Annotated in this window: 56 protein-coding genes (1 of these 56 only partly in view); 28 read left to right on the forward strand and 28 right to left on the reverse strand. The window is 70.7% G+C overall.

Annotated elements, in window-relative coordinates; translation table 11 throughout:
• From ACFW5B_RS20465 to ACFW5B_RS20480, 4 genes are all read left to right on the forward strand, one after another.
• The coding region (locus ACFW5B_RS20465) for an amino acid permease (protein ID WP_386441203.1) at window positions 1-991 on the forward strand (991 nt) is incomplete at its 5' end.
• A gap of 204 nt (window positions 992-1195) precedes the next feature.
• Window positions 1196-2431 (forward strand): exodeoxyribonuclease VII large subunit, encoded by a 1236-nt coding sequence (xseA, locus tag ACFW5B_RS20470; RefSeq protein WP_386441206.1) that lies wholly within the window; start codon window positions 1196-1198, stop codon window positions 2429-2431.
• 29 nt (window positions 2432-2460) lie between these two features.
• The gene (locus ACFW5B_RS20475) at window positions 2461-2754 is read left to right on the forward strand and encodes an exodeoxyribonuclease VII small subunit (protein ID WP_386441209.1); all 294 of its coding nucleotides are present in this window, start codon (window positions 2461-2463) and stop codon (window positions 2752-2754) included.
• Window positions 2755-3024: 270 nt separating this feature from the next.
• Window positions 3025-3618, forward strand: a complete 594-nt coding sequence (locus ACFW5B_RS20480; protein WP_386441212.1) for a malonic semialdehyde reductase — start codon at window positions 3025-3027, stop codon at window positions 3616-3618.
• Between the two features lie 108 nt (window positions 3619-3726).
• On the opposite strand, the gene ACFW5B_RS20485 is transcribed toward ACFW5B_RS20480, so the two are convergent.
• Window positions 3727-4236: a DUF4245 domain-containing protein gene (locus tag ACFW5B_RS20485; RefSeq protein WP_386441498.1), complete on the reverse strand. Its 510-nt coding sequence runs from the start codon at window positions 4234-4236 to the stop codon at window positions 3727-3729.
• 232 nt (window positions 4237-4468) lie between these two features.
• On the opposite strand from ACFW5B_RS20485, the gene glpX reads away from it, so the two are divergent.
• Window positions 4469-5500: a class II fructose-bisphosphatase gene (gene glpX, locus ACFW5B_RS20490; protein WP_386441215.1), complete on the forward strand. Its 1032-nt coding sequence runs from the start codon at window positions 4469-4471 to the stop codon at window positions 5498-5500.
• A gap of 119 nt (window positions 5501-5619) precedes the next feature.
• Here the strand turns inward: glpX and ACFW5B_RS20495 are convergent, their stop codons facing one another.
• Window positions 5620-5979 (reverse strand): WhiB family transcriptional regulator, encoded by a 360-nt coding sequence (locus tag ACFW5B_RS20495; protein ID WP_386441218.1) that lies wholly within the window; start codon window positions 5977-5979, stop codon window positions 5620-5622.
• Window positions 5980-6230: 251 nt separating this feature from the next.
• Window positions 6231-7112 (reverse strand): DUF1707 domain-containing protein, encoded by an 882-nt coding sequence (locus ACFW5B_RS20500; protein ID WP_386441221.1) that lies wholly within the window; start codon window positions 7110-7112, stop codon window positions 6231-6233.
• A 167-nt stretch (window positions 7113-7279) separates the two neighbouring features.
• On the opposite strand from ACFW5B_RS20500, the gene ACFW5B_RS20505 reads away from it, so the two are divergent.
• The 5 genes from ACFW5B_RS20505 to ACFW5B_RS20525 all read left to right on the forward strand — a co-directional run bounded on the left by ACFW5B_RS20505 (window position 7280) and on the right by ACFW5B_RS20525 (window position 11662).
• Entirely contained in the window at window positions 7280-8962 is a 1683-nt protein-coding gene (locus ACFW5B_RS20505; protein WP_386441224.1) for a fumarate hydratase, read from the forward strand.
• Between the two features lie 219 nt (window positions 8963-9181).
• The gene (locus tag ACFW5B_RS20510; RefSeq protein ID WP_093601018.1) at window positions 9182-9388 is read left to right on the forward strand and encodes a hypothetical protein; all 207 of its coding nucleotides are present in this window, start codon (window positions 9182-9184) and stop codon (window positions 9386-9388) included.
• Window positions 9372-9896 carry a DUF6879 family protein gene (locus tag ACFW5B_RS20515; protein ID WP_386441229.1) on the forward strand — a complete coding sequence of 175 codons (525 nt, stop codon included), beginning with the start codon at window positions 9372-9374 and terminating at the stop codon, window positions 9894-9896. The genes ACFW5B_RS20510 and ACFW5B_RS20515 overlap by 17 nt, the downstream gene beginning before the upstream one ends.
• Window positions 9886-10725 carry a helix-turn-helix domain-containing protein gene (locus ACFW5B_RS20520; protein WP_386441232.1) on the forward strand — a complete coding sequence of 280 codons (840 nt, stop codon included), beginning with the start codon at window positions 9886-9888 and terminating at the stop codon, window positions 10723-10725. Before ACFW5B_RS20515 ends, ACFW5B_RS20520 begins: the two co-directional genes overlap by 11 nt.
• Before the next feature lie 727 nt (window positions 10726-11452).
• On the forward strand, window positions 11453-11662 hold the full coding sequence (locus tag ACFW5B_RS20525) for a DUF397 domain-containing protein (RefSeq protein ID WP_386441235.1): 210 nt from the start codon (window positions 11453-11455) through the stop codon (window positions 11660-11662).
• Window positions 11663-11896: 234 nt separating this feature from the next.
• Here the strand turns inward: ACFW5B_RS20525 and ACFW5B_RS20530 are convergent, their stop codons facing one another.
• The 5 genes from ACFW5B_RS20530 to ACFW5B_RS20550 all read right to left on the reverse strand — a co-directional run bounded on the left by ACFW5B_RS20530 (window position 11897) and on the right by ACFW5B_RS20550 (window position 15841).
• On the reverse strand, window positions 11897-13090 hold the full coding sequence (locus ACFW5B_RS20530) for a phage portal protein (protein WP_386441238.1): 1194 nt from the start codon (window positions 13088-13090) through the stop codon (window positions 11897-11899).
• A gap of 126 nt (window positions 13091-13216) precedes the next feature.
• The gene (locus ACFW5B_RS20535; RefSeq protein ID WP_386441241.1) at window positions 13217-13798 is read right to left on the reverse strand and encodes a phage major capsid protein; all 582 of its coding nucleotides are present in this window, start codon (window positions 13796-13798) and stop codon (window positions 13217-13219) included.
• Window positions 13795-14439 carry a TetR/AcrR family transcriptional regulator gene (locus ACFW5B_RS20540; RefSeq protein ID WP_386441244.1) on the reverse strand — a complete coding sequence of 215 codons (645 nt, stop codon included), beginning with the start codon at window positions 14437-14439 and terminating at the stop codon, window positions 13795-13797. The genes ACFW5B_RS20535 and ACFW5B_RS20540 overlap by 4 nt, the downstream gene beginning before the upstream one ends.
• Window positions 14436-15116 carry a DUF4166 domain-containing protein gene (locus ACFW5B_RS20545; RefSeq protein ID WP_386441247.1) on the reverse strand — a complete coding sequence of 227 codons (681 nt, stop codon included), beginning with the start codon at window positions 15114-15116 and terminating at the stop codon, window positions 14436-14438. Before ACFW5B_RS20545 ends, ACFW5B_RS20540 begins: the two co-directional genes overlap by 4 nt.
• Window positions 15113-15841 (reverse strand): hypothetical protein, encoded by a 729-nt coding sequence (locus tag ACFW5B_RS20550; protein WP_386441250.1) that lies wholly within the window; start codon window positions 15839-15841, stop codon window positions 15113-15115. The genes ACFW5B_RS20545 and ACFW5B_RS20550 overlap by 4 nt, the downstream gene beginning before the upstream one ends.
• Before the next feature lie 296 nt (window positions 15842-16137).
• On the opposite strand from ACFW5B_RS20550, the gene ACFW5B_RS20555 reads away from it, so the two are divergent.
• The 6 genes from ACFW5B_RS20555 (at window position 16138) to ACFW5B_RS20580 (ending at window position 23986) form a co-directional block, all read left to right on the forward strand.
• Window positions 16138-16434: a hypothetical protein gene (locus tag ACFW5B_RS20555; protein WP_386441252.1), complete on the forward strand. Its 297-nt coding sequence runs from the start codon at window positions 16138-16140 to the stop codon at window positions 16432-16434.
• A 121-nt stretch (window positions 16435-16555) separates the two neighbouring features.
• Complete coding sequence (locus tag ACFW5B_RS20560; RefSeq protein ID WP_386441255.1) at window positions 16556-17983, forward strand: class II fumarate hydratase; 1428 nt, start codon at window positions 16556-16558, stop codon at window positions 17981-17983.
• A gap of 88 nt (window positions 17984-18071) precedes the next feature.
• Window positions 18072-18803: a DUF402 domain-containing protein gene (locus ACFW5B_RS20565; RefSeq protein ID WP_386441258.1), complete on the forward strand. Its 732-nt coding sequence runs from the start codon at window positions 18072-18074 to the stop codon at window positions 18801-18803.
• Window positions 18804-19014: 211 nt separating this feature from the next.
• Complete coding sequence (locus ACFW5B_RS20570; RefSeq protein WP_386441261.1) at window positions 19015-19698, forward strand: class I SAM-dependent DNA methyltransferase; 684 nt, start codon at window positions 19015-19017, stop codon at window positions 19696-19698.
• 89 nt (window positions 19699-19787) lie between these two features.
• Complete coding sequence (locus ACFW5B_RS20575) at window positions 19788-22343, forward strand: SpoIIE family protein phosphatase (protein WP_386441264.1); 2556 nt, start codon at window positions 19788-19790, stop codon at window positions 22341-22343.
• A gap of 182 nt (window positions 22344-22525) precedes the next feature.
• Window positions 22526-23986, forward strand: a complete 1461-nt coding sequence (locus tag ACFW5B_RS20580; protein WP_386441268.1) for a catalase — start codon at window positions 22526-22528, stop codon at window positions 23984-23986.
• Window positions 23987-24073: 87 nt separating this feature from the next.
• Here ACFW5B_RS20580 and ACFW5B_RS20585 read toward each other — a convergent pair whose 3' ends face one another.
• Window positions 24074-26353 carry a transglycosylase domain-containing protein gene (locus ACFW5B_RS20585; protein WP_386441271.1) on the reverse strand — a complete coding sequence of 760 codons (2280 nt, stop codon included), beginning with the start codon at window positions 26351-26353 and terminating at the stop codon, window positions 24074-24076.
• Window positions 26354-26661: 308 nt separating this feature from the next.
• Between ACFW5B_RS20585 and ACFW5B_RS20590 the strand changes: the two genes are divergently transcribed.
• The 6 genes from ACFW5B_RS20590 (at window position 26662) to ACFW5B_RS20615 (ending at window position 32272) form a co-directional block, all read left to right on the forward strand.
• The gene (locus tag ACFW5B_RS20590; protein WP_386441274.1) at window positions 26662-27633 is read left to right on the forward strand and encodes an SPFH domain-containing protein; all 972 of its coding nucleotides are present in this window, start codon (window positions 26662-26664) and stop codon (window positions 27631-27633) included.
• On the forward strand, window positions 27630-27896 hold the full coding sequence (locus tag ACFW5B_RS20595; protein ID WP_386441277.1) for a hypothetical protein: 267 nt from the start codon (window positions 27630-27632) through the stop codon (window positions 27894-27896). Before ACFW5B_RS20590 ends, ACFW5B_RS20595 begins: the two co-directional genes overlap by 4 nt.
• 90 nt (window positions 27897-27986) lie before the next feature.
• Window positions 27987-28511 carry a PadR family transcriptional regulator gene (locus ACFW5B_RS20600; protein ID WP_386441280.1) on the forward strand — a complete coding sequence of 175 codons (525 nt, stop codon included), beginning with the start codon at window positions 27987-27989 and terminating at the stop codon, window positions 28509-28511.
• Window positions 28508-29197, forward strand: coding sequence for an ABC transporter ATP-binding protein (locus tag ACFW5B_RS20605; RefSeq protein ID WP_386441283.1), 690 nt, complete (start codon window positions 28508-28510; stop codon window positions 29195-29197). The genes ACFW5B_RS20600 and ACFW5B_RS20605 overlap by 4 nt, the downstream gene beginning before the upstream one ends.
• Entirely contained in the window at window positions 29194-31614 is a 2421-nt protein-coding gene (locus ACFW5B_RS20610) for an ABC transporter permease (RefSeq protein ID WP_386441286.1), read from the forward strand. The genes ACFW5B_RS20605 and ACFW5B_RS20610 overlap by 4 nt, the downstream gene beginning before the upstream one ends.
• A 58-nt stretch (window positions 31615-31672) precedes the next feature.
• A complete protein-coding gene (locus ACFW5B_RS20615) occupies window positions 31673-32272 on the forward strand; it encodes a dihydrofolate reductase family protein (RefSeq protein ID WP_386441289.1) in 600 nt (199 codons plus the stop codon).
• A gap of 12 nt (window positions 32273-32284) precedes the next feature.
• Here the strand turns inward: ACFW5B_RS20615 and ACFW5B_RS20620 are convergent, their stop codons facing one another.
• The gene (locus ACFW5B_RS20620; RefSeq protein ID WP_386441291.1) at window positions 32285-33244 is read right to left on the reverse strand and encodes a LysR substrate-binding domain-containing protein; all 960 of its coding nucleotides are present in this window, start codon (window positions 33242-33244) and stop codon (window positions 32285-32287) included.
• A gap of 132 nt (window positions 33245-33376) precedes the next feature.
• Between ACFW5B_RS20620 and ACFW5B_RS20625 the strand changes: the two genes are divergently transcribed.
• On the forward strand, window positions 33377-33931 hold the full coding sequence (locus ACFW5B_RS20625) for a peroxiredoxin (protein ID WP_085926747.1): 555 nt from the start codon (window positions 33377-33379) through the stop codon (window positions 33929-33931).
• Window positions 33932-33963: 32 nt separating this feature from the next.
• Window positions 33964-34497: an alkyl hydroperoxide reductase gene (locus tag ACFW5B_RS20630; protein ID WP_128507618.1), complete on the forward strand. Its 534-nt coding sequence runs from the start codon at window positions 33964-33966 to the stop codon at window positions 34495-34497.
• A 107-nt stretch (window positions 34498-34604) separates the two neighbouring features.
• Here the strand turns inward: ACFW5B_RS20630 and ACFW5B_RS20635 are convergent, their stop codons facing one another.
• The 4 genes from ACFW5B_RS20635 to ACFW5B_RS20650 form a co-directional block, all read right to left on the reverse strand.
• Window positions 34605-36101: an AI-2E family transporter gene (locus tag ACFW5B_RS20635; RefSeq protein WP_386441296.1), complete on the reverse strand. Its 1497-nt coding sequence runs from the start codon at window positions 36099-36101 to the stop codon at window positions 34605-34607.
• 123 nt (window positions 36102-36224) lie between these two features.
• Window positions 36225-36929: a transglycosylase SLT domain-containing protein gene (locus ACFW5B_RS20640; protein WP_386441299.1), complete on the reverse strand. Its 705-nt coding sequence runs from the start codon at window positions 36927-36929 to the stop codon at window positions 36225-36227.
• A gap of 409 nt (window positions 36930-37338) precedes the next feature.
• Window positions 37339-38661, reverse strand: a complete 1323-nt coding sequence (locus ACFW5B_RS20645; RefSeq protein ID WP_386441301.1) for a PhoH family protein — start codon at window positions 38659-38661, stop codon at window positions 37339-37341.
• 577 nt (window positions 38662-39238) lie between these two features.
• On the reverse strand, window positions 39239-40018 hold the full coding sequence (locus tag ACFW5B_RS20650; RefSeq protein ID WP_386441501.1) for an isoprenyl transferase: 780 nt from the start codon (window positions 40016-40018) through the stop codon (window positions 39239-39241).
• A 140-nt stretch (window positions 40019-40158) separates the two neighbouring features.
• Here ACFW5B_RS20650 and mgrA point away from each other — a divergent pair, with 140 nt between their 5' ends.
• Window positions 40159-41190 carry an L-glyceraldehyde 3-phosphate reductase gene (gene mgrA, locus ACFW5B_RS20655; protein WP_386441304.1) on the forward strand — a complete coding sequence of 344 codons (1032 nt, stop codon included), beginning with the start codon at window positions 40159-40161 and terminating at the stop codon, window positions 41188-41190.
• Between the two features lie 228 nt (window positions 41191-41418).
• Here the strand turns inward: mgrA and ACFW5B_RS20660 are convergent, their stop codons facing one another.
• Window positions 41419-42144 carry a prepilin peptidase gene (locus ACFW5B_RS20660; RefSeq protein WP_386441504.1) on the reverse strand — a complete coding sequence of 242 codons (726 nt, stop codon included), beginning with the start codon at window positions 42142-42144 and terminating at the stop codon, window positions 41419-41421.
• 89 nt (window positions 42145-42233) lie between these two features.
• Here ACFW5B_RS20660 and ACFW5B_RS20665 point away from each other — a divergent pair, with 89 nt between their 5' ends.
• On the forward strand, window positions 42234-42587 hold the full coding sequence (locus ACFW5B_RS20665) for a DUF192 domain-containing protein (RefSeq protein ID WP_386441306.1): 354 nt from the start codon (window positions 42234-42236) through the stop codon (window positions 42585-42587).
• Between the two features lie 72 nt (window positions 42588-42659).
• Complete coding sequence (locus ACFW5B_RS20670; RefSeq protein WP_386441309.1) at window positions 42660-43244, forward strand: RDD family protein; 585 nt, start codon at window positions 42660-42662, stop codon at window positions 43242-43244.
• Here ACFW5B_RS20670 and ACFW5B_RS20675 read toward each other — a convergent pair.
• From ACFW5B_RS20675 to ACFW5B_RS20730, 12 genes are all read right to left on the reverse strand, one after another.
• Window positions 43222-43857, reverse strand: coding sequence for an OmpA family protein (locus tag ACFW5B_RS20675; protein WP_386441312.1), 636 nt, complete (start codon window positions 43855-43857; stop codon window positions 43222-43224). The two genes, ACFW5B_RS20670 and ACFW5B_RS20675, sit on opposite strands and share 23 nt — an antisense overlap.
• Window positions 43858-43867: 10 nt before the next feature.
• The gene (locus ACFW5B_RS20680; RefSeq protein WP_386441314.1) at window positions 43868-44455 is read right to left on the reverse strand and encodes a hypothetical protein; all 588 of its coding nucleotides are present in this window, start codon (window positions 44453-44455) and stop codon (window positions 43868-43870) included.
• 58 nt (window positions 44456-44513) lie between these two features.
• Entirely contained in the window at window positions 44514-45203 is a 690-nt protein-coding gene (locus tag ACFW5B_RS20685; protein ID WP_386441316.1) for a pilus assembly protein TadG-related protein, read from the reverse strand.
• Window positions 45204-45220: 17 nt separating this feature from the next.
• Window positions 45221-45385: a membrane protein gene (locus ACFW5B_RS20690; RefSeq protein ID WP_033266190.1), complete on the reverse strand. Its 165-nt coding sequence runs from the start codon at window positions 45383-45385 to the stop codon at window positions 45221-45223.
• Between the two features lie 605 nt (window positions 45386-45990).
• Window positions 45991-46884: a DUF5936 domain-containing protein gene (locus tag ACFW5B_RS20695; protein WP_386441319.1), complete on the reverse strand. Its 894-nt coding sequence runs from the start codon at window positions 46882-46884 to the stop codon at window positions 45991-45993.
• A gap of 11 nt (window positions 46885-46895) precedes the next feature.
• Window positions 46896-47843, reverse strand: coding sequence for a type II secretion system F family protein (locus ACFW5B_RS20700; protein WP_386441322.1), 948 nt, complete (start codon window positions 47841-47843; stop codon window positions 46896-46898).
• Window positions 47840-49180, reverse strand: coding sequence for a CpaF family protein (locus ACFW5B_RS20705; RefSeq protein ID WP_386441325.1), 1341 nt, complete (start codon window positions 49178-49180; stop codon window positions 47840-47842). The genes ACFW5B_RS20700 and ACFW5B_RS20705 overlap by 4 nt, the downstream gene beginning before the upstream one ends.
• Entirely contained in the window at window positions 49177-49665 is a 489-nt protein-coding gene (locus ACFW5B_RS20710; protein ID WP_386441328.1) for a TadE family protein, read from the reverse strand. The genes ACFW5B_RS20705 and ACFW5B_RS20710 overlap by 4 nt, the downstream gene beginning before the upstream one ends.
• Window positions 49662-49994: a pilus assembly protein gene (locus ACFW5B_RS20715; RefSeq protein WP_386441331.1), complete on the reverse strand. Its 333-nt coding sequence runs from the start codon at window positions 49992-49994 to the stop codon at window positions 49662-49664. Before ACFW5B_RS20715 ends, ACFW5B_RS20710 begins: the two co-directional genes overlap by 4 nt.
• A 72-nt stretch (window positions 49995-50066) precedes the next feature.
• Window positions 50067-51524, reverse strand: a complete 1458-nt coding sequence (locus tag ACFW5B_RS20720; protein ID WP_386441334.1) for a CpaE family protein — start codon at window positions 51522-51524, stop codon at window positions 50067-50069.
• Between the two features lie 13 nt (window positions 51525-51537).
• Entirely contained in the window at window positions 51538-52254 is a 717-nt protein-coding gene (gene cpaB / locus ACFW5B_RS20725) for a Flp pilus assembly protein CpaB (RefSeq protein ID WP_386441337.1), read from the reverse strand.
• 157 nt (window positions 52255-52411) lie between these two features.
• Entirely contained in the window at window positions 52412-53959 is a 1548-nt protein-coding gene (locus ACFW5B_RS20730) for a hypothetical protein (protein ID WP_386441340.1), read from the reverse strand.
• A gap of 378 nt (window positions 53960-54337) precedes the next feature.
• Here ACFW5B_RS20730 and ACFW5B_RS20735 point away from each other — a divergent pair, with 378 nt between their 5' ends.
• Complete coding sequence (locus ACFW5B_RS20735) at window positions 54338-55396, forward strand: chitinase (protein WP_386441343.1); 1059 nt, start codon at window positions 54338-54340, stop codon at window positions 55394-55396.
• A gap of 84 nt (window positions 55397-55480) precedes the next feature.
• Here ACFW5B_RS20735 and ACFW5B_RS20740 read toward each other — a convergent pair whose 3' ends face one another.
• Window positions 55481-56160 carry the 3' portion of a trypsin-like peptidase domain-containing protein gene (locus ACFW5B_RS20740; protein ID WP_386441346.1) on the reverse strand. Its footprint extends 196 nt past the window's final position, so the window shows 680 of its 876 coding nt (coding positions 197-876); its start codon lies off the right edge, out of view; its stop codon occupies window positions 55481-55483.

Raw genomic sequence — 56160 nt, forward strand, 5'->3', positions numbered from 1 at the left:
GCTGAACCTGTCGGGCGTACGGACCGCGGCGCGGGCCGGGTTCGCGGTGCTGGCGATGGAGATCGTGGTGCTCGCGGTGTTCGTGGTGGCGGCGGTGGTGGAGCTGGTCGCCCACGGGGCTCCGCGGGGCTGGGCCGCGCCGCTGACCGGGGAGGGCGGCTTCTCGGTCGGGGCGGTGCCGGCCGCGGTGTCGGTGGCGGTGCTGTCCTATCTGGGCTTCGACGCGATCGCGTCGTTCGCGGAGGAGGCCGGTGGCGGGCCGGGCGGCCGGGGGTCCGGCGGGCCGGAGCGGGTGGCGCGGGCGGTGCTGGTCTGTCTGGTGGTGGCCGGGGTGCTGTTCGCGGTGCAGACGTATCTGGCGGCGCTGCTGATGCCGATGAGCGCGGCGGAGCTGGCCGCCCGGCCCGCGGAGCAGGGGGCGGCGTTCTACACCACGGTCGACTCGGCGGTGGGGCGGTGGCTGCACGATCTGGTGGCGGTGAGCAAGGCGGTCGGCGCGGCGTTCGCGGCGCTGGCGGGGCAGGCCGCGGCCGGCCGGCTGCTGTTCGCGATGGCCCGGGACCGGCGGCTGCCGGGGGCGATGTCGAAGGTGGACGCGGGCAGCGGGACGCCGCGCCGGGCGCTGCTGGGGGCGGCCCTGGTGACGCTCTTGGCGGCGGTGGGCGCGGCCCGCAGGGACGACGGGCCGGCGCAGTTGTCGTCGATCGTGAACGTGGGGGCGCTGACGGCGTTCGCCCTGCTGCACGCCTCGGTGATCGGCTGGTTCTGGATCCGCGGACGGCGGGGGCACCCGCGGGCCGGGCGGCGCCGGGAGGCCGGGGGCGAAGGGCCGGGTGTGCTGCGGCATGCGGTGGTGCCGCTGGCGGGGCTGGCGGTGGTGCTCGCGGTGCTCGCCGAGGCGTCCCACACCGCGCAGTTGGTGGGCGCGGTCTGGCTGGTGGCGGGGCTGGTGGTGCTGGCGGTGCAGCACGGCGGACGGGCGCGGGCCTGAGGCCGGACCGCGGGACGGCCGGGCAGCCGACAGCGGGAGGCCACGAGACCGGACGTCCCGCGCGAGGCGGCCGCCGGGCGGCGCCCCGCCGGACGCCTCCCCGAGCGCCGACGAACGCGCGACCACCGGCCACCCGCCCCGCGGCCGTGGCCACCCGCCGCGCGGCCGCCGCCACTGTCAGTGGCCGCCGCTACTCTCGCTCGTATGGCTGTTTCTACGTCCCCGGAAACGCCGATCCCGGTCGGCGAGGTGTCCCGGCTCATCGGCGGCTGGATCGAGCGGCTCGGCGCGGTGTGGGTCGAGGGGCAGATCACCCAGCTCTCGCGGCGGCCCGGCGCGGGGGTGGTGTTTCTGACGCTGCGCGACCCGTCGTACGACATCTCGGTGAGCGTGACGTGCTACCGCCAGGTCTTCGACAAGGTCGCCGATGTGGTCAGCGAGGGCGCCCGGGTGGTGGTGCACGCCAAACCGGAGTGGTACGCCCCGCGCGGCCAGCTGTCGCTGCGGGCCGCCGAGATCAAGCCGGTCGGGGTCGGTGAACTCCTCGCCCGGCTGGAGCAGTTGAAGAAGGCGCTGGCGGCGGAGGGCCTGTTCGCGGCGGACCGCAAGAAGCCGCTGCCGTTCCTGCCGCAGCTGATCGGTCTGGTCTGCGGCCGGGCGAGCGCCGCGGAGCGGGACGTCCTGGAGAACGCCCGGCACCGCTGGCCCGCCGTCCGCTTCGCGGTGCGCAACGTCCCGGTGCAGGGGGTGCATGCCGTCCCGCAGGTGGTCGCGGCGGTCCAGGAGCTGGACGCGCTGCCCGAGGTCGACGTGATCATCGTGGCCCGGGGCGGCGGCAGCGTGGAGGATCTGCTGCCGTTCTCCGACGAGCAGCTGATCCGGGCGGTGAGCGCTGCCGTGACGCCGGTCGTCTCGGCGATCGGCCATGAGCCGGACTCCCCGCTGCTGGACCTGGTCGCCGATCTGCGGGCCTCGACGCCGACGGACGCGGCGAAGAAGGTGGTGCCGGACGTCGGCGAGGAGCTGGCCCGGGTCGAGCAGCTGCGGGAGCGGGCGCGGCGCGCCGTCGAAGGCTTCGTGCAGCGCGAGGAGCGGGGGCTGGCCGCGGCGCTCCACCGCCCCTCCATACAGCGCCCGCAGCGGATGGTCGAGGAGCGCGAGGAGCAGGTCACGGCCCTGCTGGAGCGCGCCCGGCGGACCCTGGGGCACCTGCTGGACCGCGCCGACTCGGAGCTGACGCACACCCTCGCGCGGGTGGTCGCGCTCTCCCCCAAGGCGACGCTGGAGCGCGGCTACGCGGTGCTGCAGAAGCCGGACGGGACGGCGGTGCGCTCACCGCGGGAGGTCGGCCCGGACGACAGCCTGCGGGCCCGGGTGGCCGAGGGCGCGTTCACGGTGCGGGTGGACGGCGCCCCGGGCGCCGCCACGGCCGCCGAATAGTGCAGGGACGGACTCTTAGGGTGGGAGACATGGCGAAGGCGAAGACGGACGACGTGGCGGACGCGGAGCAGGGTGCGGCGGCCGGTGCGGCCCAGGTGGCCCCGGTGGACTCCACGCTCGGCTACGAGCAGGCGCGGGACGAGCTGATCGAGGTCGTCCGCAGCCTGGAGGCGGGCGGCACGACACTGGAGGAGTCGCTCGCGCTGTGGGAGCGCGGCGAGGCGCTGGCGAAGGTCTGCCGCCGCTGGCTGGACGGTGCGCGGGCCCGGCTGGACGCGGCGCTGGCGGAGCCGTCGGGCGAGTCCGGGGCGGAGCGCGCCTAGAGCGGCGACGGCGGCCCGGGCACCGGAATTCCGCAGTCGGGACGGCCCCGCGCACCGGAACCGGCCCCGGACCGGCACTGCGAAACGCCCCGGAACCGGCCCGCGCCGCCCCCCATTGTGAACCGACTCACAATGATCCAATTTTAGTTGAAACTTAATCTACCCTGTCTACAGTGGTTCCCGTACAGCAGTCTGTGAGGGCGCCGCAGCCACCGGCGCCCGCAGCACCGCCGCAACCGAACCCCCCAGCTGACTCACCGAGGTGCCTTTATGTCTCTCGCCCTTGACGCCGCCGCCCAGGACCTCCTGTTCCGCGAGGCCCAGACGGCCAACACGTTCACGGACGAGCCGGTGACGGACGAGCAGATTCAGGCCGTCTACGACCTGGTCAAGTACGGTCCGACCGCCTTCAACCAGACGCCGCTGCGGATCACCCTGGTCCGTTCCGAGGAGGCCCGCCGCCGCCTGGTCACCCACGCCATGGGCGCCAACGGCCCGAAGACCCTCAGCGCGCCGCTGACCGCGGTCCTCTCCGTGGACCTGGAATTCCACGAGAAGCTGCCGAAGCTCTTCCCCGCCGCCCCGGGCATCAAGGACTCGTTCTTCTCCGAGGCCGCGGCCCGCGAGGTGGCCGGCACCCAGAACGCCACCCTCCAGGCCGGCTACTTCATCGTCGGCGTCCGCGCCGCCGGCCTGGCCGCCGGCCCGATGACCGGCTTCGACTTCACCGGCATCGACAAGGAGTTCTTCGGCGACGGCAAGCAGAAGTCCTTCCTCGTCATCAACATCGGCAAGCCGGGCGCCGACGCCTTCTTCCCGCGCTCGCCGCGGCTGGCCTTCGACGAGGCCGTCACCACCGTCTGAGCCCGCCCCGGCAGCAGCCGCTCGCGGCGTCCCGCGGGAAAGCCGATCCACGCACGAGGCCGCCGCACCCCTCCCGGGTGCGGCGGCCTCGTCGTCGTTCCGCTCTCGTCAGCCCTTCTTCGCCACCAGTGCGGCGGCCAGGTCGGCGAGCCGTCCGTACGGCGCGGTGCCGGTGACGACCGTGGTCACTCCGGACTCCGCACGGACCAGCGCCCGGTACTTGTCGCCCTCGTAGCGGTCCCACTTCTTGCTGCCGACGGCCTGCTTGCCCTCGACCTTGGCCGCCCCGAGGGTGACGTCCTTGATGAACTTCCGCGGCAGGGCGTCGCTCTGCTCGACGGCCGCGTACTGCTGCTCGGGGTCGAGCATGCCCAGATGCCAGGCGCCGCCCTTGCCGTCCTCGTTCGCCCGGTACGAGACGGAGGTGGCACGCCAGGTCCTGGGCAGCCCCTCGGGCGCGGCGACCGCATAGGGTGCCGCCCGCCGGGCCGTGATCAGTTCGACGCGGTAGTCGACCCGCTTGACCGCGTTCTTCGCCGCGTCCGCGCTCTCGTCGTGCGGGATGAAGATGTAGATCGCCCCGACGAGAACGCCGATCACCGCCAGCGACAGGACCATGTCCCGCACCGTTTGCCTGCCTCGCATACCTGCCACGCCCCTATGGTCCCCTATGGCCGCCGCGGACCGGACAGGCCCCCCGGTGACAGCTGTCACCTGCACAAACGACCGGGCACCGGACTCTCGGGGAGCCGCTCATGCGTGGGGCCCTCTGCTCATTTTGGCGCGCTACGGATAAGGTCGGTATCACCCTCATCCTCCACGGCCGTCGCCGTACAGAAAGGTGCGCTCGATGACCGAGCATCATCTCCCGTCCCAACTCGAGGTCAGCCCCGAGGCCCCGGACCGCAACCTCGCCCTGGAACTCGTCCGGGTGACCGAGGCCGGAGCCATGGCGTCGGGCCGCTGGGTGGGACGGGGTGACAAGAACGGCGCGGACGGCGCGGCGGTCAAGGCCATGCGCGCCCTGATCCACACCGTCTCGATGAACGGCGTCGTGGTCATCGGCGAGGGCGAGAAGGACAACGCCCCGATGCTCTACAACGGCGAGCGCGTCGGCGACGGGACCGGCCCGGAGTGCGATGTGGCCGTGGACCCGGTGGACGGCACGACGCTGACCGCCAAGGGCATGGCGAACGCGGTCTCCGTGCTGGCGGTGGCCGAGCGCGGCTCGATGTTCGACCCGTCCGCGGTCTTCTACATGGACAAGCTCGCCACGGGCCCGGAGGCCGCCGACTTCGTCGACATCACGGCCCCGGTGGCGGTGAACATCAAGCGGATCGCCAAGGCGAAGAAGTCCGCGGTCGAGGACGTCACGGTGGTCATCCTGGACCGTCCCCGCCACGACGGCCTGGTCAAGGAGGTCCGGGAGGCCGGGGCCCGGATCAAGTTCATCGCCGACGGCGATGTCGCGGGCGCGATCATGGCCGCCCGTGAGGGCACCGGCGTCGACCTGCTGCTGGGCATCGGCGGGACGCCCGAGGGCATCATCGCGGCCTGTGCGCTGAAGTGCCTGGGCGGCGCCTTCCAGGGCAAGCTGTGGCCCAAGGACGACGAGGAGCGGCAGCGCGCGCTGGACGCCGGGCACGACCTGGACAAGGTGCTGGAGATCGACGACCTGGTCCGCGGCGACAACGTCTTCTTCGTCGCCACCGGCATCACCGACGGCGAGCTGCTGCGCGGGGTCCGCTACCGCGCCGAGAACGCCTACACCCAGTCCCTGGTGATGCGTTCCAAGTCCGGCACCATCCGCCAGATCGACTCCCAGCACCGGCTGTCGAAGCTGCGCGCCTACAGCTCGGTGGACTTCGAGCGCCCCAGCTAGGCAGACGGCCGTACGGCCCCCGTACACACATGCCGCCCCCGCCGGAGAGTCTCCGACGGGGGCGGCATGACCCCTGCTTCCTGTGCTGCGCCGTACGGGCCGAAGCGGTGCCGCGGCGGTCAGCCCGCCGCGGGGATACGGGCCGCGCGCTGGAGCTCGCTCTCGCGGCGCCGGCGGCGGGTCAGCACGACCCGGCGCTCGGCCGCGGTGAGCCCGCCCCACACCCCGTACGGCTCGGGCTGGAGGAGGGCGTGCTCGCGGCACTCGACCATCACGGGGCAGCGGGCACAGACCCGCTTCGCGGCCTCTTCTCTGGCCAGCCGGGCGGCGGTGGGTTCCTTGGACGGGGCGAAGAACAGCCCGGCTTCGTCACGGCGGCACACCGCCTCCGAGTGCCAGGGACCGGCCTCGTCGCGAGCAGGCACTTGCTGGGACGGAACGACAGCGGCATCCTGCAGGGGCTGTTGCGGTAGCAGCACGGTCTACTCCTGACGACGGCTTCGGCGCGAGAATCACCCTTGCCCGTCTCGCTGCGCACGGCCTTTTTCCGCACCCCGCAGCCGTACGAGAGACGATGCACCAGCCCTACCCGCTGTGCGCACGCTTATGCACACCGTGGCGATCGTGCGACAACGGGACAAGCGCCGGCGGACGAAGCCTCCGGGAACACCGGGACGCGCGCCCGGCACGCCCGCCGGCCGCGGCCCCGAGCCGGCGCCGCCACCCGCCGTCAGTCGTCCCAGTGCTTGCGGAACCGGTCCCGGCGCTCACGGCGTTCGGCACGGTGCCGCTCGCGCCACTCCCGCTGCTCCTGACGCAACTGCAGGTGCTGCTCGCGCAGTTGCAGGTGCTCCTCGCGCACTTGCTGCCGCATCTCCCGGTGCCCCTGGCGCAGCCGGTCGCGCAGATCACGGATCCAGGCGCCGCGCTTGGGCTTGGCCTCCACACTGCCCAGCACGGCATAGCCGTTGACGACCACCTGCGGGGCGTCGGCGTCCTCCGCGTCATGGGTCTCGACCTCGAAGCTGCCGAGGATGCCGGAGCCGCTGCTGCGCAGCGTGATGTTCTCCGGGACCCGGATCTCCACGCTGCCGAAGACCGCCGTGACATTGATCTGGATCTGCTGCTGCGGGAAGACCGCCTCGGTCAGATCGATCTCGACGGAGCCGAAGAACGCCACCGCGTTGATCCGCGCCGGGGCCCGCCAGCGACCTTTCCGGACGGCGGCGCTGAAGACCGCGACGAGGTTCTGGTCGGGAACCGGGGCGGTGGGCCCGTACGCAGAGCCGCCCGCGTCCTGCCGCGGCCGGCCGGCGCCCGCGACGGGGAGGTCCCGCACCACGGGCTCCAGCTCCCCCACGGTCTTGGCGCGGTAGACCGCGTCGATCCGCTCCGCGTGCTCCTCCGGGTCGAGCCGGCCCTCCGCCAGCGCCTCGCGGAGGATCCCGGCGATCCGGTCGCGGTCCGCGTCGGACGCCCGGATGTCGCGTTCGGCCACCGCGGGCGAGGGCGGGGCCGCCGGCTTGGTCATGTCCAGCGGCTGCCGTTCCTGCTTCTGTAGCGGTCCGGGCGGGGTTTCAGGGCCCGGACGTCCCCCGTTGTCTGCATCCACCGCCCCAGCGTACCGAAACGCGATAGATCGCGACCAGGGATCGAACGGACCGGCGACCGCGCCGACTGAGCCTTACCTCACACCGGCATCCGCGCACCAGGGTTCTACGCTGTTCAGGCGCTGCCGTAGATGCCAGCCGGACCTCTCCGAGTAAGGAATGACCTTCGATGCCGGAATTCGCCTACACCGACCTGCTCCCCGTAGGTGAGGACAACACCCCGTACCGCCTCGTCACTTCGGAGGGCGTGAGCACCTTCGAGGCCGACGGCCGGACGTTCCTCAAGGTCGAGCCGGAGGCGCTGCGCAAGCTGGCCGCCGAGGCGATGCACGACATTTCGCACTATCTGCGCCCGGCCCACCTCGCCCAGCTCCGCAAGATCCTGGACGACCCCGAGGCCAGCGCCAACGACCGCTTCGTCGCGCTCGACCTGCTCAAGAACGCCAACATCGCCGCCGCGGGTGTCCTCCCCATGTGCCAGGACACCGGCACCGCGATCGTCATGGGCAAGCGCGGCCAGCAGGTCCTGACCGAGGGCGGCGACGAGGAAGCGCTCTCCCGCGGCATCTACGACGCCTACACCCAGCTGAACCTGCGCTACTCGCAGATGGCCCCGCTGACCATGTGGGACGAGAAGAACACCGGCTCCAACCTCCCGGCGCAGATCGAGCTGTACGCGACCGACGGCGGCGCCTACAAGTTCCTCTTCATGGCCAAGGGCGGCGGCAGCGCCAACAAGTCCTTCCTCTTCCAGGAGACCAAGGCGGTCCTCAACGAGGCCTCCATGATGAAGTTCCTGGAGCAGAAGATCCGCTCGCTCGGCACGGCCGCCTGCCCGCCGTACCACCTCGCGATCGTCGTCGGCGGCACCAGCGCCGAGTACGCGCTCAAGACCGCCAAGTACGCCTCCGCGCACTACCTCGACGAGCTGCCGGCCGAGGGCTCCCCCACGGGCCACGGCTTCCGCGACAAGGAGCTGGAGGAGAAGGTCTTCGAGCTGACGCAGAAGATCGGCATCGGCGCCCAGTTCGGCGGCAAGTACTTCTGCCACGACGTCCGCGTCGTCCGCCTGCCCCGCCACGGCGCGTCCTGCCCGGTCGCCATCGCCGTCTCCTGCTCCGCCGACCGCCAGGCCGTCGCGAAGATCACCGCCGAGGGCGTCTTCCTGGAGCAGCTGGAGACCGACCCGGCCCGCTTCCTCCCGGAGACCACGGACGAGGAGCTGACCGAGGGCGCGGGCGCGGACCTCGACGCGGTCGCCATCGACCTCAACCGCCCGATGGACGACGTCCTGGCCGAGCTGACCAAGCACCCGGTCAAGACCCGCCTTTCCCTCACCGGCACCCTGGTCGTCGCCCGCGACATCGCCCACGCGAAGATCAAGGAACGCCTGGACGCCGGCGAGGAGATGCCGGAGTACCTGAAGAACCACCCCGTCTACTACGCGGGCCCGGCCAAGACCCCCGAGGGCTACGCCTCCGGCTCCTTCGGCCCGACGACCGCGGGCCGGATGGACGCCTACGTCGAGCAGTTCCAGGCGGCCGGCGGCTCCAAGGTCATGCTCGCCAAGGGCAACCGCTCCCAGCAGGTCACCGACGCCTGCCACGCCCACGGCGGCTTCTACCTCGGCTCCATCGGCGGCCCCGCGGCCCGGCTGGCCCAGGACTGCATCAAGAAGGTCGAGGTCCTGGAGTACGAGGAACTCGGCATGGAAGCCGTCTGGAAGATCGAGGTCGAGGACTTCCCCGCCTTCATCGTCGTCGACGACAAGGGCAACGACTTCTTCACTTCACGGGAACCCGAGCAGCCGACGTTCACCAGCATCCCCGTGCGGGGCCCTGGCCTCGCCTGAGTCATCCCCTGGCAGCCTCACAGAGCCCTCGGCGCCCGCCGGGGGCTCTGCTGTTGCCCGTGGGTCAGACGGCCCACACAGGCTTGCCCAGAGCGCCGCCGAGGCCACGGTTTACCCGACCACGCGAATATTGGCGTTGCCGCATAGACGGGGGTGCCAGCCCCTCGTACCGTCGTAGCCACCAGGCCCCAACAGGGGCCACCACAAGGGGGTTTCAGCATGGCGCGCGAGGAACTGACCCGACTCACCGGCAACGGAAACGGCACCTGCGGCAAAGATGACTGCCCGAACGTCTACCGCACCGCCAACGGCTCATTCGTCGTCCAGGGCGACCTTTCCCAGGCGTTCACGCCGCCCGAGGGAGAAGGGCTTGTGGAGATCCCCGAGAGCGTACTGAGGGAGGCCGTTCGTGTTCTTGGCTGGTGAGAAGTGGGCCGCACGGTTCGAGGACTTCCAGCAGGAAGCGTGGAGGCTTGAGACCCTGCCCCAATACCTCATGCCGCAGGAGGAAGACGAGTTCGAGGCATTCAAAGCGGGGACCCGAATCGACCCCCACGCCGTATCGAATGAGTACACCGACCGACTGCGCCGACAAGCCGCAGAAGGGCGCGCTCAGGGGCGCGTGCACATCGTGACGCGGCCACTAACGGACTACCTGCAATTCGAGTTCGCCCAGTATTACGCGCCCCACGCGCTAGCGGGTGAGCAGATCCGCATTCTCGATGTGACCGACCGAGATAATCCGCTGGCTGGCGTTCAAGACTTCTGGATGTTCGACCGTGCCGAAGTGGTGCTGATGAACTACCGCCCGGACGGGCAGCAAATAAACCGCGAAGTCTACGAAGGGGATGTAGCCCGGTTCATCGAATACCAGCGCATCGCGGTAGCTGAGTCGGTGCCCCTTGAGGAGTATGTGAAGGGCATTGACGTTTGAGCCCGAAAGCCTAGGTCAATCCAGGTCTGGCCTAGCGGAAGCCTTGAGAAGCCAGCGCAAGCGAGCCGGGAAAACACAAACCTGGCTCGCTCGCCGCTGCAACATGTCTCAAACCAAGGTAAGCAATATCGAGGGCGGCAAGCTCACGCCCTCTCTTGTCGACGTCGAAGTGATTATTGAAGCACTCGGAACCGACGGCCCCGTCGCTTCCGAAATTTTGGCGGTAGCAAGAACAGCCAACACGGAATGGCAAGACCACTGGTCCTCTCGCCGTAGGGGTTTGGAAAAGAAACAGAACGAGTTGGCGACGCTCGAATCAGTCTCGACAGAGTTCCGATTCTTCCTGCTGTCGATGATTACCGGACTGCTAGCCACGCCTGATTATGTGCGCGCCAGCATTGCCGACGTTCCCGGCGACCAGTCGAAGACCATTACTAAGAAGCTAGAACGACAGCAGGTGCTTTATGACTCCTCGAAGTCGTTCACGTTCATTCTCACCGAGCAGGCGGTGAGGTGGCCGCTACTCCCCCCGATGGCTATGGCTATGCAGCTCGACAGACTCGCGTCCGTCTCCCGTATTCCGAATGTGCAGCTAGGCGTGATCCCCTTGGGTGGACACATCCAGGAAAGGCCACTGAACACATTCACGGTCTACGACCGCCGGCTAGCCACTGTGGAAACCGGCACGGGGGCATTGATTTTGCGCGACCACAGAGACGTCACGGCGTACCTCAGGGATTTTGAGGCGTACGAGCGGTTCGCAATCTTTGGCGATGACTGCCGGGAGCTCTTGGCCGAGTGGTCCATGAACTTTACCCGACAACGCTAATAGAGCGTCTATCGCTGCACGCTTCCCGGCATCATTGCTTGCCACCGAGCAGCCGAGCCGGGGAGGCCCATAGCAATGAGCGGCAACACGATGACGACACCGCCTGTCCATCTGTCGCTCCTTCCCAGCACTCCGAAGCCAACCGAAGGATGCGCGGTTTGTGCCGCGCTGGCCAAGCAGCGCGCAGAGGCCGAGGCTAGAGGGAACTTTTCAGCGGCGGCGGATTGCAACGTCGAGTTGCGAAATTGCCCGCACCGGAGGGCCACCGACCGGAAACACGCATGACCGCCACCAAGGCGCCTCAAAAGCGAGCAGGCAAGGCCATTCGACGTAGGAGCGCCCCGCAGGCTGCGGACAGGCCGCAGGCCGTCCTTCTGACCTACTGCGGTGTTTGCACGGACCACAAGCGCATTTGGTGCCCGGACTGCTGCGGATTCGCGGGGTGCGACACCTGCGCATTCACGTACAAGGTTCCATGCCCTCAGTGCTCGGGCGGAACTCTGGAGCCGATCAAATGGTGAAGCGATTCCTCGGCCGCATTTTCTGGCTGTGTTTCGTCTTGCTGGTAGCCGCCTCTTGCGGACTGATCATCACGCTTGCCGCGACGCACAACCTATGAACTCCCGCCCCGGTTGGCGGAAACCCTGGACAGGTCGAGGGGGCCGGGGCGGGTTGCAGGACGGCGCGGGGACCGTATCCCCGCAGTACGTCGAAGGGATCAAGCACCATGAGCGGAGTCCCCGAATTCGCGTTCGTCAAGACGGCCGCATGCCGCGACAAGAAGGTGGGCAACTGCCCCGAGGTCGCGCTGAACGTGCCGGGCGTGGTCGCCTTGCGCGACAGCGAGCGGCCGGACACTATCGTCACCATGACGGCCACGCAGTGGACCGACCTCACGGCCGCTGTGAAGGCAGGTGAATACGACCTGAGCACCTGAGAGTAGGTCCCGTGCCGAAGTGCCCCCGCTGCTCTACCGATTGCCTCACGGACCCCGTGAGCGGCGTTCCCTGGTGTGCCCGGTGCGGGGAGTTCTTCGGTCTCTCGCTTCCCAGTTGCCGGGGGCTGTGGTGGTGGCGTCAAGCGGCCACACGCGGCCCCGTAAGGCCGCGCGAGCATTGAGAGCCGCCCCGTCCGTCTGTCTCCCCCCGTGACAGATGGGCGGGGCATTCTCCTATGCGGCCGACTGCTCGCCGAGCTTCCCCATGTTCAACGGCTGGATGAATACGGCTCCTTGGCCGTTCGGGAGCGGCGGAAGATCTTCCAAGGCGCGGACTTCATCGCGGGACATGAAGCCGTTGTTGATCGCTACCGAGTAAGCCTCATACCGGTCCTTCGTTTTCGCTCTCAAGCGAGCGTCGACATTGAACCGAATGAACTCGCCGGCTGGCAGCAGGAACGTCGAAACGGCCTGCTCTACGCGCACGATCCACGGCATCAGCGTTTGGTCTACGAAGAACTTGTTCTGTTCCTCGATACCAGTGCCCCAAGTCGACGTGACCGAGGAATCAACCAGGTATGCAGGAATGCGGTAGAGAAGAGCGATCTCGGACTTCTGGAAACGACGGGTCTCCAAGAATTGCGCCTGCTCGGGCGCAATGGTGATGGGCTTGAAACTCGCGCCACCCGTCAGAACTCCCACGCTGTGAGACTTCTTCACGCCCGCGTGCGTCTTGCGGAACATGTGGCGGAGCATCTTCGCTTCATCCGGCCGAGGCGTACCGGGGTGCTCGATTACACCCGTCATCGTGGTTCCCTGCTCGAAGAACCTCGTACCAAACTCTTGGGCCGTGAGGCCGAGGCCGATAGCTTCCCGCGCTACCTCAAGCGGGGAAAGGCCGCGAGACTTCCCCGGAACGGCGAACGCCGGAATGTGGAGGATCTGCGATACGTCGAAGAGCCGTTCCTCACCACCAACCCGAAAAGCCTTCGAGCCCACAGGGCCGTCAACAATATCCACATCCTGCGGATGCAGGCAGTAAAGAGCCGTGACGTTACCTGGGTCATCTCGGTCGGTTGCAATGAACGCATTACCATCGGAGAGAAGCGACGTGACAACACGGTGCCAAAACTCGTAAGTGGTCTGATGCGGGTTGGGCTGGTGAATCCAGGCCGGGGACTTCCGGTCTTCCAGCTTCTTCCGTATTCCGTTGGCCTTCGTCAGATGGTCAACTGGAAGCATGCTGATCCCGTCGGCTATTAGCGACTGGCACGCATAGACGGCGACGAGTTGAAGTGAGCTTTCCCGAGTGACGGAACGCCCCGAGAAGGTTCGGGGGCGCAGCCCCGAAAGGGCATCATCTCGGCCGTTCCCGAATAGGGAAAGCGGTTGGGAGTAGCGGCCGGTCATTCTGCTGAAGAAGCTCACAACCAACCCTCGATCTGGCCAACTGCCATCCTCGTTCGCTTGCGCAGAGCGCGAATCAAAAACTTCACAGTGGATCTCCAATGCCAAAGGGCCGCCCGGGTTATCTCCGGACGGCCCTTCTACGGGCTAACTAACCTTGACAACCTGAACGCTCGAAGCCTCGGCAACGGACGCGCCGGCCACACGCACCACAATTCGGTAGGTAACCTGGTCGCGGTCGAATCGAAAATCCTCGGAAGCGTTGATGTACGCCTGGCTGCGGATTCCGAAGAATACGCGGGACGCGTCGCAGACGATCGCCGTCTTAGCGCCAACGTTCGCGGACACCAGTAGCGGGAGGCCCCAAACGGTCGTGAGCGGCGTTCCAGTCGGCGCACCGGCCTGATAGGTGCCCGCAGTGCTCGCCTTCTCCTTCATGAGCGCGGCCTCAACGTCCGGCGAGACGTACACAACCGACGGCTTTCCATTGGCCATCCGGACGCGCGTAATCGCGTCCGCCAGGTCATCGAAGGAAGGGAGCTTTCCAGCGCCGAGAGTGGTCGTCACACCCTGGCCGGTGATTCCCTTAATCGGGTTGGTGCCGCTGCCGCCAAAGGCGTCAGCGGCCGGGCAGCTGACGCGTCCGCAGGATTTCGCAGAGCCCCCGGCGTCTCGCCGGGGGCTCTTGCCGTACCCGGGCGCCCCTGGCGGCACGCCCCCGGCCGTCACGTCCGATTCCGCCGCCCCCCACCCCGCCGGAGCCGGGCCCGGACCGCGCGCTGGGCGACAGGCCCGAGGTCTTCCAGGACGCCGAGCAGCCCGGACAGTTGCTCCAGGGCGTCCAGGGCGGCCAGGGCTCCCTCCGGGTCGACGCCCTCGTAGAGTTCCAGGCCGACGAAGCTCGCGGCGAGGGCACGGGAGAGGCCGGGGACGTCCACGAAGGCGGCGATCGGGGTGTCGGCGAGCACGCGCGCCAGTACCTGTTCGATCTCCTCGATCCAGAGGGCGAGTCCGGCGGCGGTCGCGGGGGCGAGGCGGGGCTGGGTCTGGGCGCCGGCCAGGAGCTGGGCGAGGACGGCGACATGGCCGCCAGCCCGCTCCTCGGCGTGCAGCTCCCGGCCCAGTTCCAGGAGTTCGGTGAGGGTGCCGACCCGGGCGAGGCGTTCGCGGTAGCGGGCGACGCGCTGCTCGGCGCCGTACCGGCAGGCGGCCGCGAGGAGTTCGTCGACGCTGCCGAAGTGGTAGAAGACCAAGGCCTGGTTGACCCCCGCGGCGGCGGCGATGCTGCGGGCCGAGGTCTTGGCGATGCCCTGTTCGGTGACCGTCCGCAGCGCGCCGGCGAGCAGTTTCGTACGGGTGTCGGCGGTCATGTCCGGGCCTCCTCGCGCAGCGGCCGCAGTCCGGCGCGTACCCCGTGCTCGGTGACGTCCACGAACTCGGCGGTGAAGGACCCCTCGTAGCCGAAGAGCGGGCCGAACCTCCGGTTGCCGACCCGCACCTGGATGCGGAAGCGCCCGGCCTCCTCGTCGTACGACTCGCGCACCACGGCGTCGCCGCCGATCAGGTCCGGCACCCGGACGTCGACCGGCCCCTCCCGGAAGCGGTGCTCGCCGGAGCGGATGACCAGCGCGCCGCTGCCGTCCACCGAGAAGTGCAGGTCGGTGGCGAGGTGCTGGTGGGTGCCGAGGTAGTCGACGACGCAGCCGCGCTCGGCGCTGAAGACCATCGTGGCGTCGAAGCGCCGGGGGCGGCCCGGGAAGGCGAAAGTCCGGACGAAGGTGACGGTTTCGCGGCCGAAGGAGTCGGTGTACGGGACATTCTCGATGACGAAGGGGATGTTCCGGCCGGTCTGCGGGACGAGGATGTTGCGGCTGCCGCCGAGGGCCAGGAACGGCCGGACGAAGCTGCGGCCGTGCCAGATCCGGTCCATGGTGCCCCGGCCGACGCAGGCCTCACCGCTGTCGGTCCCGATGGAGAAGCGCCGCCGGATCTGCGGGTGCAGCCGGTCGAAGTCGGCGCCCAGGGCGCGTTGGAATATCGAGGTCATGACGGCTCCAGGGTGGCGAGGAGGGCGGTCGGGGCGCCGGAGTTCCCGCCGCGTCCGGCGGCCCGCTCCGGCGGGCGGCGCAGGCAGCGGCGGGCCGCGGGGGTGATCGGCGTGGGCGGCAGCAGCAACGCGGCGGCCGTCACGGCGAGTACGGCGACGACGGCCACCGCCGCCGGGGCGACGACGGGGACCACGGCCGCGGTGCCGAGAACGGCGGCCGTACGGACGAACAGCTCGGCGAGGGCGCAGCACAGCGACCGCTCCGGGGTGATCCCGCGCTCGCACCACAGCCGCAGCCGGTCGAAGGACCAGGCGGTGGCCCAGCCCATCAGCGGCCGGAAGAGGAACCGGTCGACGGCCCGGCCGAAGCGGCCCCAGCGCGGCCGGTAGTCGTATCCGGTGAGGAACCGCAGCGCGTCGCCGTCCGGGACGTACCGCCAGTACCCGCGGCCCTCCCGGATGAGCGACAGCGGGTGTGCGGAGGAGAAGCGGAGGGCGGAAGTCCGGGTGCCGTCGGGCCGGTTGCGCTCACCGGCCGAGACGCCGGTTCCGTCGACCGTGAGCAACGGCAGGACGCGGGTGGCGTAGCGGAAGTGCTGCGGCTCCCCCGGCGCGCAGGGCAGATAGTCGATCTCACTGAACCTCAGGTCCCACCTTTGATGCCGGTCCGGCAACTGGCTGCGGTCCCAGACCTCGTCGAGCCCGGCGCGGATGTGTATCTCCACAGCAGCCCCATGCGGCTCCCCCGTCCCAGACGTTTTGAGCGACTGCTCAAACACAGCGTAAGGCGTTTTGAGCAGTCGCTCAAGAAGGGGGCTCGGGGCGGAGGTTGCTCCGGCTCAGGTGTCGGGAGCGGCCGCCGTTCACCGGCCGGGGACGCCGGTCCTCGTCGACACGGCGCCATGGCAGGCGGAATCCGAAGACCTGCCACGACGGTGATCACTACACTGTTCGAGTGACACCTGACCTGTGTCACCTCACTCATTTCTCGACCACATGGGGGACATGAACCATGCGCAAAATGGGCCGTTCGCTGGCGGTTGCCGTCACATCCGTGGCGGTTGCCGGTATCGCCTTCGCCGGAGTCACGCCGGCCAGTGCCGCTCCGGTGGGTGCCACGGCGGCGAGCAGCGCCAAGTGCGACGCCATCCAGAAGGCCATCAGGCAGCACATGATCGCGGCCGACAAGTACCAGGCGCTCGCCAAAAAGGCCTACCCGGACCGGGACAAGGTCGCCCAGTACAAGGCGAAGGCGAACGGCGAGCTCAGCGCCGCCGATGCGTACAAGAGGGAGTTGGAGAGGCAGTGCGCGCGGTGACGTCACCGCGATGATGTGCCAGGGCCCGGCTCCTCGGAGCCGGGCCCTCGTGCGTGCGCCGTCGGGTGAGCGGACTTCCGTATCCGGGAACAGATCGGCGGCCGCGGGTACTGAGAGAGTCATGAGCGAAAACGGTGACTTCAGCGAATCCGGCGACAACGACTCCGGTGGCTTCCGGACCGAGCACGACTCCATGGGCGAGGTGCGGGTGCCCGCGCACGCGAAATGGCGGGCGCAGACGCAGCGGGCGGTGGCGAACTTCCCGGTTTCCGGGCAGCGGCTGGAGCGGGCGCACATCGCGGCGCTGGCCCGCATCAAGGGGGCGGCCGCCCTGGTCAACGGCGAGCTGGGGGTGCTGGACAAGGAGATCGCGACGGCCGTCCAGGAGGCGGCGGCCGAGGTCGCCGAGGGGCGGTGGGACGAGCACTTCCCCATCGATGTGTTCCAGACCGGGTCCGGGACGTCGTCGAACATGAACACCAATGAGGTCATCGCGACGCTGGCGAGTGAGCGGCTGGGGCGCGAGGTGCATCCGAACGACCACGTCAACGCGAGCCAGTCGTCCAACGACGTCTTCCCGTCGTCGATCCACATCGCGGCGACCTCGGCGGTGCTCGACGAGCTGATCCCGGCGCTGGAGCAGCTGGCGGAGAGCCTGGAGCGGAAGGCCGAGGAGTTCGCCGAGGTCGTGAAGTCGGGGCGGACGCATCTGATGGACGCGACGCCGGTGACACTGGGCCAGGAGTTCGGCGGCTATGCCGCCCAGGTGCGCTACGGCGTCGAGCGGCTGCGGGCCTCGCTGCCGCGGCTGGCGGAACTCCCGCTGGGCGGCACGGCGGTGGGGACCGGCATCAACACCCCGCCCGGGTTCTCGGCCGCGGTGATCGCGGAGGTGGCGCGGGCGACGGGGCTGCCGCTGACCGAGGCACGGAATCACTTCGAGGCGCAGGGGGCGCGGGACGCGGTCGTCGAGACCAGCGGGCAGCTGCGGACGATCGGGGTCGGGCTGACGAAGATCGCCAACGATCTGCGGTGGATGGCCTCGGGACCGCGGACCGGGCTCGCCGAGATCGCGCTGCCGGATCTCCAGCCGGGTTCGTCGATCATGCCGGGGAAGGTCAACCCGGTGATCCCGGAGGCGGTGCTGATGGTGGCGGCGCAGGTCACCGGTAATGACGCGACGGTGGCGGCGGCCGGGGCGGCCGGCAACTTCGAGCTGAATGTGATGCTTCCGGTGATCGCGAAGAACGTGCTGGAGTCGGTGCGGCTGCTGGCCAATGTGTCGCGGCTGCTGGCGGACCGTACGGTCGACGGGATCACCGCGAACGTGGCGCGGGCCCGGGAGTACGCCGAGTCGTCGCCGTCGGTCGTCACCCCGCTGAACAAGTACCTCGGGTACGAGGAGGCCGCGAAGGTCGCCAAGAAGTCCCTCGCGGAGCGGAAGACCATTCGCGAGGTGGTCCTGGAGGGCGGCTATGTCGAGCGGGGGCTGCTGACCGAGGCGCAGTTGGACGAGGCGCTGGATGTCCTGCGCATGACGCGTCCGTAACAACGGGGCGGCGCAGGATACCCCGTTCGTCACACCCGGTGCGGCTCAGGTCACGGCGCGCGTCATGTGGCGCCACTAAGATCTGCGCATGACAGCGGACACAGTGGACACGAGGGAAGGCGAGACGGCCGGCGGGCGCAGGACGCCCGCGGCGCGGCGGGCGGCGGACCGGGCGCGCTGGGCGCCGGGGGAACACATCCTCTGGCGCTATCGCGACAACGCCGACCCCGGGCGGTTCCACATCTGCCGGCCGATGACCGTGGTCCAGGACACCGCTGACCTGCTGGCCGTATGGATGGCGCCGGGCACCGCGGTGGTCAAGCCGGTGCTCGCCGACGGCACCCCGGTGCACCGCGAGCCGCTGTCCACGCGCTACACCAAACCCCGCCGGACCGCCCGTGACCAGTGGTTCGGCACCGGGGTGCTGAAGCTGGCCCGGCCCGGCGACCCGTGGTCGGTGTGGCTGTTCTGGGAGCGCGGCTGGCAGTTCAAGAACTGGTACGTCAATCTGGAGGAGCCGCGCCGCCGTTGGGCGGGCGGCATTGACTCCGAGGATCACTTTCTCGACATCTGTGTCTATCCGGACCGGCACTGGGAGTGGCGGGACGAGGACGAGTTCGCCCAGGCGCAGCGGGACGGGCTGATGACGGACGCACAGGCGGCCGAGGTCAGATCCGCGGGCCGGGCCGCGATCGCACAGATCTCGGCCTGGCGCGCACCGTTCGCCGACGCCTGGGAGGACTGGCGGCCCGACCCGGCCTGGGGTGTTCCCCGGCTCCCGGAGGACTGGGACCGCGCACCGGAGCGTTTGCAGGCGTGAGGGAGTGAAGTGAAACGACGTGAGTGAAGGGGGCGAACCGTGGAAAGGTGCGCCTATGGGCAAAGCTGTATCCCGCAGGGCGGGAGACGGGGCCGAGCCCCCTTGCTGCGCCCCGGGCCTTCAAACGTAGGATCGTCCTCCGCAAGACTGCACAGGCGCAACTCCAGAACTGGAAAACGAACTTGACCGCGGTCGCAGGAGGGGCGAGGTCGTGAGTGCGACTAGCTACGACGGATATGAGGGGCTGAACCGGTTAGCACTGGACCGGGCCGGCCAGGCCGAGGCGTTCGACGCGATCGGCAACCGGTATGACGACGCCTTCCCGCACAAGGAGGGCCAGCTCGCCTCGGGCGCCTGGCTCGCCGACACCCTGCCCGCCGGCTCGCGCATCCTGGACCTCGGATGCGGTACGGGCCTGCCGAGCGCCCGCCAGCTCGCGGACGCCGGGCATCGCGTCGTGGGTGTCGATCTCTCCCCCTCGATGATCAAACTGGCCCGGCAGCACGTCCCCGGCGCCGACTTCCACCGGCTGGACATCGCCGATCTGCGCGGCGGCCGGCTCGGCGGCCCCGGCTCCTTCGACGGTATTGCCGCTTTTTTCTCCCTGCTGATGCTGCCCCGTGCCGAAATCCCTTACGCACTGGGCATGCTGCATGATCTCCTACGTCCTGAGGGGCTGCTCGCCCTGTCGATGGTCGAGGCGGATGTGGACGACTTCACGATTCCGTTCCTGGGCAACTCGGTCCGGGTATCGGGTTACCTGCGGGACGATCTGCGCCGGGTCGTGCATGACGCGGGCTTCGACGTCGTCGGGGAGGATGCCTACGCATACGCCCCGTCAAGTACGGACGTACCACCCGAGATCCAGCTCTTTCTGCACCTGCGACGCGCTTGAGACGCAGCGCGTCGGGCGCGGCCGCACGGTCGGCACGCCCGCAACGCGGCGCGTCGGGCGCGCAGCCCCGGACGGATGGAATCCCACGCGTGACGGAGCACCCCACCTCCCACGAATCGCGGCAGTCGGCCCCGACCGCCGCGTCCTCGCTGTCCCCTGCCCGGGGGCCGGCCGGGACGGCGCCGCTGGGCGCGGTCCCCGACCCGCGCAGCGCGCTGCAGCAGCCCGGCACGGCCGGGTGCGTACCGGTGCCCGGCACCGGCTTCGCGGTGCGCGGCGGGGACGACATAGGTTTCACCGGCGTCCCGGTCACGGCCTCGGCGGGCTCGCCGTCCGGCCTCGACGACGGCGAGCCGCCCGCGGACCACGGCGCGGCGCGGCGGGACCCGTCGGCGGACGCGGACCGCGCCGCCGCCGGGCACTCCGGCGGGCGCGCCACCGATCACTCCGCCGCACACCGCGGCGGCCAGGCCGCCGGACGCAATGCCTCGGTCCCGTATGGGGAGGCGTACGGCGACTCGTACGGGGAGGTGTCCATGCCGGCGAGCGGACGGCCGGACGGGGCGGGCCGGGAGACGGCCCGTGCCGGACGGCGGGTGGCGCAGGGCGCGGTGGGCCGCGCCGGGGCGCCCGAGCCGGGTGAGGAGCCGTATCACGGGCAGCGCCCGCGGCCCGGCGATAACGGTGTCGGGCGCCCGCGGGCGCGCGGCGAGGAGCCGGGCGGGACGGTGCCGGAGCAGGCGCCGCACGGCGGCCGGTCCACGGCCTCCGGTGCGCCGCACGGCGAGGTGTCGCGGCCGGCGGCCGGGGAGGCCGCCGGGGCGCAGGTGCCCGCGCCGGCCGGTCCGCCGCCGGCCCCGCTGCCCACACCGCCGGCCCGCTCTGCGCACCCGGGCGAGAGTGTCGAGGTGGCCGCGGCCCGGCAGGCCGGCGGGGACCGGCTGCGCTTCATCGGGGCGGCGACCCGGCGGATCGCCCGGGGCATCGACCTCGACGAGATCGTGCTGGGGCTGTGCCGGGCGACGGTGCCGACGTTCGCCGACGCGATCCTGGTCTATCTGCGGGACCCGCTGCCGGTGGGCGACGAGCGGCCGACCGGCCCGGTGGTGCTGCGGCTGCGCCGTACCGACCGGATTCCGGAGGAGCCGGACACCAATGGCGCCCGGCTGCCGGTGCTGCCCGCGCAGCCCGATCTGGGCCCGGCAATGGGCGGCAGCGCGGCCGAGCTGGCCGAGGTGGAGCCCGGCGGTCCGCTGGCCGAGGTGCTGCGGGGCGTCCGGCCGCTGTTCGGCGAGGCGCAGGCGGCACGGACGGCGCTGCCCGAGCTGCTGGGGCCCGATCCGCGGCTGCCGGGCGGCCACCGGGTGATCCTGGCGCCGCTGCGGGGCCGCCGCCGGGTGATCGGTGCGGCGGTGTTCCTGCGCCGCCCGGACCGGCCGGCGTTCGAGCCGGACGATCTGCTGGTGGCGGCGCAGCTGGCGACGCACACCGCGCTGGGTGTGGACAAGGCGGTGCTCTACGGCCGCGAGGCGTACATCGCCGACGCGCTCCAGCGCACGATGCTGCCGGACTCGCTGCCGCAGCCGACCGGCGTCCGGCTGGCCAGCCGCTATCTGCCGGCCGCCGAGACGGCCCGGGTGGGCGGTGACTGGTACGACGCGATCCCGCTGCCGGGCAGCCGGGTGGCGCTGGTGGTCGGCGATGTCATGGGGCACTCGATGACCTCGGCCGCGATCATGGGCCAGCTGCGGACCACGGCCCAGACGCTGGCCGGTCTGGATCTGCCGCCGCAGGAGGTGCTGCACCACCTCGACGAGCAGGCCCAGCGGCTCGGTACGGACCGCATGGCGACCTGCATGTACGCGGTCTACGACCCGGTGGCGCACCGGATCACCATCGCCAACGCGGGGCATCCGCCGCCGGTGATGCTGCACCGCGGCGGGCGCGCCGAGGTGCTGCGGGTGCCGTCGGGCGCGCCGATCGGTGTCGGCGGGGTGGACTTCGAGGCGGTGGAGCTGGACGCCCCGGCGGGCGCCACGCTCGTCCTGTACACCGACGGTCTGGTCGAGTCGCGTATCCGGGACGTGTGGACCGGGATCGAGCAGCTGCGGGAGCGGCTGGCGGAGACGGCCCGGCTGACGGGTCCCAATCCGCCGCCGCTGGAGCCGATGTGCGACGAGGTGCTGGACATGCTCGGCCCCGGCGACCGCGATGACGACATCGCGCTGCTGGCGGCCCGGTTCGACGGGATCGCGCCGAGCGATGTCGCGTACTGGTATCTGGACCCGAAGGCGCAGACCGCGGGCCAGGCCCGGCGGCTGGCCCGGCGGGCGCTGGCGCGCTGGGGTCTGGAGGAGCTGACCGACCAGCTGGAGCTGCTGGTCAGCGAGGTGGTGACGAATGCCGTGCGGTATGCGGAGCGGCCGATCACGCTGCGGTTGCTGCGAACGGACGTACTGCGCTGCGAGGTCGGCGACGACGTTCCGCAGCTGCCGCGGCTGCGCCAGGCCCGGCCGTCGGACGAGGGCGGGCGGGGGCTCTACCTCGTGAACCGGATGGCGCGACGCTGGGGCGCGACCCGCCTGAGCATGGGAAAGGTCGTCTGGTTCGAGCTGTCGATGCCGCCGGGGGCGCAGCGCCGCTGAGGTCCGCCGGGCATCCGGCCGCCGTCCCACATGTTGGACCCCGTCTGAGACCGGACGGGGTCCAACTCTTGCCGACATGCCGTCGGAGGAGTTGACTGCTTTGGTGGGCGTAAGGGATCGACTGCCCCAATACGGGACGGACCGCCCTCGCTCCCCGTCGTCGATTCAGGAGGCACTCCTCCATGACCAGCACGCACCATGTCCCGCGCACCACGAACAACGCCGGCGTTCCGGTGGAGAGCGACGAGCACTCCCTCACTGTGAGCCCGGACGGCCCCATCCTGCTCCAGGATCACTACCTCATCGAGAAGATGGCCCAGTTCAACCGGGAGCGGGTCCCCGAGCGGGTGGTGCACGCCAAGGGCGCCGGCGCGTACGGCTTCTTCCAGGTCACCAATGACGTCAGCCAGTTCACCAAGGCGGACCTGTTCCAGCCCGGTAAGACCACCGAGATGCTGGCCCGCTTCTCGACCGTCGCGGGTGAGCAGGGCTCCCCCGACACCTGGCGCGACCCGCGCGGCTTCGCGCTGAAGTTCTACACCGAGGACGGCAATTACGACCTGGTGGGGAACAACACCCCGGTCTTCTTCGTCCGGGACACGATCAAGTTCCAGGACTTCATCCGCTCGCAGAAGCGCCGCCCGGACAACGGGATGCGCGACAACGACATGCAGTGGGATTTCTGGACGCTCTCGCCGGAGTCGGCCCACCAGGTGACCTGGCTGATGGGCGACCGCGGTATCCCCAAGACCTACCGCCACATGAACGGCTACGGCTCGCACACCTACATGTGGGTCAATGCCGGCGGCGAGAGGTTCTGGATCAAGTACCACTTCAAGACCGACCAGGGCATCGACTTCCTCACCCAGGAGGACGCGGACCGGATCGCCGGCGAGGACGGCGACTACCACCGGCGTGATCTCTTCGAGGCCATCGACGCCGGAAACGCCCCGTCGTGGACGCTGTATGTGCAGGTCATGCCGTTCGCGGACGCCCCGGACTACCGCTTCAACCCGTTCGACCTGACCAAGGTGTGGCCGCACGGCGACTACCCGCTGATCGAGGTCGGGCGGATGACGCTCAACCGGAACCCCGAGGACTACTTCATCCACATCGAGCAGGCGGCGTTCGAGCCGTCCAACATGGTGCCCGGAGTCGGCCCCTCGCCGGACAAGATGCTGCTGGGCCGGCTGTTCTCGTACGCGGACACCCACCGGTACCGCATCGGCCCCAACTACGCCCAGCTGCCGCCCAACCGGCCGCATGTGCCGGTCCACTCGTACGCCAAGGACGGCCCGATGCGGTACGAGCCGTCCCGCGCGGCCCGCCCGTACGCCCCGAACAGCTACGGCGGACCGGAGGCGGACACCCTGCGCTACGGGGAGCCCGCGGGCTGGGAGACCGGCGGTGACATGGTCCGCGAGGCCTACACCCTGCACCGGGACGACGACGACTTCGGCCAGCCGGGCACGATGGTCCGCCAGGTCCTCGACGACGCGGCCCGCGACCGGCTGGTGAGCAATGTCGCCGGTCATCTCCTCAACGGCGTCAGCCGTCCGGTCATGGACCGCGCGCTGCAGTACTGGCGCAACATCGACAAGAACGTGGGCGACCGGATCGCCCACAAGGTGAACGGGGGCTGAGGCCCGCGCCGCCTCCTCCCCCACACGCACACCGCGGCCCCCGCCTTCGAGAGGCGGGGGCCGCGGTGTGCGGTGCCGGGAGCGGCGTCAGTTGAAGCTGGACAGACTGTCTCTGCCGCTGCCGCCGCCATCGAGGTTCCCGCCCGTCGGCTTTCCGCCGGTGTCCCCGCCGTCCACGCCGCCGGCCGGCGGGCTGGAGCTGCCGGGGTCGGACGGGGTGGCCGGGTCCGACGGCTTGCCGCTCTCGCTGTTCGTCGGGCGTCCGCTCGGGCTCGACGGCGTCCGCGAGGGGCTCTTGCTCGGCGTCTCGGACGGTGTCGGGGACGTCGACGGGGTCGCGCTCGGCGTCGGGGTGGGCGTCGGCGGCACACCGGCACCGAGGTCGGTCTCGAGGTCGAACTCCGCGCCCGTGTTGCCGCCCAGAGCCGACGCGGTGTAGTCGGCCCAGACCCGCGCCGGGTAGCCGCCGCCGTTGACGCGGCCGCCGCCACCGGTGCCCTTCAGGGTGACCTGGGTGCCGCCCTTGGGGGACTCACCGAACATGCCGACCGCGGTGACCAGCTTGGGCGTGTAACCGACGAACCACGCCGACTTGTTGTCGTCGGAGGTACCGGTCTTGCCGGCCGCCTCGTACGCGGTGTTCTTCACGGACTCCGTGGCGGTGCCGTCGTTGACCACACCGGTCAGGACCGAGGTGAGGGTGTCGGCGGTCCGGCGGCTGAGCACCTGGTCGCCGATCGGGTCCTTGAGCGGGACCGAGGTCTCGACTCCGTTGACGGGGCGCACCGCCTTCTTGACCAGCGTCGGGGTGACCTTCTTGCCGTGGTTGTCGAGCGTGGCGTAGGCCCCGGCCATCTGGAGCGGGCTGGCGCCCATGGTGCCCAGGGTCATCGCGGGCTTGGCGTCGATCTTGGAGCCGTCCATGCCCAGGCTGACCGCGGTCTTCTTGATCTCCTCCAGGCCGACGTCCGCGCCCATCTGCGCGAAGACCGCGTTGACGGAGTTGTTGGTCGCCGTCTGGACGCTGATCTTCCCGTACGTGTGCTCGTCCTCGTTGGGCGGTGCGAAGGCGATGTCCCCGCCGACGACCGGGCGGCGGTTACGGCCGTCGTAGATCGTGTTCGGGGTGATCGGAACGCCGTCCAGGGTGACCGCGTTGTTCTCCATCGCCGACGCCAGGATCAGCGGCTTGAAGGTCGAGGCGGGCTGGTAGTCGGAGCGCGTGGCGTTGTTCGTGAAGTGCTTGGGGTAGCCCGCGCCGCCGTACAGCGCCACGATGTGCCCGGTCTTGGGGTCCACCGAGGTGGCACCGAGCTGGGCGTCCGCGTCGACCTTGCGCTTCTTGGGGTCGAGGTCGTCGGTCAGCTTGCGCTTGACGGACTCCTCCAGCGCCTGCTGCTTCTTCTTGTCGATGCCGAGGGTGACGGTCCAGCCGCCGGCCTCGAATTCGGACTCGTCGACGCCCTGGGCGAAGAGCTCGTCCTTGGCCTGCTTGACCAGGTAGCTGGTCTGGCCGCTCAGGCCGGGCAGCGGCTTCGGGGGCTTGGGCTTGACGAAGGTCTGCTTGGCGCGGTCGGCCGCGGAGAGCCACTTCATCCCGACCATGTTGTCGAGGGTGTACGCCCAGCGCTCCTTGACCCGCTTCTGGCCGGCCGGGGTCGCGCTGGACCAGTCGTACTGACTCGGCGCCTGGAGGAGCGACGCGAGGTAGGCGCCTTCCGAGACGGTGAGCTTCTCGACGTCCTTGCGGTAGTAGGCCTGGGCGGCGGCCTGGATGCCGTAGGCGCCGCGGCCGTAGTAGCTGGTGTTGATGTAGCCGGCAAGGATGGTGTCCTTGTCGTACTTGTTGTCCACCTTGAGCGAGATGACGATCTCCTGGAGCTTGCGGGAAACCGTCTGCTCCTGGCTCAGGTAGTAGTTCTTGACGTACTGCTGGGTGATCGTCGAGCCACCCTGCTTGCCCTGGCCCCGCAGGGTGTTGAGGACTCCGCGCAGGGTGCCCTTCAGGTCGACGCCGGAGTCGTCGTAGAAGGACTTGTTCTCCGCGGCGACGAAGGTGCGCTGGACGTCCTTGGGTATGCGCTTGAGCGGGACGGTCTCGCGGTTGACGTCGCCGACCCGCGCCATGACCTTGCCGTCGGAGTACTTGTAGACATTGCTCTGCAGCTTGGCAGCGCTGTTGCCCTTGGGGATGTCGACGTACAGATACAGACCGATGAATCCGAGGATGCCCAGGAGGCACACCCCGAGGAAGGCTCCGAGGAGCTTCTTCCAGGTGAAGAAGCGGCGTATGCCGGACTTCCGTTCCGTCTGCTTGGCACGGCGGGCGCTCCCCTGCCGCACCCGTCTCGCTTCCGCTCGGCCCATCGCTTCGACAACTCCAGTCGTTCCGCCCCCAGCTAACTCAGCTGTTGAAGCTAACACCGCATCTGTCAACAAATACTCATCGATCAAGGCTTTTCCTGACGTGACAAACAGCACCTGCCACGACGGAACCGCGGAGTGGGTATTCCTCGTCGCCACCCCCTCACCTGCGGCCTTGTCACCGCGAACGCCCCGGACACCCTCTGGACGCCGCACCCCGGCAGCCGTTAAAGTGCTATCACTTTGCTAGACCAGCGACATCACCAAATGCGGTGGACATCACGTACCGCACCTGGAGAAACGGGGACCCCATGACCGATCAGACTCCGGCCGACCGCACCGGCGGCCCCGGCGGCGACCTCGCCGTCGACGCCCCTCAGATGCCCGGGCCCCAGGTCCGCGAGGTCACGGCGCACAGCATCCCGGGCGGCGTCGCCCTGCTGCTGACCGTGCTCGGCGTGGGGCTGGGCATCGCCCTGCTGGTCGTCGGCGGGATACTCGGCGACGGCGGCCACGGCGCCGTCGGCGTACCGATGGTCGTCGCCGGCATTCCGCTGCTGCTCGGCTCGTTCTTCTGCATGACCGGCGTGAAGATGGTCGCGCCCGGCGAGGCCCGGGTCCTCCAGCTCTTCGGGCGCTACGTCGGCACCATCCGCACCGACGGTCTGCGCTGGGTCAACCCGCTCACCACCGCCCGGAAGATCTCCACCCGGGTCCGCAACCACGAGACCGCGGTGCTGAAGGTCAACGACGCCTACGGCAACCCGATCGAGCTGGCCTCGATCGTGGTCTGGCAGGTCGAGGACACCGCCCAGGCGCTCTTCGAGGTCGACGACTTCCTGGAGTTCGTCGCCACCCAGACCGAGGCGGCCGTCCGGCACATCGCGATCGAGTACCCCTATGACGCGCACGACGAGGACGCGCTCTCGCTGCGCGGCAACGCCGAGGAGATCACCGAGAAGCTCGCCCTGGAGCTGACCGCCCGGGTGCAGGCCGCCGGTGTGCGCATCATCGAGTCCCGCTTCAGCCACCTCGCCTACGCCCCGGAGATCGCCTCCGCGATGCTCCAGCGGCAGCAGGCCGGTGCGGTGGTCGCGGCCCGGCAGCAGATCGTCGAGGGTGCGGTGGGCATGGTCGAGCAGGCGCTGGACCGGATCAGCGAGCAGGGCATCGTCGAGCTGGACGAGGAACGGAAGGCGGCCATGGTGAGCAATCTGATGGTGGTGCTGTGCGGCGACCGGGCCGCACAGCCGGTCCTGAACACGGGCTCCCTCTACCAGTGAGTGCCGACAGCCCCGAGGAGGCCGGCTCCGGTAACGGGCCGGCCCCCGCGCGACGGCCGCAGCAGCGCAAGCAGGTGCTGCTGCGGCTGGACCCGTTGCTCCACGACGCGCTGGCGCGCTGGGCGGGCGACGAACTGCGCAGCGCCAACGCCCAGATCGAGTTCCTGCTCCGCAAGGCACTGGCGGAGGCTGGACGGCTGCCGAAGGGCGCGGGGGCGCCGCCCCGGCGCGGCCGCCCGCCGAAGGAGCCGGGCGGCAGCTGACGCACCGGGCGGCGGCCGACGAGCCTTGCATCGCACCCCTATACAGCACGCGTATACACCGCCGATACACCCACGAGTAAGCTGGCCGGCATGTCAATCGGTCATACGCTGCTGGGCCTTCTGGAGTCCGGTCCCCGTCACGGCTACGACCTCAAGCGGGCCTTCGACGCACACTTCGGCCAGGACCGCCCGCTGCACTACGGCCAGGTCTACTCCACGATGTCCCGGCTGCTGAAGAACGGCCTGGTCGAGGTGGACGCCGTGGAGCCCGGTGCCGGACCGGAGCGCAAGCGGTACGCCATCACGGACGCCGGGGTCACCGATGTCGCCCAGTGGCTGGCCCGCCCGGAGAAGCCCGAGCCGTACCTCCAGTCGACGCTCTACACCAAGGTGGTGCTGGCGCTGCTCACCGACCGGAACGCCGCCGAACTCCTGGACGGCCAGCGCGCCGAGCATCTGCGGCTGATGCGCGGACTGACCGAGCGCAAGCGCCACGGCGACCTCGCCGACCAGCTCATCTGCGACCATGCGCTGTTCCATCTCGAAGCCGATCTGCGCTGGCTGGAGCTGACCGCCGCCCGGCTGGACAAGCTGGCGGAAGCGGTCCGCCGGTGACGCCGGAGGGTTCGCTGCTCGCGGCGGAGGGGCTGTGCAAGGCCTACGGGGCCACACCGGCGCTGGACGATGTGGAGTTCTCCGTCCACCCCGGTGAAGTCGTCGCCGTCATGGGCCCGTCCGGCTCCGGCAAGTCGACCCTGCTGCACTGCCTGGCGGGGATCGTCCGCCCGGACGCCGGCACCGTCCGCTACGGCCCGCACACCCTGACCGGCCTCAACGACGCCCGGCGCAGCGCCCTGCGCCGTACCGACTTCGGCTTCGTCTTCCAATTCGGCCAGCTGGTACCGGAGTTGACCGCGCTGGAGAACGTCGCACTGCCGCTGCGGCTGAACGGCACCAAGCGCAAGGAGGCCGAGCGGCAGGCCCGCGACTGGCTGGAGCGGCTGGAGGTGGAGTCCGTGCACGACCGGCGGCCCGGCGAGATATCCGGCGGCCAGGGCCAGCGGATCGCGGTCGCCCGCGCCCTCGCCACCCGGCCGCGGGTGATCTTCGCGGACGAGCCCACCGGCGCCCTGGACTCGCTCAACGGCGAACTCGTTTTGACCCTGCTGACCGACGCCGCCCGGGAGAGCAACGCCGCGGTGGTCCTGGTCACCCACGAGGCCCGGGTCGCCGCCTACTCCGACCGGGAGATCGTGGTCCGCGACGGCAAGGTGAAGGACATGCAGGCGGGCCTGATATGACCCCACCGCGCTCGCCCGCCGGCCCCGGCGACGGGCACGGCGGCGGCCGCGCTCCCGCGCCCCCGCGCCGCACCGGGCCCGGTGCCTGGGCCCACGATCTCGCGATGGGGATGCGGTTCGCGGCCGACGGCGGCCGCGAGGGCCGGCTCCGTACGGCGCTGACGGCCGTCGGCATCGCCCTGGGCGTGGCCGTCCTGCTGCTCGGTGCGTCCGTACCGACCCTGATGGACGGCTGGCACGGCCGGGAGAAGGCCCGCGAGAACCTGGGCCAGGTCCATGAACCCCCGCCCGGCGACCACACCCTGCGCTACGCCCCGGCCGACACCGTCTACCACGGTGCGCCGGTCCGCGGCCGCCTGGTGCGCCCGGACGGCGCGCATCCGCCGGTCCCGCCCGGCATCCGCCGGCTCCCCGGCCCCGGCCGGATGCTGGTCTCCCCCGCCCTCAAGGAACTGCTGGCGTCCCCCGAGGGCGCGCTGCTGCGCGACCGGCTGCACTACCGGATCGCCGGTGTCATCGGCGCCGACGGTCTGCGCGGCCCGCGCGAACTCACCTACGTCGCCCGGCCCGCCGCCACCGGGACCGCACGCGACGGCTACCGCATCGACCGCTTCGGCGGGAGCTGGGACCCGATGCCGCTGCAGGCGCCCGCCATGGTCCTGGTGATCACGACGTGTGTGGCGCTGCTGACGCCGGTGCTGGTCTTCATCGGTACCTCCGTACGGTTCGGCAACGAGCGCCGGGAGCGCCGGCTGGCCGCGCTCCGGCTGGTCGGCGCCGACGTCCGGACGACCCGCCGGATCGCCTCCGGGGAGGCGCTGTTCGGCTCGCTGCTGGGGCTGCTGGCGGGCGGGGCGCTGTTCCTGGGCGCCCGGCAGCTGGCCCCCGTGATCACGCTGTGGGACATCAATGTCTTCCCGTCGGACGTGGCCCCCGGCCCGCTCGCCACGGCGCTGATCGCCGTGCTCGTACCGGCGGCGGCGGTGACCGTCACGCTGTTCGCGCAGCGCGGGGTCACCGTCGAGCCGCTGGGTGTCGTCCGCCGCCGTCCACCGGTCCGCCGCCGGCTGTGGTGGCGGGTGGCGCTGCCCGCCGTGGGCACCCTGCTGCTGGTGCCGCTGGCCCGCGCCCGCCCGTGGCAGGACACCCCGTTCCACACCGTCCGGCTCGCGGCCGGCGCGACACTGCTGCTGCTCGGCGTCACCGCGCTGCTGCCCTGGCTGGTGGACGCGGTGGTCGGACGGCTGCGCGGCGGGCCGGTCCCCTGGCAACTCGCCGTCCGCCGCCTGCAGTTGAACAGCGGCTCGGCGACCCGCGCGGTCAGCGGCATCACCGTCGCGGTGGCCGGCGCCATCGCCGTCCATATGCTGCTGACCGGTATGCAGGCCGGTTACGCGCGGGCCTACGCCGAGTCCGGCAAGCTGCCGCGGATCGCCCTGTGGGCCAACGCCCGGGACTGGCCACAGGTCGAGCGGGCGCTCACCGCGCTGCGCGGCACACCGGGGGTGACCGCGGCCCGCGGCACGATCAGCGCGACCGCCGGCCGGCTGCCCGTCGCCGGGCACCCCCGCTCCGCCCCGTCCGCCGACACCATCGCCACGGTCGCCATCGGCAGCTGCGCCGAGCTGCGCACCCTGGCCCGGTTCGGCTCCTGCCGGGACGGCGAGGTGTTCGTCACCGAGGCAGGGAGGCGGGACGCCGTCGTCGCGCCCGGCACGACCGTCGATCTCAACCCCCCGTTCTCCAAGGACGATCCGGTGCGTCCGCAACCCTGGACGATCCCCCGGGCGGCTCACGACGCCCGGCTGCGCGCCCTCGAACGCGCCCCCGGCCGGATCCGCTACGACCTGCTGGCCACCCCGTCCACGGTCGACCTCGGCCGCATCCGGCTGCCCGGCGCGGAGTTCACGGTCGAATTCGACCGCTCCACCCCGGACGCGGTGGAGCACATCCGCAACACCGCGGCCCGCATCGACCCGACCATGGACGAGTCCTCCGCGGTCGACAACCCGCATGACGCGCCGTACTCCAGCGTCCGCGACGGCCTGTTCGCCGGCGCGGTGATCACCCTGCTGCTGATCGGCTCGGGCCTGATCATCTCCACTGTCGAGCAACTCCACGAGCGCCGCCGCGTCCTTTCCACCCTCGACGCCCACGGCACCCGTCGCACCACCCTCGGCTGGTCGGTCCTGTGGCAGACCGCCATCCCGGTCGCCCTCGGCCTGAGCCTGGCCCTGTGCTGCGGTCTGGCCCTGGGAACCCTGCTGCTGACCATGACCGGCAACGTGGTGACCCTGGATGTCCCGGTGGTGGCGGGGATGACCGGCATCGGCGGCGGCGTGATCCTCTTCGTGACGGCACTGAGCCTGCCGGCGCTGTGGCGCCTGATGCGGCCGGATGGCCTGCGTACGGAGTGAATCTGCGAGATCATTTCCGGCGCAGCAGTGCACACCAACTGCCCAAGGGGGGCCCTTCATGCGCCGACTCGTCTATTGCATCGCTTCCAGTCTCGACGGCTTCATCGCGGGCCCCGACGGCTCCGACCCCACCGGTCCGGACGGCTTCTGGCCGATCGCCGACGACTACCTCAAGCATCTGGCCGCCGAACTCCCGGAGGTCCTGCCCGTCCAGGCCCGGTCGGCGCTCGGCATCACCGACGAGGGCACCCGCTTCGACACCGTCCTGGAGGGTCGCCGCACCTACGAAATCGGCCTCCGGGCCGGCCTCCCCGACGCCTACCCCCACCTGCGGCATCTGGTCTTCTCCCGGACCCTGGCCGAGAGCCCGGCCCCGGCGGTGGAACTGGTGGCCACCGACCCGGTGGCGAAGGTACGCGAGCTGAAGGACGCGGACGGCAAGGACATCTGGCTGCTCGGCGGCAGCGAACTCGCCGGCGTGCTCTACCCAGAGATCGACCAGCTGATCGTCAAGCTGAGCCCGCTCACCCTCGGCTCCGGCATCCCGCTCTTCTCCCGGGACACCCCCTTCGACCCCCGCACCTGGGAACTGACCGAACACACGGTCCTCCAGAGCGGCGCGGCGTTTCTGACGTATACGCGGAGTGCCGCGGCCTGACCTTGGCCACGGTCACTCCGTCACGATCCGCACCGGCAGCCCGCGCAACGCGCCCCGCAGCGCCGTGGCGAACTCCTCGAACTCCTGCTGGCGGGCCGCGCCCGTCCGCATCGCCAGGGCGATCCGCCGGGAAGGGGCCGGGTCCGCGAAGTAGCCGGTGGTGAGCTGGTCGTTGCGGGCGGTTTCGACGCGGAGTGCGGTGCGGGGCAGGAGGGTGACGCCGAGGCCGCCGGCCACCAGCTGCACGAGGGTGGACAGGCCCGCCGCGCTGGTGGTCACGGGGGTGTTCTCGTCGCGGCCGGCCTCCCGGCAGATGTCCAGGGCCTGGTCCCGCAGGCAGTGGCCCTCGTCGAGCAGCAGCAGATCCAGCTCCTGGAGGGCCTGGCGGGGGATGTCACCGCGGCCGCCGAGCCAGTGCTCCTTGGGGGCGACCAGGACGAAGTCCTCGTCGAAGAGCGGGAGTTCGGCGACCTGGGGGACGCCGAGGGGGACGGCGAGCAGCAGCAGGTCGAGGCGCCCGTGGGCCAGGCCGTCCAGGAGGGAGGCGGTCTGCTCCTCGTGCACCTGGAGGTCCAGGTCGGGGTAGGTGCCGTGGACGAGCCGCAGCACGGCCGGCAGCAGATACGGGGCGACGGTCGGGATGACACCGAGCCGCAGGACGCCCGTGAAGGGCGCGCGGGCCGCCTCCGCCTCCTCCATCAGATCCCCGACGGCCTCCAGCACCGCACGGGCCCGTGCCGCCACCCGCTCCCCCGCGGGCGACAGCAGCACCTTGCGCGTCGTACGCTCCAGCAGCTGCACCCCGAGGGTCTCCTCCAGCGCGGAGACCGCCCCGGACAGCGCGGGCTGGCTCATGCCGATCTCGGCCGCCGCCTCACGGAAATGCAGATGCTCGGCCACCGCCGCGAACGCCCGCAGCTGGGCCAGGCTGGGCTGGCGCGGCCGGCCTCCCGGGCCTGCCGGTGACACCACTGATAACCACCTCCGATCAACATCAACCAGTCTAGCTATTTCCCTGATCAATGCCTCCTGTGTAACTGTGTAAGCCGTCCAAGCCTCAAGGAAAGTCCCCAAAAGGGACTTTCTACGCAACAAGGAGAGTACGTGCTCACTGTCGGTGACAAGTTCCCCGAGTTCGACCTGACCGCCTGCGTTTCGCTGGAAAAGGGCCAGGAGTTCGAGCAGATCAACCACAAGACCTACGAGGGCAAGTGGAAGATCGTCTTCGCGTGGCCCAAGGACTTCACCTTCGTGTGCCCGACCGAGATCGCCGCCTTCGGCAAGCTGAACGACGAGTTCGCCGACCGTGACGCCCAGATCCTCGGCTTCTCCGGCGACTCCGAGTTCGTGCACCACGCCTGGCGCAAGGACCACCCGGACCTGACCGACCTGCCTTTCCCGATGCTCGCCGACTCGAAGCACGAGCTCATGCGCGACCTGGGCATCGAGGGCGAGGACGGCTTCGCGCAGCGCGCCGTCTTCATCGTGGACCAGAACAACGAGATCCAGTTCACCATGGTGACCGCGGGCTCCGTCGGCCGTAACCCCAAGGAGGTCCTGCGGGTCCTCGACGCCCTGCAGACCGACGAGCTGTGCCCCTGCAACTGGAGCAAGGGCGAGGACACCCTCGACCCGGTCGCGCTGCTCTCGGGCGAGTGAACCGCAGCTAGCGAACTGGAGGCAGATCTGACATGGCTCTCGACGAACTGAAGTCCGCGGTCCCGGACTACGCCAAGGACCTCAAGCTGAACCTCGGCTCGGTCATCGGCAACAGTGACCTGCCGCAGCAGCAGCTGTGGGGCACCGTGCTGGCCTGCGCGATCGCCTCGCGCTCGCCGAAGGTGCTGCGCGAGCTGGAGCCGGAGGCGAAGGCCAACCTCTCCGCCGAGGCGTACACCGCCGCCAAGTCGGCCGCGGCCATCATGGCGATGAACAACGTCTTCTACCGGACCCGGCACCTGCTGTCGGACCCGGAGTACGGCAACCTGCGCGCCGGTCTGCGGATGAACGTCATCGGCAACCCGGGCGTGGACAAGGTCGACTTCGAGCTGTGGTCGCTGGCCGTCTCGGCCATCAACGGCTGCGGTATGTGCCTGGACTCGCACGAGCAGGTGCTCCGCAAGGCCGGTGTGGACCGCGAGACGATCCAGGAGGCCGTCAAGATCGCGTCCGTCCTGCAGGCCGTCGGCGCCACCCTGGACGCCGAGGCCGCGCTCGCCGAGTAATTCGGTACGCGCGGACACCCCCGCAGCGCAGAACCCCCGCAGACCCGGTGTCTGCGGGGGTTCTGTGCGTCCGGTGCACGGAGCGGCCGTTCCTCGGGGCCCGGGGGCTACTCCACGGGCCCCTCGGCCGGACGCGGCGTCGGCGGCGGCGTCGGGGCCACGCTGATCGCGGTGGCGCCGCGCGGGGCCACCGACATCCGCAGCGCCTGTTCCCTGGAGTACGAACGGAGGTAGCCGACCACCGTGTTGGTGACCGCCACCAGGGGGACCGCGACGACCGCGCCGCCGATGCCCGCGATCAGCCCGCCCGCGGCCACCGAGAGGATCACCGCCAGCGGATGCACCCGGACCGCCCGGCCCAGGATGAACGGCTGGAGCACATGGCCCTCGATCTGCTGGACGGCCAGCACGACCGCCAGCACCATCAGCGCGGTGAACACCCCGTTGGCGACCAGCGCGATGACACAGGCCAGCGCGCCCGAGACCACCGCGCCGACCAGCGGGATGAACGCGAACAGGAAGATGAAGACGGCGAGCGGGACGGCCAGCGGCACATTGAGGAAGTAGAGCCCGATACCGATGAAGATCGCATCGATCAGGGCGACCACGACCGTGCCGCGCACGTAGGCGGTCAGCGTCCGCCAGGCCCGCGGCCCCGCACCGGCCACGCCCTCGCGGGCCGCGCTCGGCACCAGCTTGAGCAGCCAGTTCCAGATCCGCCGGCCGTCATAGAGCAGGAAGAGCGTGGTGAACATCGCGAGCAGGATGCCGGTGAACACCTCCAGGACGACGGTGACGCCCTCCAGACCGGCCGAGGTGATCGCCTCGGTGTTGGCGCCGACCGCGTCCTGCAGATTCTTCGCGATGTGGTTGATCTGACTCTCGGTCACATGGAACGGGCTCTTCAGCAGCCAGCCCTTGAGCTCGGTGATGCCCTCCTGGATGCGGCTGGAGACCGAGTCGATGTTGTCCTGGACCTGCCACACCACGAACCAGCCGACCAGGCCCATGATCACGAACCCGCTGATGAAGGTCAGCGCGGTGGCCGGCCCGCGCGGCAGCCCGCGCGAGCGCAGCCAGCCCACGCTGGGCTGGAGCAGCGCGGTGATCAGCGTCGCCGCCACGAAGGCCAGCACGACCAGTTCGATGGTGGTGATGACGCGCGCCAGCACCCAGAGGGTGGCGGCCAGCACCAGCAGCCGCCAGCCCGCCTCGGCGGCGACGCGTACGCCCCACGGCACCGCGTCCACCGGATCGGGCCGGGCCGCGACAGCCGGGGCGTAGGCGGGCGGCGCGGGAACGGACTCCGGCGGCCGGTCCGCGGCCGGCTGGGGGTCCTGCTCCACCCCGGGCCCCGGCACGCCGTCCACGGCCGTGGGGAGCTGCGTACGGGGAACGGTGAGCGTGCCCGCCGGACGGTCCGCCGGGCCGCCGTACGCCGGGCTCCCGTCCGCGGAGGCGTCCGCGTGCCCGGCACGCCCCAGCTCATCCGGGTCGTTGGCCACCGCGTCGGCCTCCGCGCGGCGGCGCTGGTCCTCCAGCCGCTGCGAGAGCCGCGTCAGACCGGCACCGAGGCCACCGACCCACTGAGGCAATCTGGACATGTCCTTCCTCTTCCCCTCCCACGCGCCACCTTCTGACGGCACGACGTTACCTGTGCAGACGCGCGAAACCCCCGACGCGGGCGCGTTCGGGGGTTTCGGAAGTGCTGTGGTGCGGCTTACGGCCTAGTACCAGCTGTTGGCCTGCCAGAACGACCAGGCACCACAGGGGCTGCCGTAGCGGTCGTTCATGTAGTTCAGGCCCCACTTGATCTGGGTGGCCGGGTTCGTCTGCCAGTCGGCTCCGGCCGAGGCCATCTTGGAGCCGGGCAGCGCCTGCACGAGGCCGTAGGCGCCCGAGCCGGCATTGGTGGCCTTGTAGTTCCAGCCGGACTCATGGTCCACGATGTTGCTGAAGCACTGGAACTGGTCGCTCGCCATCATCTGGCGGGCCATGGCCTGCGTCTCGGCGATGGTGTAGGAGCTCTTGCCCACGAGGTCGCCGAGGTCGGCGCGGGAGGAGGAGCGGGTTGCAGCCTGCTCCTTCTTCTCGCGCGCTTCGGCTTCCTTCTTGGCCTTGGCCTCTTCCGCGGCGTCCTTCTTGTTCTGCGCGGTCTCAGCTGCGGCCTTACGGGCCGACTCCTGGGCAGACTTGAGCGCTGCCGCATCCGCCTGGGTGGACTGGTCGTCCGCCTGACGCGTCAGGGAATCCGTCTGCACCTGGGCCTGTGCGCCCGCGGGGATGTCAGCGATCGTCGCATCGGCAGCGGCCGCCTCGGTGTTGCCGACCGAGGTGGACTCATTGCCTGTGGCGACACCGGCGATGGCGCCGACAGTGGTGACCGCGGTGGCGGAGGCCACGGCGAATCCCCGGACCGAGATCCGGCTCACACGTTTTCCTTCCAGCATCGCCCGCATAGGTGACCTCGCGGACGCAATCGTGCCCCTGGCGCTGGTCTCCCCTTGTTCCGGGCCCGGTTGAACGGGGCGGGTCCGGCTGGTCACGGGAGGCACTGGCCCGGTACGTCCCCCTCGGGGGCCGCGTGGTGCTCGGGCGGCATACGGCTGTTCGCTATGAAGTTCGAGTTCGTTCCACACCGCTGGGGGTGTTGATGCTGCCGTATGCGGGGCCTGACAGGACCCAGACTCTGCCCGAACGGCCCGCCGGGAAGCAATTCCCCGCTGGGTGTGAAAGCTCACACCTCGTTTACGCCGCACGATTTTCGGATATCCACTCGCAGCGCAACGCCGCCCGGCTAAGCTCCTTTGCTTCGCCGGGCGGCGTCGTCTTCACAACCGGTCAGATCCGGCCGTCCTCCAGCATTTCGGTCACCAGCGCCGCGATCGGCGAGCGCTCCGAGCGGTTCAGCGTGACGTGCGCGAACAGCGGGTGGCCCTTCAGCTTCTCGACGACCGCGACCACGCCGTCATACCGCCCCACCCGGAGGTTGTCGCGCTGGGCGACGTCATGTGTCAGCACCACGCGCGAGTTGGCGCCGATACGGGACAGAACCGTCAAAAGGACGTTTCGTTCCAGCGACTGGGCCTCGTCCACGATGACGAAGGCGTCGTGCAGCGAGCGGCCACGGATATGGGTCAGCGGCAGGACCTCCAACATGCCGCGCCCCACCACCTCTTCGATGACGTCCTTGCTGGTCACCGCGGACAGCGTGTCGAAGACGGCCTGCGCCCAGGGGCTCATCTTCTCCGCCTCGCTGCCCGGCAGATAGCCCAGCTCCTGGCCGCCGACGGCGTACAGCGGGCGGAACACCATCACCTTGCGGTGCTGCCGCCGCTCCAATACGGCCTCCAGACCCGCGCACAGCGCCAGCGCCGACTTGCCCGTGCCGGCCCGCCCGCCCATCGAGACGATGCCGACGTCCGGGTCGAGCAGGAGATCCAGCGCGATCCGCTGTTCGGCGCTGCGGCCGTGGATACCGAAGGCCTCCCGGTCGCCCCGCACCAGCCGGATCGCGCCGTCCGCGGTGACCCGGCCGAGCGCCTTGCCGCGCTCGGACTGGAGCACAAGTCCGGTATGTACCGGAAGTTCGGCGACTTCCGGGACATGGGTGGTCTCGGCGGCGAAGAGGTCGTCGACCTGCTCGGCGGAGATGGTCAGCTCGGCCATCCCCGTCCAGCCGGAGTCGGTGATCGCCAGCTCGGCGCGGTACTCCTCGGCCAGCAGCCCGACCGAGGACGCCTTGATCCGCAGCGGCAGGTCCTTGGAGACGACGGTGACGTCGTACCCCTCGGCCTGGAGGTTGCGCGCCACCGCGAGGATCCGCGAGTCGTTGTCGCCGAGCCGGAAGCCCGCGGGCAGGATGCCGGGGTCGGAGTGGTTCAGCTCGACCCGGAGTGTCCCGCCGAGATCCCCGATGGGGATGGGCGAGTCCAGCCGCCCGTACTGCACCCGGTACTCGTCCAGCAGGCGGAGCGCCTGCCGGGCGAAGTAGCCGAGCTCGGGGTGGTGCCTCTTGGCCTCCAGCTCGGTGACCACCACGACCGGCAGCACGACCTCGTGCTCGTCGAAGCGGGCCATGGCGCCTGGGTCTGCCAGCAGGACACTGGTGTCGAGGACATAAGTACGCCGGTCGTTCTCACGGCGCTGCTTGATGTTCACCACGGGTGGACGAACCCCCTCGGATGAGGTTGGGGTGCGACGGCGTCGCGGGGCGGTGTTCTCCCGGGGCCACCGCTGTCCCAGCCGTTGCTGGACGGCGTCCCCGGGACCCCCGGCCATCTCGTGACCGGACCGGGCTCGGGCCACAGTGCGCGGGCCGAGCGCCGGCCCTCCGCGTCGACCGTGCGGTGCACACGGATCTCCGTGATGTGCAAAGGGCCTCCCGGGCGGACGACCCCGTGCCGTCCGCTGAGATGCGGCGCCTGATGGCTTGTTCCTGACGCCGACCTGGAAGGGATATTCCCTCGAACCCCCGTCGGCATGCCACGGCATATGACGCACGGACGATGAACCTTGAGTGACGCGTGAGCGCCGAGCGGCAGCGCCATTCGGGTGAGCCCCGAGGGGAAGATGCGTCAAAAGAGGCCCCACCGGCGGGTCATGGAGCCGGTGGGGCCTGGTGACGTCCCGTGACACCAGGGATGTCAGGGGACGTCAGATGACGCGGTGGGCGTGAAGGGTGTCACGCACTGAGGGGTATCAGCGTCCCGGAAGCCGGGCGGCCGGAAAACGGGCGCGGCTAGAAGCCGTAACGCCGGTGCCGGGCGGCGTAGTCGCGCAGGGCGCGCAGGAAGTCGACCTTCCGGAACGCCGGCCAGAAGACCTCGCAGAAGTAGTACTCCGAATGGGCGCTCTGCCACAGCATGAAGCCCGACAGCCGCTGCTCGCCGCTCGTGCGGATCACCAGGTCCGGGTCGGGCTGGCCGCGGGTGTAGAGGTGCTCGGAGATCAGGTCGATGTCGACGATCTCGGCGAGCTGCTCGAAGGAGGTGCCGCGCTCGGCGTGTTCCAGCAGCAGCGAGCGCACCGCGTCGGCGATCTCCTGGCGGCCGCCGTAGCCGATCGCGACATTCACCAGCAGACCGGGGTTCTCGCTGGTGGCCTGCTCGGACTCCTTGAGCACCTGCTGGGTGGCGGAGGGCAGCAGATCACGGTTGCCGACGTGGTGGACCCGCCAGCGGCCGTCGGCGGCCAGGCCGCGGACGGTGTTCTCGATGATGCCCAGCAGCGGCTTCAGCTCGGCCTCGGGCCGGTCGAGATTGTCGGTCGACAGCAGCCACAGCGTGACCACCTCGACATCGGTCTCCTCGCACCAGCCGAGCAGCTCGCTGATTTTGTCCGCACCGGCCTGATGGCCCTGCTCGGTCGTCCGCCCGTCGGCCCGCGCCCAGCGCCGGTTGCCGTCCAGGATGACGCCGATGTGCTTGGGCACCTGGGTGTGATCCAGGCGACCCTCCACCCTGCGCGCGTACAGCCGATAGACCAGATTGCGCAGTGCAGGCGGATAAGGGATGCGCATCCCGGAAGATCGCAGCATGTGTGGTCCAGCCCCTCCGTGCCAATGGCGGTCGCCCCGTCGCCTCAAGTGGGCAACTTTACTTCTCGGCTGTCTCGACAGCCCAATCAGGTAGGTCACAAGTACGTGATAGGGAGATGAGCATGACTGGCACCGACTACCGCGCGGCGGAATCCCGCTACGACTCGATGAAGTACCGGCGAACGGGTCGCAGCGGACTCAAACTCCCCGCTATCTCCCTTGGACTGTGGCACAACTTCGGTGACGACCGCACCCTGAGCTCCCAGCGCGCCATCCTGCGCCGCGCCTTCGACCTGGGCGTCACCCACTTCGATCTGGCCAACAACTACGGTCCGCCGCCCGGGTCCGCCGAGCTCAACTTCGGAAAGATCTTTGCACAGGACTTCCGCGGCTACCGCGACGAGATGATTCTGTCGACGAAGGCCGGATATCTGATGCACCCCGGCCCCTACGGCGAATGGGGTTCGCGGAAATATCTCCTCTCGTCGCTGGATGCCTCGCTGAAGCGGATGGGCGTCGATTACGTCGATATCTTCTACTCGCACCGCTTCGATCCGGACACCCCGCTCGAGGAGACGATGGGCGCGCTGGCGTCCGCCGTCCAGCAGGGTAAGGCCCTGTATGCCGGAATTTCCTCCTACAGCGCCGAGCAGACGCGGGACGCCGCCGGCATTCTGCGCGCGATGGGCGTCCCGGCGCTGATCCACCAGCCCTCGTACTCGATGATCAACCGCTGGACCGAGGACGATCAGCTGCTGGACACCCTGGAGGCGGAGGGCATGGGCTGCATCTCTTTTGCGCCACTGGCACAGGGCCTGCTCACCGACAAATACCTGCAGGGCATCCCCGAGGGCTCGCGCGCCGCCCAGGGCAAGTCGCTGGACCCGGATCTGCTGTCCGACGAGGTCGTCCGCCGGCTCCGGGGCCTCAACGACATCGCCGCCCGCCGCGGCCAGTCGCTGGCCCAGCTCGCCCTGCGCTGGGTGCTGCGCGACGACCGGATGACCTCCGCCCTGATCGGCGCCAGCAGCGTCGCCCAGCTGGAGGCCAATATCGCCGCGCTCGACGCCCCGGCGATCACGGAAGACGAGCTGGCCGAGATCGAGGAGTTCGCCCGGACCACGGACGGCGTGAACATCTGGGCCCGGCGGTAGGCACTCCGCGGGAGCTGTCGAGCGGTGCCGCCGGAGGTCCGTGACGGCGCCGTGACCTGCGCTGCCGGTGCGCCCACAAAAAGCGGGCCGGTCCGTGGGGGGGATACGGACCGGCCCGAGGGGGGGTTTCCACCATAACCCCGCCGGAGGGGTGCTGGGTGCACCGGCGCGCGCCGCGGCGTGGCTCGTGCGCGGCGGGGCGCGCCGGGAGGCCCGGAACCGCGGGGGTCAGGACGCCCCGGCGGCGCCCGGAAGCAGCCCGCAGAACGCCCCGATGATCATGAAGGGGCCCAGCGGCATGACCGTTTTCCGCGCTTCGGGCCGGACCAGCAGCAGCCCCGCGGCGTAGAGCCCGCCGAGCAGCACGCCCGCCGCGCCGCCCACGACGAGGGTCTGCCGGCCGTACCACCCGAGGGCGATCCCCAGCCCGACCGCGAGCTTGACGTCGCCGAGGCCGATGCCGCGCGGGTTCACGAGATAGAGGACGAGGTAGCAGCCGCCCAGGAGGAGGCCGCCCAGCAGGGCCCGCCACCACCCCCCGGTCTCCCCCGTGAGCCCGCCGGTGAGTCCCAGCAGCGCCGCCGGCGCCACGGCGAGCGCCAGCGTCAGCACGTCCGGGAGGCGCCGGGCCCGCCAGTCGACGGCGGCCAGCAGCACCGCGACCGGCGCCATCGCCAGCCAGGCGACGAGTTCCGGCCGTGGCCCGGTCGCCGCCGCCAGGGCAGCGCAGACCAGCGCGGTGACCGCCGCCGTCGGCAGCGCCCCCGGCCCGTACGCCCCGCAGGACGGGCAGCGCCCCGGTCCCAGCCAGCCCCGGGCCGGGCCGGTGATCGCATGGCCGCCGGGACAGACCGCGCGCCACTCCTCCTCGGGCTCCACGGTCATCCGGTGCACGGGCCGCGGTATGAGCAGCCCGGCCGCGGCCCCGTATGCGGCGGCGAGCATCATCGGCATCAGTGACACGCGTCGACCCTAGAGCGCTTCTCCGTCCGGTGCCGGTCCGTCGGGCAAGGGCGGGGGCGGAAGCTGATAGAACGCTCTGTATGGCGCGTTGGGAGAACGGTCCGGGGGTCCTGCACGGGGTGGGGGACGGTGTTCCGGTGGAGATCGCGGCGTCGTACCGCGCCCGTGCGCGCGGCCTGTTGGGCCGTGACGGCGTCGCGGGGGCGCTGCTGCTCACCCCGGCGAGCGGGGTGCACACCTTCCGGATGCGGTTCGCGATCGATGTCGCCTATCTGAGCCGGGACTTCACGGTGCTGGCCGTACGCACGATGCGCCCCGGGCGGCTGGGGCTGCCCCGTCTGCGCGCCCGGCACGTCCTGGAGGCGGAGGCCGGTGCGATGGCGCGCTGGGGACTGCGGCCCGGAGTGCGGCTGGGCATCGAACCCCGGCGCTGACGACGGCTCACGCACCGGGCTCGGCCGGTACCAAGTTGCCGCCGGGCGGCGGGGGATGGTCCTATGCGCGACATGAACGCGACACCTCCACCCGCGCACCTGCCGCCGGGCCCCGGACGTCCGGCGGGCCCCGCGTATCCCGTTCCGCAGGCGCACCGGGGGCCGGCTTTGGGCATCGTCGGCAATCCGTGGCTGCGGCTGCTGGCGGTCACGCTCGACACGGTGCTCGCCGGCACCGTGCTGTTCCTGGTCACCGTGGGCATCGGGGTGTTCGTCACCCTCGGCGGCAGCAGGGACAACTCCCCCTTCTACCTCGCCGTCGTGGTGGCCCTGGCGCTGCTCTTCCTCTACTCGCCGCTGATGACGGCCCGTTGCGGCGGTACGCCGGGCAAGCTGTTGTGCGGACTGCGTGTCGTACGGCTCGCCGACGGGCGCCCGCTCTCCTACGGGAACGCCCTGGGGCGGCATCTGGCGCATCTGGGGATGCGGCTGGTGCCGGTGCTCTGTCTGCTGGACCCGCTGGCCTGCCTCTGGGACCCGACACTCCGCAGGTGTCTGCACGACAAGGCGGCGGGCACCCTGGTCATCCGCCGCAGCGGGCGGCCGGTCCCGGCGGCCCCGCCGCCGGCGCCGGTCACGAGGCCCGCGGGAAGCTGACCTCGACCCGGCGGTTCTTCTTGCGGCCTTCCTCGGTGCCGTTGTCGGCGATCGGGTACTGCTCGCCGTAGCCGCGGATCTGGAAACTCACGGACGAGCCGAGGTCCTTGGCCAGCTCCTGCTGGACGGCGTTGGCGCGCTTCTTGGACAGCACCAGGCCGTGGCCCGCCGAGCCCAGGTTGTCGGTGAAGCCGAAGACCCGCAGGCTGGTGGCGTTCTGCTTCTTGATCTCGTCCGCGATGGTGTCGATCCGGGACAGCGCGTCCGGCGACAGCTTGGCGCTGTCCTTGCCGAAGAGGACCTCGGCCTGGAGCGCGAAGGTCACATTGTCGTTGGTGTCCTGGCGGCGCTCGGAGCCGTCGTCGGCCTCCACGATCGACTTGATGTTGAGGACCTTGGACGGGGCGAGCTTGGCGCCCTGGACCATCCGCAGATCGGGGTCGCTGGGGTCGATGTGCACCGGGGGGCTGGAGTTCTCGGTGACGCCCGGTGGGTCGGCATGGGCGACGGGGGCCGTCAGCGCCGCGGTGAGCAGCAGCGCGACGGCGGCGGTGGCGGCGCTGCGGGGCGCCCGGCGCGTACGGCGGCCTGGGAGCATCTGGGTCGCGGTCATCGGTGCCCGCTCAGTCCGTGATCCGCACGCTGGCCGGCGGCAGGGTCGGCAGCTGGAAGTCGACCTCGGTCACCTTGGCCGGCGGCGCCGGGAACTGCGCGAAAATCGGGCGGCTGGCGCCCGGCATCAGCCCGCTCAGGCCGGTCGTGCACAGGCATTCGCCGTTGGTGTCGCGGAGCACCAGATACCGCTTCTTGCCCGCCTTGTCGACGAGGGTCGCGCCGGAGAGGGAGGAACGGGACCGCAGCTCGGTCTCGTTGGAGCGCCAGTCGATGGCGTTGAAGGCGCGGGTGCCGCGGTTGGTGACCGTGCCGTTGACGGTGACGAAGCCACCGGAGTCGCGGACCACGGAGTGCAGGGTGACCACCACGCCGTCCGGCCCCTTCATCTCACCGATCACCTTGTCGGAGTCGGCCGCCGGACTGCCGGGGCCGCTGTCCTTGGGAGCGGAGCTGCGGGCCGGCGGCTTGTCGCCGTCCGACGACTTCGCACCGCCGCCGTCGCCACCACCACAGCCGGCCACGACGAGCGCAAGGCCGACAGCGCTCGCCAGGGCGACCGCTCCCCTGGCGGCCTTCGTGGTGCGCCGAATGCTCATGGGATGCGCTTCCTTTGATCGTCGTCGGGTCGTCGAGCGGGGTGGTCGGGGGCGGGAGTCAATGGGCGAGGCGTACGGAGAACAGGTCGGCGGCGTCGGGCAGTTCGGTGAGGTGGCGGGGGTCGAGCTTCCAGCGCTTGCCGTCGCAGGTGAGGTTGACGGGGGCGTCGTCGTCCTTGCCGCCCTTGCCGCCGTCGCCCTCCTTGCCGCCCTTGTCGTCCGTACCGCCGGTGTCGTCGTCCGAGGCGGGGTCGAGGGTGCAGCGGGAGCCGACGACGGACGTGGCCTCGGCCGACGCATGCTTGGTGCTGGTGGTCGGGATGACCGAGTCCCCGACGGGGTCGTTGGTGATGACCTCGACGGCGAACGAGGTGGGCCAGGAGTCGGGGGTGCAGCCGGAGCCGGAGAGCCTGGCGTCGTTCCGTCCGGCGAACCAGCCCGCGCTCTCGCAGGCCGCTCCGGAGTCGATGCCGCGCCCGTTCAGCAGCTCCTCCCAGGCCGTCGGATCGGTCCGGTAGCTGCCGTCGCGGAGGCCGTCGAGCACGCCCTTGCGCAGCAGTTCACGGTACTTCTGGCCGGCGGCGAGCGCGGCCGCGTCGGCGGCGGTCTGCGCACCGTTACGGGTGGCCGCCGCCTGTCCGACGGCGAAGAAGGCGAGCGCGAGGAAGAGCAGGCCCCCGACCGCGACGATGTAGAGCGGGAAGGCCTGCCCTGCGTCGCGCCGGCGGCGGGTAGGCGTGACCGGCACGGTGACGACGGTGCGGGCTAAATGCCGACGACGTCGGAGATCTTGTTGGCGATGGCGTTCGCGATCTGGCTGCCGAAGTCCGTGGTCGACAGGACCAGGACGATCGCCACGACCACCGCGATGATGCCGAGGTACTCGATCGAGGTCTGTCCCCGGTCGTTCCCCAAAACCCGCTTCGCCATCGTCTTCCCCTCCATGGGCGGCCGGACCGCTCTGGTCCGGCTGGTCTGTCCCCGTGGTGTCGGCGCGTTCGGCCGCGCTCACGACACGAGAAAAGTACGCCGGAACAGCGTGCCCGGAACAGGGATTCCCTACCCAATCCTCTTTCGGGAACCCGGATGGCAGGCACAGCGTCGCATTTCGGCCACTCAGCCGCACTCTACCCACCCCCGTTCCCCCTCCGGGGCCGCGCCCCGTTCCGTCACCCATGCAGACCGGACAATCCCTCCGCACCATAGTGGGAGTGCAACCGTCCGCCCACCCACTGTGACACAACTCGTTGCTGTTGCGAAGGAGTTGCCGGGAAGCCGGGCCGGCGGCGTACGCATCCGGCCGGGTACGGGGCCGCCCCCGCGTGCGGTGCGGCGCCGCGCGCGGCCGTTCGTCCGAAGATGTGCATCCGCAAGCACGGCCCGCGCCGCCGCCCGCCGTGGCGGGTGTCGGCGCTGGCGGCGGAGGGGAACGGGGCGGGCGGTGCGCGGTAAGCGGCCGGCGCGGGTCCGGGCGGCCCGGTCCCGCGGTCCCGGACGGCCGCGGGCGGGGCCGGCGCCGGGCTCCGTGACGCGGGTCACCTGCCCATCAACGAGCCGAAGTTGGTGCCCGAGCCGAGGAAGAAACCGGCGATGAGCAGGATCATCGTGGCCGGAACCATAAAGGTGGTGACGACCATGGTGGCCTTGGGTACCGCGCGGGCGGCCCGGCGCCGGGCGTTCTGGGCGTCGGTGCGGCGCATGTCGTCGGCGATCTGGATCAGCGTCTCGACGATCGGCGAGCCCAGCTCCTCGCCCTGCTGGAGGGCGGTGACGAACTGCGCGACCTGTTCGGAGTCATTGCGTTTGCGCAGTTCCTCGAAGGCCGCCCGGCGGCTGACGCCCATGTCCATCTGCCGCAGCGTGATCCGGAGTTCATCGGCCCAGGGCCCCTCGTACTTCTCCGCGACCCGGTCCAGGGCCTGGCGGAAGCCCAGACCGGCGCTGACCACCACGGCCAGCACATCCAGAAAGTCCGGAAGGGTGCGCTCGATGGTGTCCCTGCGCTGCCGGATGGCGGCCCAGATGCCGACCTCGGTCCAGAAGAGGCCGAAGAACACCATCAGCACGCCGAGCAGCGGCTGACCGCGCAGGAACATCACCAGCGCGCCGAAGAAGCCGAGGGCACCATAGACGGCGCGCCGGGCCGCGTACCGGTCGACGGTCAGCCCGCCCGGATTGCCCGCCAGATCGATCCGCCGGCGGACCCGGGCGGTGCGCTTGCCGCCCATCAGCCGCAGCACCAGCGGCGCGTACCGCATCCCCGCGCGGTCCACCGCCGAGCCGACGGCCGTGGTGCGGGTCGCGCCGACCTCCAGGGACAGCGCCAGGTCGGGCGGCAGCCGGGCCTCGCGCCGGTAGAGCGCGACACCGCAGCAGACACCGGCGACCGAGAGGGCGAAGGCGAGGGCCAGCAGGATTCCGAGTGCCATGTCACCGATACCTAGACGTCGATCTTGGAGAGCCGGCGGATGAAGAAGAACCCGAGCCCGTAGAGCGCGAAGGCCACGACCACCGCCAGCTGGCCGAGGAAGGAGGAGGTCATCCGGTCGATGGCGCCCGGCGCGATGCGGTTCATCAGCAGCAGCGTGCCGATGCCGAGCAGCGGGACGACATAGGCGGTGACCACGACCTGGGAGAGCTGGGTGCGGACCTCCCGGCGGGTCTCCTTGCGCTCCTCCAGGGTCTTGGTGAGGTTGCGCAGCGAGCCGACGACGGTGCCGCCGGCGCGGTTGGCCAGCACCAGCGTGGTGACCAGGACGACGAGTTCGCGCGACGGCAGGCGTTCGGCCAGCTCGCCGAGCGCCTCGTCGATGGAGTGGCCGACGGAGAGCTTGTCGGAGACCTTGGCCAGCTCCTCACCGGCCGGTGCCTCCAGCTCCTCGGCGGCCATGCCCAGCGCGGTCCGCAGCGCCAGTCCGGCCTGGGTGGCGTTGGCGAGGATGCGGGAGAGTTCGGGCAGCTGGTTGATGAACTTCTCGATGCGCTTCTGCCGCTGCCAGTTGAGGAAGGCGAACGCCGCCCAGATGGCGACCAGCGCGGCGATGGGTCCGAAGAACGGGGCCAGGGTGGCCTGCGCGAGCAGCCACAGCACGAGGACCGTGCCGAGCATGTAGACGAGGAACTCGCCGGGGGTGACGTCCAGGCCGGTGGCGGTCAGCCGGAGTTCGAGGCGGCGGCCGAGGCGGGTGCCGCGCAGCGCCCGGTCGACGGACGGGAAGCGCCGCCGCCGTCCGGTCACCGGCAGCCCCGGCTCGTCGGCCAGCCGGTCGACGATGGCCTGCCGCTGGGCGCGCCCGGCCGCGAACGTCCGGACGCCGGCGATCGCGAGCAGCCCGCAGAGCAGCGTGGCACCGATGGCGAGCAGGGCGAGGGGGTTCCCGCCGGTCATGAGTGGGCCTTCCGGGTGGCGAGTTGGTCGTCGTGGGTGGCGACGCCGAAGGCGGGCGGGGTGGGCTCGCTCGCCATGAAGAGGCGTTCCGCCACCCGGCGGGGCAGCGGGAAGTAGCGGAACCGGCCGTGCACGATGCGGTCGGCACCCATCGGTTCGGCGTCGAAGCGGCAGACCGTGGCGATCCGGTAGTCCTCGTGGCCGCGCGAGTCGAGGATGGCGATCTCGCTGATCCGGCGGGAGCCGTCGGCGTGCCGGGTGAGCTGGACGAGGCAGTCGACGGCGCTGTTGATCTGGTCCCGCAGCGCCTCGAAGGGGATCTTGACGTCGGACATGGAGGCCAGCGTCTGGAGCCGCATCAACGCGTCCTCGGCGCTGTTGGCGTGCACGGTGGCCAGCGAGCCGTCGTGGCCGGTCGACATCGCCTGGAGCATGTCGAGGGTCTCGCCGCCGCGCACCTCGCCGACGATGATCCGGTCGGGCCGCATCCGCAGGGAGTTGCGGACCAGGTCGCGGATGGTGATCCGGCCCTTGCCCTCGACGTTGGGCGGCCGGGACTCCAGCCGGATGACGTGCGACTGCTGGAGCTGGAGTTCGGCGGCGTCCTCGACGGTGATGATCCGCTCGCCGTCCGGGATCAGGCCGGAGAGGGCGTTGAGGAGGGTGGTCTTGCCCGCGCCCGTGGCCCCGGAGACCACCACGTTGAACTTGGCCCGCACCAGCCCCGCCAGCAGCATCAGCATCTGCTCGTCGAGCGTGCCCATGCCGATGAGTTCGGCGAGGGTGTAGGCGCGCGGGAAGCGGCGGATGGTGAGGGTGGCGCCGTTCAGGGCGAGCGGCGGGATGATCACGTTGACGCGTTCGCCGGACGGCAGCCGGGCGTCGACCATCGGATTGGACTCGTCGACCCGGCGGTTGACGGTGGAGACGATCCGCTCGATGGTCTGCATCAGCTGCTCGTGCGAGGCGAAGCGGACGGGCAGCAGCTCGACCCGGCCGGCTCGCTCGACGTACACCTGGTCCGGGCCGTTGACCATGATCTCGGTGATCGAGGCGTCCTCCAGCAGCGGCTCCAGTACGCCGAGGCCGAGTGCCTCGTCCACCACACGGCGGATGAGCTGGGCGCGTTCGGCGGTGGAGAGCACCGGGCCCTCGCGGCTGATGATGTGCCCCAGCACGCGTTCCAGCCGTGAGCGGCGCTCGGCCGCGGCCAGCGAGGACATCTCGGCGAGGTCGATCTCTTCGAGCAGCTTGGCGCGGTAGACGGCGACCATATGGCTGTCCTCGCGCGCCTCACCGGCGGGCTCGGGTGCGACGATCCGGGCTTTCAGGCTCATCGCGGGAGTGCTCCTTCGTACGTGGCCGCGGCGCGCAGGCCCAGCGCGCCTGGTTCCTGCGGGCGGGGCATGGTGGCGGTGCGGCTCGCGGTGCCGAAGTCGTCGACGCCGGGGACGATCGAGGGGATCCGGACACGGGCGGTCGCGGTCACCGCGTCGCCTCCGCCGCCCACCGAGACGGTCGCGCCCTTCGCGACCCAGCTGCTCATCGCCGCCCGGCCGGCGGCCTGCGGGTCGGCTTCCCGGTCGGCCTCGTCCATCGAGGCGGTACGGGCCGCGGCGCGCGCTCCGGTCCCGGCCTGCTGGACGGCGTAGGCGGCCAGGCCGAGCTGGACCACGGCGAGCCCGACGATCAGCAGGACCGGCAGGAAGCCGAGGAATTCGATGGAGGCCTGGCCCCGGTCGCGGCCGTGGCCGCGCAGCCGGGCGGGCAGGCGCAGCCGGGCGGACAGACGCAGCCGGGCGGGCCGACGCGGGGCGCTCATCCGGTGTCCTCCTTCGCTGCGCCGGCCGAGCCGGTGACGTGCCACGGGTAGTTGCCCGCGCCGGGGAAGAGCACCGGGACCTTGATCCGGACGGTGGCCCTCCACAGGCCCGCCTCCATTCCGCAGGAGGTCGAGGCGCCCGCGCGCCAGGAACTGGGCAGCTGCTTCTCGGCGGCGGTGCGGCAGGCGCCCGCGCCGCCGCCCTCGGTGGCGGTGGCGGCCCGCGCGCCGCGGTCGGCGGAGTGCGCGGCCAGCGAGAAGGTGTAGCCGACCAGCACCAACTGCCAGAGCAGGGCGAGGACCAGCAGGATCAGCGGAAGCATCCCCATGAACTCCACGGCCACCTGCCCCCGGTCGTCGCCGCCCCGCGGGCGCCGGGGATGCGCCGCCCGCCGCACCGCTCAGCCCTCCCCGTACGGGCCGGACGGGTCGAACGCCCCCTGGCCGCCCGCCGCCGCGGGGCCGCGCCGGGCGCCGAACCGGGAGCCGGAGCCCGGGCCCGCCCCGGAGGCCGCCCCTGATGCCTGGCCCGGAATTCCCCCGGATGCGGGAGCCGCCCCGGGCGTTATGGCCTTGCGCTTGCGCCCGGTCAGGGTGGGGCGGGCCCGGTGGCTGCCGCGGCCCTGCCGTACGGACGGCGAGTCGACCAGGCCGAGTTCGCCGGCCAGCGCGCACAACGCCTGCTTGACCGTGGACCGGTTGTCCAGATCCTGCATCCGGCCCGCGTCGACACAGGGCTGGAGCTCCTTGAACGCGGCCGGCACATGGGTCCGGGCGACCTGGGTGCCGGTGGCCTTGGCGACCAGCGGCGGCTGGATCTCGGTGTTGCGGGTGAGGCGGTTGACCACCGTCGTGGTGTCCTCCGCCTTCCGGATCTGCAGCCGGTCCCACAGCCGGACCTGCCGCTTGGCGGCCCGTACGGCGACCACGTCCGGGGTGGCCACCAGCAGCGCCAGATCGGCGAGTTCGACGGCCGCGGCATTGGCGGACTGCATCTGGGAGCCGCAGTCGACCAGCACCACTTCGTAGCGGGAGCGCAGCGCGCCGATGATCTGCCGGGCGGCCCGGTCGTCGACCTCCTCACCGCGCTCCCCCTCCTCGGGGGCCAGCAGCAGGCCGAGGCCGGTGTGGTGGTCGTGCACCGCGTCCTGGAGAACCCGTACGGAGATGTCCTGAATGCCCGCCAGGTCGACGACCGAGCGGCGGAACTGCACGTCCAGATAGGAGGCCACGTCGCCGGACTGGAGATCCAGGTCGACCAGCGCGACGCTGCGGCCCGCGGCCCGCGCCGCCAGCGCCAGCTGCACCGCGGTGACGGTGGTGCCGACCCCGCCCTTGGCGCCGGTCACGGTCACCAGCGTGCCGGCCGGCCCCGGGGCCGTCTCCGGGCCGCCCCCTAGGTGAACCCGTACGCCCGTCGCCCACTGGGCGGCGGACTGCACCCGGGCGGCCAACTCGTCGTAGCCGAGCGGCATTCCAACGATGCCGCGGGCGCCGGCGTCCATCGCCGCGGAGAACAGCGCGGGCCCGGCGTCCGTGGTGATCAGCACGACGCCGACCGCGGGGAAGCGCAGCGCCACCTCACGGATCAGCTCCAGCGCCGGTGTCGGCCCGATCCGCTCGTGCACGAGCACGACCTCGGGGAGCGCTTCCACGGCGGGCGGCTGGCCCGCGGCGGGCGGGGCACCCCCGGCCGGCGCGGCGGCCCCCTGGGCGGCGGCGCCGGCCAGCGCGTGGAGCAGCGCCGCGGAGTCGGCGACCGCGGGCGCGGGTTCGGCGTCCGGCAGCTGGCTGAGCAGCGAGGACACGGCGCGTGCGGCGTCCGGGTCACCGATGGCCGGGAGGATGCGGATGGTCACCTGAGGCTCCGGGTCACTTGTCGCCGTCGAGGGTGTAGCTGCGCTGGCCGGGCGGGATGGCGGTCTCGCTGCCGGGGGCCAGCAGGGCTAGCCGTACGTGGGAGGCGAACGACTCGGCGTACGCGACCCGTTGGGCGTCCTGGGTGTTCAGCGCGAAGGTGATCGGGACGGCCTCACCGGCCTGCCGGGCGGCGGTGGTGTCGCCGGGGTCCTTGGCCTCCAGCGGCGTCAGCTTGCCGACGTCGATGACCTGGGCGCCCGCGACGATGACCTTGGAGACCGGCTTGTCCTCGGGGCGCTTGCCCTCGAAAGTGGCGTAGATGTTCACCCGGGCACCGGGGTTGATCTTGCCGGCCACCCCGGTGGCGGCGTCGATCATGATGGCGATCTCCTGCTGCCCGGCCTTCAGCGCGGGCCGCTCGACGATCATGTCGTCCTGGAGCAGCGACCCCTTCTTCAGCGGGGTCACCGCGATCTTGCCGCTGACCTGGTCCAGATCGGTCACGGCGGTCGGCGGCAGCCATCGCTGCGGCATCTGCACCTTTTCGAACTGCCCGGGATTCAGCTCCTTATAGGCCGCGACATCGGATTTGAGCCGGTAGGCCGTCTTCTCCGGGCCGACCTTGGACTCGACGTTCTTGATCACCGACAGCACGCCGACGAACGCGCCGACCGCACAGAGAACCGACAGGAGCAGCAGGATCACTCCGCGGCGCTGGCGTGAGTTCATGGGGGAGGGACCTCGATCGGGACGGGGAGGAGGGGCGGGCGGTCAGGGTGTGGACGGTGACGGGTGGGTGGTCGGGGACGCCTTCGGGTGGGACCGTCCGCGGGCGGACGACGGGGACGGCGGCCGGTGGGGCGGGGCCGGGGCGGCCCGGTCGGGCTCAGCGCACGCGGGCCACCGTCCGCGGGGTGCCGGGAACGTCCGGGCGACCGGAGAGATCCGGCTGACCGGCGGCATCGGGGTGGGCTGCGAAGTCGGGGTGGCCGGGCAGGTCCCACTGGCCGGGCGCGTGGGGGGTGTCGGACGCGTAGGGGTTACCCGGCACCGGCCGCCCGGACCCGTACGGGTTGCCCGGTACCGGCAGACCGCCCGCCGTGAGATCCGGTCCGCGTACGTCCAGGTGCCCGGGTTCACCACGACCGGCGGGGCGGCCGCCCCATACGCCCACCACACCGGGTGCGACGGGGGCACCGGCCCCGCCCGACGGCGCCAGCGGCGAGAACGCGCGGTCCTCCCATGGGGAGGGGGGCTGAGCGGCCGGGGGCGGGGAGAGGGCGGGGGTGGCGGAGGCATTGGGCGCGGGGGTGTTCGGCGCAGGGGTGGGGGACGCTGACGGTGGCGGGGCCTGGGCGGGTGACGGGGCAGGGGCCGCGGGAACGGCCGAGGCCGGGGGGACAGCCGAGGCCGGAGCAGCCGGAGCCGGAGCAGCCAGAGCCGGAGCGGCACCGGAAGAGGACCCAGGAGCCTCGGTCAAAGCCGTAGCAGCGCCCCCCACCTGCCGGAATGACGCCCCGCCTATGGCCGCCGGCCCACGCCCCGGGCCGCCACCCCCCGTCGCCCGTCCCCTGGCCAGCGGCGACGCGCAGAACGCACAGCGTTCGCCGAGGACTTCCCGGCCGCACCAGCCGCACTCCTCACGGCGTACGGAGGCCACCAGCTGCTGGAGAACCGCCACATCCGGGATGGCCGCCGCGAACTCGATGAGCTTCTGCGTGCCCCACCAGCGGGCGGACTCGGCGGGCAGCCGGGCCTCGTACACGCCCTGCACCTGCCAGGCCGGGGCGAGCGCACCGGTCACCCACTCCGAGGTGAGCTGACCGCGGGCGACCGCCAGCTGGGTGGCGAATCCGGGCGCCGGCAGTCCGGCCTCGGTGCTGTGCCGCTCCAGATGCAGCAACTGCGGCTGGGGATGGGCCAGCACCGCGAAGTGCGCGCCCGGCAGCCAGGACTTCATATGGGCCCGCAGATCGACCTCGACCCGGTCCAGGCCGCTGACACTGCCCAGCAGGGCACCGGCGTGGATGTAGTGGGTCAGCAGCCGGGCCGCGCTGGCCAGGACACCGGGGCTGAAGTCGCACAACGACAACTGCCGCAGCTGACGGGCCAGTAAAGCGACCCCCAGCGGCGGCAGGGACAGCGGCACGATCGCGATCCGGTCGCTCTCCAGGACGGCGCGCAGGGTGTGCAACCGGCGGATGTGTTCCGGCGGGCAGGCGGCGGAGTACAGCACGATGAGATGGCCGTGGTGTTCCAGTACCGCGCTGGTCTCCGTCAGGGCGTCGTCCAGCGGTTGGAGATGCGGCGCCTGGAGGACGACGGCGGCGGGGGTCTGCCGGTTGAAGGGGGCACCGCCCTGCTCGAACGGAGTTGAGAGCTCGGGGGAGGGCAGCGCGAGGTCCGGGCTGGTGACTGCAATCGCGGTCGGCACGTCGCTCCCCCACTCCCTCCGGCCGCCGGGGGTCCCGGGACCGCGGATCGGCACAGCTCTGCGCCATCGGCGCCATTCGCTCAGCACTTTATCCACAGAGATACGTCCCAGAGAACACGTTCTGGGCTACTCGTCATGACCATCACCCCGCAGGGAAATGGCGGATACCGGCCAAGGGTCCCGTAGGGGAACATCCGCCCCTGCCCGGACTCTTGACAGAGCTATTGGTCTGGACCACGTTGTGTACGGCACACCCCGGGCCCCTGAACACGCATCCGCACACCCCCAACTTCCCCCCACTCGGAGGCAGTCGTGGTTCGCGCACGATCAGGAAGACCGAAGACCGGGACGACGTCCGGACGATGGAGCAGGGGGGCGGTGAGCCTGCCGGCCGGACTCACCGCGGCGGTCCTGGCGTCGGCCGGTCTCACCGGCACGGGCACCGCCCAGGCGTCGCAGACATCACAGCCGTCGCAGGCCTCGCGGTCGACGCAGGCATCACAGCCGACCCAGCCGCCGCCCGTGAAGCACCCCGCACCCACCATTGGGGCCACCGCCATCCCCCGCCACGCCCTCACCGGCTACTGGCAGAACTTCGACAACGGCGCCACCGTGCAGAAACTCAAGGACGTCGACGACGCCTACGACATCATCGCGGTCTCGTTCGCCGAGGCCACCGGGCAGCCCGGCGCCGTCGCCTTCCGGCTCGACCCGGCCGTCGGCTATGCCTCCACCGACGCATTCAAGGCAGATATCAAGGCGAAGCAGGCGGCCGGCAAGTCGGTGATCCTCTCCGTCGGCGGCGAGCGGGGCGCGGTGTCCGTCAACGACGCCGCCTCCGCGAAGAACTTCGCCGACTCGGTCAGCGGCCTGATGGACGAGTACGGCTTCAACGGCGTCGACATCGACCTGGAGAACGGCCTCAACTCGGCCTATATGACGCAGGCGCTCAAGGCCGTGCACGAACGGCACGCCGATGTCGTGGTGACCATGGCCCCGCAGACCATCGATATGCAGTCACCGCAGAACGAGTACTTCAAGACGGCGCTCGGCATCAAGGACTTCCTGACCGCGGTCAACATGCAGTACTACAACAGCGGTTCGATGAACGGCTGCGACGGCAAGGTCTACGCCCAGGGCACGGTCGAGTTCCTGACCGCGCTCGCCTGTATCCAGCTGGCGGGCGGGCTCGCCCCGTCCCAGGTGGGGATCGGGGTGCCGGCCTCCGCCCGTGCGGCCGGCGGCGGTTATGCCGCCCCGTCCGTCGTCAACGCCGCCCTGGACTGCCTCACCCGGGGCAGCAACTGCGGCTCCTTCAAGCCCGCCAAGACCTACCCGGGGCTGCGTGGCGCGATGACCTGGTCCACCAACTGGGACGCGGCCAACGGCAACGCCTTCGCGACCCAGGTGGGCGGCCACGTCCACGGCCTCCCGTAGCACCGCCCCGCCCGCACCACGTGACCGCGCCCCAGGTCCCGCGCACCGCGTGCACGGGACCTGGGGCGCGGCTCCTGCCTCAGCTCAGTGGCGGGTGGCCTTCGGCTTCGGCAGCACACAGCCCTCGGCGTTCAGGTCCAGCTTGTTGCCGTCGCCGAAGCACTTGGGTATCTGGTACGTCTCCTGGGCGTAGCCGATGCCCTTGTGCACCGTGGTCTTGCCGTCCTTGTCCACCTCACAGGGGTTGTTGAGGGTGCACTCCTCGCCGCTCTCGTTGCTGGTGTTGTTGACGGCCGTGACCTTGCCGGTCGCGGTGTCGACCACCGGCGAGCCGGACGTACCGCCGATGATCTGGCACTCCGGGGTGTAGCGGACCGAGTCCTTCCAGGTCCACTCGCCCTCCTTGAGCGTCGAGGCGAATCCGTCGATGCCGCAGGAGTAGATCTTCTTCCAGTAGCCGGAGACGATGCTGATCTTCGCGCCCTTGGCCGGGTGCTCGGTGGCCATCTCCAGCGGCTTGACCTTGTACTTCTTCTCGATCTCGGCATAGGTCGACCCGGTCTCGTAGAACGAGACATCGGTGTCGGTCATCGTGGCGTAGGCGAGCTTGGTGGCCTTGATCGTGCCCAGCTTGCCGGCCGACTTGTCCAGCAGGGTGAAGCTGCGGCTGGACGGCTTGTCGACGAGGACATCGCCGGCGCCGGGCATATCGCCTTCCACGCAGTGGCCGTTGGACATCACCAGTGCCGGGTCACCCGGCTTCG

This window comes from Streptomyces sp. NPDC058773 (assembly GCF_042746015.1).
Classification (GTDB): domain Bacteria; phylum Actinomycetota; class Actinomycetes; order Streptomycetales; family Streptomycetaceae; genus Streptomyces.

Bases quoted from the DNA above. Each gene is read 5' to 3' on its own strand.
- ACFW5B_RS20510 (WP_093601018.1), top strand. From the start codon at position 9,182: ATGGCGCGCGAGGAACTGACCCGACTCACCGGCAACGGAAACGGCACC.
- ACFW5B_RS20710 (WP_386441328.1), bottom strand. From the start codon at position 49,665: ATGAGCGCCCCGCGTCGGCCCGCCCGGCTGCGTCTGTCCGCCCGGCTG.
- mgrA (WP_386441304.1), top strand. From the start codon at position 40,159: ATGACTGGCACCGACTACCGCGCGGCGGAATCCCGCTACGACTCGATG.
- ACFW5B_RS20695 (WP_386441319.1), bottom strand. From the start codon at position 46,884: ATGGCACTCGGAATCCTGCTGGCCCTCGCCTTCGCCCTCTCGGTCGCC.
- ACFW5B_RS20545 (WP_386441247.1), bottom strand. From the start codon at position 15,116: ATGACCTCGATATTCCAACGCGCCCTGGGCGCCGACTTCGACCGGCTG.
- ACFW5B_RS20680 (WP_386441314.1), bottom strand. From the start codon at position 44,455: ATGAGCATTCGGCGCACCACGAAGGCCGCCAGGGGAGCGGTCGCCCTG.
- ACFW5B_RS20650 (WP_386441501.1), bottom strand. From the start codon at position 40,018: ATGCGCATCCCTTATCCGCCTGCACTGCGCAATCTGGTCTATCGGCTG.
- ACFW5B_RS20700 (WP_386441322.1), bottom strand. From the start codon at position 47,843: ATGACCGGCGGGAACCCCCTCGCCCTGCTCGCCATCGGTGCCACGCTG.
- glpX (WP_386441215.1), top strand. From the start codon at position 4,469: ATGACCGAGCATCATCTCCCGTCCCAACTCGAGGTCAGCCCCGAGGCC.
- ACFW5B_RS20670 (WP_386441309.1), top strand. From the start codon at position 42,660: ATGAACGCGACACCTCCACCCGCGCACCTGCCGCCGGGCCCCGGACGT.
- ACFW5B_RS20660 (WP_386441504.1), bottom strand. From the start codon at position 42,144: ATGCCGATGATGCTCGCCGCCGCATACGGGGCCGCGGCCGGGCTGCTC.
- ACFW5B_RS20690 (WP_033266190.1), bottom strand. From the start codon at position 45,385: ATGGCGAAGCGGGTTTTGGGGAACGACCGGGGACAGACCTCGATCGAG.
- ACFW5B_RS20555 (WP_386441252.1), top strand. From the start codon at position 16,138: ATGGGCCGTTCGCTGGCGGTTGCCGTCACATCCGTGGCGGTTGCCGGT.
- ACFW5B_RS20505 (WP_386441224.1), top strand. From the start codon at position 7,280: ATGCCGGAATTCGCCTACACCGACCTGCTCCCCGTAGGTGAGGACAAC.
- ACFW5B_RS20540 (WP_386441244.1), bottom strand. From the start codon at position 14,439: ATGACCGCCGACACCCGTACGAAACTGCTCGCCGGCGCGCTGCGGACG.
- ACFW5B_RS20630 (WP_128507618.1), top strand. From the start codon at position 33,964: ATGGCTCTCGACGAACTGAAGTCCGCGGTCCCGGACTACGCCAAGGAC.
- ACFW5B_RS20580 (WP_386441268.1), top strand. From the start codon at position 22,526: ATGACCAGCACGCACCATGTCCCGCGCACCACGAACAACGCCGGCGTT.
- ACFW5B_RS20665 (WP_386441306.1), top strand. From the start codon at position 42,234: ATGGCGCGTTGGGAGAACGGTCCGGGGGTCCTGCACGGGGTGGGGGAC.
- ACFW5B_RS20565 (WP_386441258.1), top strand. From the start codon at position 18,072: ATGACAGCGGACACAGTGGACACGAGGGAAGGCGAGACGGCCGGCGGG.
- ACFW5B_RS20475 (WP_386441209.1), top strand. From the start codon at position 2,461: ATGGCGAAGGCGAAGACGGACGACGTGGCGGACGCGGAGCAGGGTGCG.
- ACFW5B_RS20675 (WP_386441312.1), bottom strand. From the start codon at position 43,857: ATGACCGCGACCCAGATGCTCCCAGGCCGCCGTACGCGCCGGGCGCCC.
- ACFW5B_RS20615 (WP_386441289.1), top strand. From the start codon at position 31,673: ATGCGCCGACTCGTCTATTGCATCGCTTCCAGTCTCGACGGCTTCATC.
- ACFW5B_RS20610 (WP_386441286.1), top strand. From the start codon at position 29,194: ATGACCCCACCGCGCTCGCCCGCCGGCCCCGGCGACGGGCACGGCGGC.
- ACFW5B_RS20560 (WP_386441255.1), top strand. From the start codon at position 16,556: ATGAGCGAAAACGGTGACTTCAGCGAATCCGGCGACAACGACTCCGGT.
- ACFW5B_RS20480 (WP_386441212.1), top strand. From the start codon at position 3,025: ATGTCTCTCGCCCTTGACGCCGCCGCCCAGGACCTCCTGTTCCGCGAG.
- ACFW5B_RS20600 (WP_386441280.1), top strand. From the start codon at position 27,987: ATGTCAATCGGTCATACGCTGCTGGGCCTTCTGGAGTCCGGTCCCCGT.
- ACFW5B_RS20525 (WP_386441235.1), top strand. From the start codon at position 11,453: ATGAGCGGAGTCCCCGAATTCGCGTTCGTCAAGACGGCCGCATGCCGC.
- xseA (WP_386441206.1), top strand. From the start codon at position 1,196: ATGGCTGTTTCTACGTCCCCGGAAACGCCGATCCCGGTCGGCGAGGTG.
- ACFW5B_RS20635 (WP_386441296.1), bottom strand. From the start codon at position 36,101: ATGTCCAGATTGCCTCAGTGGGTCGGTGGCCTCGGTGCCGGTCTGACG.
- ACFW5B_RS20715 (WP_386441331.1), bottom strand. From the start codon at position 49,994: ATGGGGATGCTTCCGCTGATCCTGCTGGTCCTCGCCCTGCTCTGGCAG.
- ACFW5B_RS20590 (WP_386441274.1), top strand. From the start codon at position 26,662: ATGACCGATCAGACTCCGGCCGACCGCACCGGCGGCCCCGGCGGCGAC.
- ACFW5B_RS20585 (WP_386441271.1), bottom strand. From the start codon at position 26,353: ATGGGCCGAGCGGAAGCGAGACGGGTGCGGCAGGGGAGCGCCCGCCGT.
- ACFW5B_RS20485 (WP_386441498.1), bottom strand. From the start codon at position 4,236: ATGGTCCTGTCGCTGGCGGTGATCGGCGTTCTCGTCGGGGCGATCTAC.
- ACFW5B_RS20705 (WP_386441325.1), bottom strand. From the start codon at position 49,180: ATGAGCCTGAAAGCCCGGATCGTCGCACCCGAGCCCGCCGGTGAGGCG.
- cpaB (WP_386441337.1), bottom strand. From the start codon at position 52,254: ATGAACTCACGCCAGCGCCGCGGAGTGATCCTGCTGCTCCTGTCGGTT.